This is a genomic window from Lysinibacillus xylanilyticus, from assembly GCF_001708185.1.
Lineage (GTDB): Bacteria > Bacillota > Bacilli > Bacillales_A > Planococcaceae > Lysinibacillus > Lysinibacillus xylanilyticus_A.
The window spans coordinates 57,672-115,342 of the sequence record NZ_MDDN01000011.1; the positions used below are offsets into that span (position 1 = coordinate 57,672).

61 protein-coding genes, 1 other RNA gene and 1 pseudogene (1 of these 63 only partly in view) are annotated in these 57,671 nt (G+C 36.0%); 35 read left to right on the forward strand and 28 right to left on the reverse strand.

Going from position 1 to position 57,671, the window contains the following annotated elements:
- Positions 1 to 449 precede the first annotated feature (449 nt).
- The 3 genes from BFJ97_RS17160 to BFJ97_RS17170 form a co-directional block, all read right to left on the reverse strand.
- The gene (locus BFJ97_RS17160) at positions 450 to 1,157 is read right to left on the reverse strand and encodes a hypothetical protein (protein ID WP_139114470.1); all 708 of its coding nucleotides are present in this window, start codon (positions 1,155 to 1,157) and stop codon (positions 450 to 452) included.
- A 72-nt stretch (positions 1,158 to 1,229) separates the two neighbouring features.
- The gene (locus BFJ97_RS17165; RefSeq protein ID WP_068985881.1) at positions 1,230 to 2,165 is read right to left on the reverse strand and encodes an ABC transporter permease; all 936 of its coding nucleotides are present in this window, start codon (positions 2,163 to 2,165) and stop codon (positions 1,230 to 1,232) included.
- Positions 2,162 to 3,073, reverse strand: a complete 912-nt coding sequence (locus BFJ97_RS17170) for an ABC transporter ATP-binding protein (protein WP_068985882.1) — start codon at positions 3,071 to 3,073, stop codon at positions 2,162 to 2,164. The genes BFJ97_RS17165 and BFJ97_RS17170 overlap by 4 nt, the downstream gene beginning before the upstream one ends.
- Before the next feature lie 201 nt (positions 3,074 to 3,274).
- Here BFJ97_RS17170 and BFJ97_RS17175 point away from each other — a divergent pair, with 201 nt between their 5' ends.
- Positions 3,275 to 5,065, forward strand: coding sequence for a helix-turn-helix transcriptional regulator (locus tag BFJ97_RS17175; protein ID WP_068985883.1), 1,791 nt, complete (start codon positions 3,275 to 3,277; stop codon positions 5,063 to 5,065).
- A gap of 229 nt (positions 5,066 to 5,294) precedes the next feature.
- On the opposite strand, the gene BFJ97_RS17180 is transcribed toward BFJ97_RS17175, so the two are convergent.
- The 5 genes from BFJ97_RS17180 to BFJ97_RS17200 all read right to left on the reverse strand — a co-directional run bounded on the left by BFJ97_RS17180 (position 5,295) and on the right by BFJ97_RS17200 (position 9,617).
- On the reverse strand, positions 5,295 to 6,002 hold the full coding sequence (locus BFJ97_RS17180; RefSeq protein WP_068985884.1) for an ABC transporter permease: 708 nt from the start codon (positions 6,000 to 6,002) through the stop codon (positions 5,295 to 5,297).
- On the reverse strand, positions 5,999 to 6,847 hold the full coding sequence (locus tag BFJ97_RS17185) for an ABC transporter ATP-binding protein (RefSeq protein WP_068985885.1): 849 nt from the start codon (positions 6,845 to 6,847) through the stop codon (positions 5,999 to 6,001). The genes BFJ97_RS17180 and BFJ97_RS17185 overlap by 4 nt, the downstream gene beginning before the upstream one ends.
- A gap of 148 nt (positions 6,848 to 6,995) precedes the next feature.
- Positions 6,996 to 7,952, reverse strand: coding sequence for a LytTR family transcriptional regulator DNA-binding domain-containing protein (locus BFJ97_RS17190; RefSeq protein WP_068985886.1), 957 nt, complete (start codon positions 7,950 to 7,952; stop codon positions 6,996 to 6,998).
- Complete coding sequence (locus BFJ97_RS17195) at positions 7,952 to 8,542, reverse strand: dienelactone hydrolase family protein (protein ID WP_068985887.1); 591 nt, start codon at positions 8,540 to 8,542, stop codon at positions 7,952 to 7,954. The genes BFJ97_RS17190 and BFJ97_RS17195 overlap by 1 nt, the downstream gene beginning before the upstream one ends.
- 256 nt (positions 8,543 to 8,798) lie before the next feature.
- On the reverse strand, positions 8,799 to 9,617 hold the full coding sequence (locus tag BFJ97_RS17200; RefSeq protein ID WP_068985888.1) for a methyl-accepting chemotaxis protein: 819 nt from the start codon (positions 9,615 to 9,617) through the stop codon (positions 8,799 to 8,801).
- A gap of 563 nt (positions 9,618 to 10,180) precedes the next feature.
- On the opposite strand from BFJ97_RS17200, the gene BFJ97_RS17205 reads away from it, so the two are divergent.
- Together BFJ97_RS17205 and BFJ97_RS17210 are read left to right on the forward strand one after the other, a co-directional pair.
- Positions 10,181 to 11,692 (forward strand): DEAD/DEAH box helicase, encoded by a 1,512-nt coding sequence (locus BFJ97_RS17205; RefSeq protein WP_175401794.1) that lies wholly within the window; start codon positions 10,181 to 10,183, stop codon positions 11,690 to 11,692.
- A 17-nt stretch (positions 11,693 to 11,709) separates the two neighbouring features.
- Positions 11,710 to 12,489, forward strand: a complete 780-nt coding sequence (locus BFJ97_RS17210) for a YqhG family protein (protein ID WP_068985890.1) — start codon at positions 11,710 to 11,712, stop codon at positions 12,487 to 12,489.
- A 41-nt stretch (positions 12,490 to 12,530) separates the two neighbouring features.
- Here the strand turns inward: BFJ97_RS17210 and BFJ97_RS17215 are convergent, their stop codons facing one another.
- Positions 12,531 to 12,851, reverse strand: a complete 321-nt coding sequence (locus tag BFJ97_RS17215; protein WP_068985891.1) for an ArsR/SmtB family transcription factor — start codon at positions 12,849 to 12,851, stop codon at positions 12,531 to 12,533.
- Positions 12,848 to 13,273, reverse strand: coding sequence for an SRPBCC family protein (locus BFJ97_RS17220; protein WP_068985892.1), 426 nt, complete (start codon positions 13,271 to 13,273; stop codon positions 12,848 to 12,850). Before BFJ97_RS17220 ends, BFJ97_RS17215 begins: the two co-directional genes overlap by 4 nt.
- Positions 13,274 to 13,447: 174 nt before the next feature.
- On the opposite strand from BFJ97_RS17220, the gene BFJ97_RS17225 reads away from it, so the two are divergent.
- Entirely contained in the window at positions 13,448 to 14,086 is a 639-nt protein-coding gene (locus BFJ97_RS17225) for a LysE family translocator (RefSeq protein WP_068985893.1), read from the forward strand.
- Positions 14,087 to 14,475: 389 nt separating this feature from the next.
- Here the strand turns inward: BFJ97_RS17225 and BFJ97_RS17230 are convergent, their stop codons facing one another.
- Entirely contained in the window at positions 14,476 to 14,904 is a 429-nt protein-coding gene (locus BFJ97_RS17230) for a HEAT repeat domain-containing protein (RefSeq protein WP_068985894.1), read from the reverse strand.
- Between the two features lie 891 nt (positions 14,905 to 15,795).
- Here BFJ97_RS17230 and BFJ97_RS17240 point away from each other — a divergent pair.
- From BFJ97_RS17240 to BFJ97_RS17250, 3 genes are all read left to right on the forward strand, one after another.
- Complete coding sequence (locus BFJ97_RS17240; protein ID WP_139114471.1) at positions 15,796 to 16,290, forward strand: hypothetical protein; 495 nt, start codon at positions 15,796 to 15,798, stop codon at positions 16,288 to 16,290.
- A gap of 135 nt (positions 16,291 to 16,425) precedes the next feature.
- The gene (locus BFJ97_RS17245) at positions 16,426 to 16,653 is read left to right on the forward strand and encodes a hypothetical protein (protein WP_068985897.1); all 228 of its coding nucleotides are present in this window, start codon (positions 16,426 to 16,428) and stop codon (positions 16,651 to 16,653) included.
- A gap of 189 nt (positions 16,654 to 16,842) precedes the next feature.
- Entirely contained in the window at positions 16,843 to 17,313 is a 471-nt protein-coding gene (locus tag BFJ97_RS17250) for an NUDIX domain-containing protein (RefSeq protein ID WP_068985898.1), read from the forward strand.
- A 112-nt stretch (positions 17,314 to 17,425) separates the two neighbouring features.
- On the opposite strand, the gene BFJ97_RS24840 is transcribed toward BFJ97_RS17250, so the two are convergent.
- Both BFJ97_RS24840 and BFJ97_RS17255 read right to left on the reverse strand, forming a co-directional pair.
- The gene (locus tag BFJ97_RS24840) at positions 17,426 to 17,569 is read right to left on the reverse strand and encodes a hypothetical protein (RefSeq protein WP_175401795.1); all 144 of its coding nucleotides are present in this window, start codon (positions 17,567 to 17,569) and stop codon (positions 17,426 to 17,428) included.
- Positions 17,570 to 17,725: 156 nt separating this feature from the next.
- Positions 17,726 to 19,039, reverse strand: a complete 1,314-nt coding sequence (locus BFJ97_RS17255; protein WP_068985950.1) for a short-chain fatty acid transporter — start codon at positions 19,037 to 19,039, stop codon at positions 17,726 to 17,728.
- A gap of 295 nt (positions 19,040 to 19,334) precedes the next feature.
- Between BFJ97_RS17255 and BFJ97_RS17260 the strand changes: the two genes are divergently transcribed.
- The 6 genes from BFJ97_RS17260 (at position 19,335) to ytxJ (ending at position 23,553) form a co-directional block, all read left to right on the forward strand.
- On the forward strand, positions 19,335 to 20,225 hold the full coding sequence (locus BFJ97_RS17260; protein ID WP_068985899.1) for a LysR family transcriptional regulator: 891 nt from the start codon (positions 19,335 to 19,337) through the stop codon (positions 20,223 to 20,225).
- 107 nt (positions 20,226 to 20,332) lie between these two features.
- A complete protein-coding gene (locus BFJ97_RS17265; protein WP_068985900.1) occupies positions 20,333 to 21,040 on the forward strand; it encodes a CoA transferase subunit A in 708 nt (235 codons plus the stop codon).
- Positions 21,040 to 21,681, forward strand: a complete 642-nt coding sequence (locus BFJ97_RS17270; protein ID WP_068985901.1) for a 3-oxoacid CoA-transferase subunit B — start codon at positions 21,040 to 21,042, stop codon at positions 21,679 to 21,681. The genes BFJ97_RS17265 and BFJ97_RS17270 overlap by 1 nt, the downstream gene beginning before the upstream one ends.
- A gap of 63 nt (positions 21,682 to 21,744) precedes the next feature.
- Positions 21,745 to 22,365, forward strand: a complete 621-nt coding sequence (locus tag BFJ97_RS17275) for a kinase (protein ID WP_139114472.1) — start codon at positions 21,745 to 21,747, stop codon at positions 22,363 to 22,365.
- A 208-nt stretch (positions 22,366 to 22,573) separates the two neighbouring features.
- Positions 22,574 to 22,987 carry a VOC family protein gene (locus BFJ97_RS17280; RefSeq protein WP_068985902.1) on the forward strand — a complete coding sequence of 138 codons (414 nt, stop codon included), beginning with the start codon at positions 22,574 to 22,576 and terminating at the stop codon, positions 22,985 to 22,987.
- A 236-nt stretch (positions 22,988 to 23,223) separates the two neighbouring features.
- The gene (gene ytxJ, locus BFJ97_RS17285) at positions 23,224 to 23,553 is read left to right on the forward strand and encodes a bacillithiol system redox-active protein YtxJ (RefSeq protein ID WP_068985903.1); all 330 of its coding nucleotides are present in this window, start codon (positions 23,224 to 23,226) and stop codon (positions 23,551 to 23,553) included.
- A gap of 63 nt (positions 23,554 to 23,616) precedes the next feature.
- Here the strand turns inward: ytxJ and BFJ97_RS17290 are convergent, their stop codons facing one another.
- Complete coding sequence (locus BFJ97_RS17290; RefSeq protein WP_068985904.1) at positions 23,617 to 24,072, reverse strand: hypothetical protein; 456 nt, start codon at positions 24,070 to 24,072, stop codon at positions 23,617 to 23,619.
- Positions 24,073 to 24,183: 111 nt separating this feature from the next.
- Complete coding sequence (locus tag BFJ97_RS17295) at positions 24,184 to 25,368, reverse strand: Ger(x)C family spore germination protein (RefSeq protein ID WP_068985905.1); 1,185 nt, start codon at positions 25,366 to 25,368, stop codon at positions 24,184 to 24,186.
- Between the two features lie 645 nt (positions 25,369 to 26,013).
- Between BFJ97_RS17295 and BFJ97_RS17300 the strand changes: the two genes are divergently transcribed.
- The 6 genes from BFJ97_RS17300 (at position 26,014) to BFJ97_RS17320 (ending at position 28,901) form a co-directional block, all read left to right on the forward strand.
- The gene (locus BFJ97_RS17300; protein ID WP_068985906.1) at positions 26,014 to 27,195 is read left to right on the forward strand and encodes a NupC/NupG family nucleoside CNT transporter; all 1,182 of its coding nucleotides are present in this window, start codon (positions 26,014 to 26,016) and stop codon (positions 27,193 to 27,195) included.
- Positions 27,196 to 27,584: 389 nt separating this feature from the next.
- Entirely contained in the window at positions 27,585 to 28,064 is a 480-nt protein-coding gene (locus tag BFJ97_RS17305) for a DUF2975 domain-containing protein (RefSeq protein WP_068985907.1), read from the forward strand.
- An 8-nt stretch (positions 28,065 to 28,072) separates the two neighbouring features.
- Complete coding sequence (locus BFJ97_RS17310) at positions 28,073 to 28,282, forward strand: helix-turn-helix domain-containing protein (protein ID WP_068985908.1); 210 nt, start codon at positions 28,073 to 28,075, stop codon at positions 28,280 to 28,282.
- A 25-nt stretch (positions 28,283 to 28,307) separates the two neighbouring features.
- Positions 28,308 to 28,526, forward strand: coding sequence for a DUF3955 domain-containing protein (locus tag BFJ97_RS17315; RefSeq protein ID WP_068985952.1), 219 nt, complete (start codon positions 28,308 to 28,310; stop codon positions 28,524 to 28,526).
- Between the two features lie 47 nt (positions 28,527 to 28,573).
- Positions 28,574 to 28,657: a helix-turn-helix domain-containing protein gene (locus tag BFJ97_RS23815; RefSeq protein WP_083227088.1), complete on the forward strand. Its 84-nt coding sequence runs from the start codon at positions 28,574 to 28,576 to the stop codon at positions 28,655 to 28,657.
- A 25-nt stretch (positions 28,658 to 28,682) separates the two neighbouring features.
- A complete protein-coding gene (locus tag BFJ97_RS17320) occupies positions 28,683 to 28,901 on the forward strand; it encodes a DUF3955 domain-containing protein (RefSeq protein ID WP_068985909.1) in 219 nt (72 codons plus the stop codon).
- A 102-nt stretch (positions 28,902 to 29,003) separates the two neighbouring features.
- Here BFJ97_RS17320 and BFJ97_RS17325 read toward each other — a convergent pair whose 3' ends face one another.
- Positions 29,004 to 29,558, reverse strand: a complete 555-nt coding sequence (locus BFJ97_RS17325) for a delta-aminolevulinic acid dehydratase (protein WP_068985910.1) — start codon at positions 29,556 to 29,558, stop codon at positions 29,004 to 29,006.
- Positions 29,559 to 29,914: 356 nt separating this feature from the next.
- Between BFJ97_RS17325 and BFJ97_RS24845 the strand changes: the two genes are divergently transcribed.
- The 4 genes and pseudogenes from BFJ97_RS24845 to BFJ97_RS24850 all read left to right on the forward strand — a co-directional run bounded on the left by BFJ97_RS24845 (position 29,915) and on the right by BFJ97_RS24850 (position 32,055).
- Complete coding sequence (locus BFJ97_RS24845; RefSeq protein ID WP_175401796.1) at positions 29,915 to 30,055, forward strand: hypothetical protein; 141 nt, start codon at positions 29,915 to 29,917, stop codon at positions 30,053 to 30,055.
- Between the two features lie 926 nt (positions 30,056 to 30,981).
- Positions 30,982 to 31,322, forward strand: a pseudogene (locus BFJ97_RS23820) (transposase); the annotation flags it as partial.
- A 273-nt stretch (positions 31,323 to 31,595) separates the two neighbouring features.
- Positions 31,596 to 31,760 (forward strand): terminase large subunit, encoded by a 165-nt coding sequence (locus BFJ97_RS25725; RefSeq protein ID WP_139114475.1) that lies wholly within the window; start codon positions 31,596 to 31,598, stop codon positions 31,758 to 31,760.
- Between the two features lie 154 nt (positions 31,761 to 31,914).
- The gene (locus BFJ97_RS24850; protein WP_175401797.1) at positions 31,915 to 32,055 is read left to right on the forward strand and encodes a hypothetical protein; all 141 of its coding nucleotides are present in this window, start codon (positions 31,915 to 31,917) and stop codon (positions 32,053 to 32,055) included.
- Between the two features lie 291 nt (positions 32,056 to 32,346).
- Here the strand turns inward: BFJ97_RS24850 and BFJ97_RS17340 are convergent, their stop codons facing one another.
- Positions 32,347 to 32,667: a hypothetical protein gene (locus BFJ97_RS17340; protein ID WP_068985913.1), complete on the reverse strand. Its 321-nt coding sequence runs from the start codon at positions 32,665 to 32,667 to the stop codon at positions 32,347 to 32,349.
- 515 nt (positions 32,668 to 33,182) lie between these two features.
- Positions 33,183 to 33,375: non-coding RNA, 6S RNA (gene ssrS / locus BFJ97_RS17345), on the reverse strand.
- A gap of 247 nt (positions 33,376 to 33,622) precedes the next feature.
- Between ssrS and BFJ97_RS17350 the strand changes: the two genes are divergently transcribed.
- Entirely contained in the window at positions 33,623 to 33,961 is a 339-nt protein-coding gene (locus BFJ97_RS17350) for a zinc ribbon domain-containing protein YjdM (RefSeq protein WP_068985914.1), read from the forward strand.
- Positions 33,962 to 34,056: 95 nt separating this feature from the next.
- On the opposite strand, the gene BFJ97_RS17355 is transcribed toward BFJ97_RS17350, so the two are convergent.
- Together BFJ97_RS17355 and BFJ97_RS17360 are read right to left on the reverse strand one after the other, a co-directional pair.
- Positions 34,057 to 34,569 (reverse strand): zf-HC2 domain-containing protein, encoded by a 513-nt coding sequence (locus BFJ97_RS17355; RefSeq protein WP_068985915.1) that lies wholly within the window; start codon positions 34,567 to 34,569, stop codon positions 34,057 to 34,059.
- Positions 34,570 to 34,819: 250 nt separating this feature from the next.
- On the reverse strand, positions 34,820 to 35,458 hold the full coding sequence (locus BFJ97_RS17360; RefSeq protein WP_083227086.1) for a YfbR-like 5'-deoxynucleotidase: 639 nt from the start codon (positions 35,456 to 35,458) through the stop codon (positions 34,820 to 34,822).
- A 175-nt stretch (positions 35,459 to 35,633) separates the two neighbouring features.
- On the opposite strand from BFJ97_RS17360, the gene BFJ97_RS17365 reads away from it, so the two are divergent.
- On the forward strand, positions 35,634 to 36,074 hold the full coding sequence (locus BFJ97_RS17365; protein WP_068985916.1) for a hypothetical protein: 441 nt from the start codon (positions 35,634 to 35,636) through the stop codon (positions 36,072 to 36,074).
- Between the two features lie 52 nt (positions 36,075 to 36,126).
- Here the strand turns inward: BFJ97_RS17365 and BFJ97_RS17370 are convergent, their stop codons facing one another.
- The 7 genes from BFJ97_RS17370 to BFJ97_RS17400 form a co-directional block, all read right to left on the reverse strand.
- Positions 36,127 to 37,971, reverse strand: a complete 1,845-nt coding sequence (locus tag BFJ97_RS17370) for an FtsX-like permease family protein (protein ID WP_068985917.1) — start codon at positions 37,969 to 37,971, stop codon at positions 36,127 to 36,129.
- Complete coding sequence (locus BFJ97_RS17375) at positions 37,961 to 38,722, reverse strand: ABC transporter ATP-binding protein (protein WP_068985918.1); 762 nt, start codon at positions 38,720 to 38,722, stop codon at positions 37,961 to 37,963. Before BFJ97_RS17375 ends, BFJ97_RS17370 begins: the two co-directional genes overlap by 11 nt.
- A gap of 108 nt (positions 38,723 to 38,830) precedes the next feature.
- Entirely contained in the window at positions 38,831 to 39,811 is a 981-nt protein-coding gene (locus BFJ97_RS17380; protein WP_068985919.1) for a sensor histidine kinase, read from the reverse strand.
- Positions 39,808 to 40,497 (reverse strand): response regulator transcription factor, encoded by a 690-nt coding sequence (locus BFJ97_RS17385; RefSeq protein WP_068985920.1) that lies wholly within the window; start codon positions 40,495 to 40,497, stop codon positions 39,808 to 39,810. Before BFJ97_RS17385 ends, BFJ97_RS17380 begins: the two co-directional genes overlap by 4 nt.
- A 153-nt stretch (positions 40,498 to 40,650) precedes the next feature.
- Positions 40,651 to 43,692 carry an ATP-binding protein gene (locus tag BFJ97_RS17390; protein ID WP_068985921.1) on the reverse strand — a complete coding sequence of 1,014 codons (3,042 nt, stop codon included), beginning with the start codon at positions 43,690 to 43,692 and terminating at the stop codon, positions 40,651 to 40,653.
- Between the two features lie 316 nt (positions 43,693 to 44,008).
- A complete protein-coding gene (locus BFJ97_RS17395) occupies positions 44,009 to 45,130 on the reverse strand; it encodes a response regulator (RefSeq protein WP_254660197.1) in 1,122 nt (373 codons plus the stop codon).
- 70 nt (positions 45,131 to 45,200) lie between these two features.
- Positions 45,201 to 45,380, reverse strand: coding sequence for a polyribonucleotide nucleotidyltransferase (locus BFJ97_RS17400; protein WP_068985923.1), 180 nt, complete (start codon positions 45,378 to 45,380; stop codon positions 45,201 to 45,203).
- 282 nt (positions 45,381 to 45,662) lie between these two features.
- Here BFJ97_RS17400 and BFJ97_RS17405 point away from each other — a divergent pair, with 282 nt between their 5' ends.
- From BFJ97_RS17405 to nhaC, 9 genes are all read left to right on the forward strand, one after another.
- Positions 45,663 to 46,472: a 3D domain-containing protein gene (locus BFJ97_RS17405; protein WP_068985924.1), complete on the forward strand. Its 810-nt coding sequence runs from the start codon at positions 45,663 to 45,665 to the stop codon at positions 46,470 to 46,472.
- A 187-nt stretch (positions 46,473 to 46,659) separates the two neighbouring features.
- Positions 46,660 to 47,211, forward strand: a complete 552-nt coding sequence (locus BFJ97_RS17410; protein WP_068985925.1) for a superoxide dismutase family protein — start codon at positions 46,660 to 46,662, stop codon at positions 47,209 to 47,211.
- A gap of 399 nt (positions 47,212 to 47,610) precedes the next feature.
- Positions 47,611 to 48,591 (forward strand): TAXI family TRAP transporter solute-binding subunit, encoded by a 981-nt coding sequence (locus tag BFJ97_RS17415; protein ID WP_139114473.1) that lies wholly within the window; start codon positions 47,611 to 47,613, stop codon positions 48,589 to 48,591.
- 207 nt (positions 48,592 to 48,798) lie between these two features.
- Positions 48,799 to 49,314 (forward strand): DUF1850 domain-containing protein, encoded by a 516-nt coding sequence (locus BFJ97_RS17420; protein WP_068985926.1) that lies wholly within the window; start codon positions 48,799 to 48,801, stop codon positions 49,312 to 49,314.
- Positions 49,311 to 51,350: a TRAP transporter permease gene (locus tag BFJ97_RS17425; RefSeq protein WP_068985927.1), complete on the forward strand. Its 2,040-nt coding sequence runs from the start codon at positions 49,311 to 49,313 to the stop codon at positions 51,348 to 51,350. Before BFJ97_RS17420 ends, BFJ97_RS17425 begins: the two co-directional genes overlap by 4 nt.
- A 497-nt stretch (positions 51,351 to 51,847) precedes the next feature.
- The gene (locus BFJ97_RS24855) at positions 51,848 to 52,003 is read left to right on the forward strand and encodes a hypothetical protein (RefSeq protein ID WP_175401798.1); all 156 of its coding nucleotides are present in this window, start codon (positions 51,848 to 51,850) and stop codon (positions 52,001 to 52,003) included.
- A gap of 304 nt (positions 52,004 to 52,307) precedes the next feature.
- Positions 52,308 to 52,451: a hypothetical protein gene (locus tag BFJ97_RS24860; protein WP_175401799.1), complete on the forward strand. Its 144-nt coding sequence runs from the start codon at positions 52,308 to 52,310 to the stop codon at positions 52,449 to 52,451.
- Positions 52,452 to 52,689: 238 nt separating this feature from the next.
- Entirely contained in the window at positions 52,690 to 53,799 is a 1,110-nt protein-coding gene (locus BFJ97_RS17435) for an amidohydrolase (protein WP_068985929.1), read from the forward strand.
- A 278-nt stretch (positions 53,800 to 54,077) separates the two neighbouring features.
- A complete protein-coding gene (nhaC, locus tag BFJ97_RS17440) occupies positions 54,078 to 55,523 on the forward strand; it encodes a Na+/H+ antiporter NhaC (protein ID WP_068985930.1) in 1,446 nt (481 codons plus the stop codon).
- A 117-nt stretch (positions 55,524 to 55,640) separates the two neighbouring features.
- On the opposite strand, the gene BFJ97_RS17445 is transcribed toward nhaC, so the two are convergent.
- The gene (locus BFJ97_RS17445) at positions 55,641 to 56,882 is read right to left on the reverse strand and encodes a hypothetical protein (protein ID WP_068985931.1); all 1,242 of its coding nucleotides are present in this window, start codon (positions 56,880 to 56,882) and stop codon (positions 55,641 to 55,643) included.
- An 83-nt stretch (positions 56,883 to 56,965) separates the two neighbouring features.
- Between BFJ97_RS17445 and BFJ97_RS17450 the strand changes: the two genes are divergently transcribed.
- Positions 56,966 to 57,671 carry the 5' portion of a mandelate racemase/muconate lactonizing enzyme family protein gene (locus BFJ97_RS17450; RefSeq protein ID WP_068985932.1) on the forward strand. Its footprint extends 407 nt past the window's final position, so the window shows 706 of its 1,113 coding nt (coding positions 1-706); it begins with the start codon at positions 56,966 to 56,968; its stop codon lies beyond the right edge, outside the window.

The window sequence follows — 57,671 nt, forward strand, 5'->3', positions numbered from 1 at the left end:
TTTTTTGTAGCAAGAGCAAAGCGGCAGCTACAGTAGTCTCCCATAGGCGGTGTCAAAAATAGATAAGAAGGGGAAGAGTACCTAAAATTTGAGAGAGTGAAAGGAGAGAACGACGGTTAATGCTTGGTTGATAGATGTGAACCGACTAATAACGGTAGAACAATATGTAGCACTAAATCATAAATGATGGATTACAAGTCATTTTGAAAAATTTTTATTCAAAGTTACAAAGCAACCTTACAATGTTTGATCAAAATAAATTTCACCCTAAATCCACTGTTGCATAGCTAGAAACAAAAGAAAAGTCTGCTTTTTGACAGCGCTTTTCTTTTGTTCTTTATCCCGATCCTTGAATAGTTTCTCTTTTATCTACTTGGAGAAGAATCCTTTTTTTCTTCTGAACTAAATCTATTTTTATCAGATGAAACGAGACAGGGGTCGTTCATTCACTATTCTTTATTCTTAAGGATCTTGCCCTTTACTTCACCAATCCTGACTTCTCCGTTACCTGACTGAGTAATAGAAGCATCTTTCGCCACGTGGTTGATATCTAGACTACCATCACCTACGTGTATCTGTGCTGAGCCACCTATCTGATCAATCGTAATATGTCCATTGATATTGTTAATAACTACATCCGAACCGATATCACGAGCGGTGATGTCACCATCTCGATTATCAATTTCAAGTGAGTCGGTTAGATTCGATACTTGAATATCACCATTGATATTTTCAATCTTGGCGCTGGACGCTAGCTCTGATACTTGGATATTGCCGTCACGATGGGATTTAATATCCAGCTTAAGCTGCTTTGGAACTTTGATTTCCAGATCGACTGCCCCCGATCCCATAGCGAGGAATTGCCCTCTAAAACGTGCATCTAAATAAGCAACATCTTTCTGTGCTTCTAGATTTAATTCCAATTTATCCATGCTGACCCCGTTGCTCTTGGCCACAGCAACGACTTCGATTTTATCTGAATCAGAGTTCCCTGAAACCTGAATTTCCCCATTCCGATGATCAATGACAAGCTTTGTCAGACCGACCACCGATAATTCTAGGTCCTTCTCTGATGATTCTTCTTTCGCTCCGCAAGCAGCAATCAACAGCAATAACACTACAAGCATAGCGCCCTTTATTCTCTTCATTTTGTTCATATTTATCCTCCTTTTTCTAGCAGAGATTGATCTAAAATTCCGCTTTTGTTGCTCAATTTCGAAGTTCGCCACTCAGACCACATCACGTTTTACAAATATAGGGTAGGATACTAAATACATGACTGCTAGATGGATACCAATAAATACGAGAGAAAAGCCCAACGTTACCCCATCAACAGAAGGATTTCCGTATATGTACGGAGTAAGGTCAGTGTGGGAGAAGACAAAGTATTTCGTCCAGCTCCAGCCGTCCATCGCAATCGCAATAATAAACCCAGTTAACGAGACGAGCAGGGAAATAACGATGGAGAAGGTTGTGCTCCGAAAGGCGGCAGAAATCATAAATGCCAACGTAATCACGATGAGCAAGAATGGAATATTAAGCACATATCCCACAAGTAGAGCTTGTAGCATCGGAACTTCCTCTACAGCTTGGTTCTTTACATAGAAATAACTGTCCGCTAATCCATCAAAGCCGAATATGAAGCCACCAAGGAAAATCGATGTTAATATTCCAGCCACTGATAACATAAGGCCGAACAAGATAGCGGCGACATACTTGGAGATGTAGATTTTGGTGCGACTAGCCGAACGGGTCAATAAAAGTTTAATCGTACCGGATACGAATTCAGCAGCAACAATCTCGCCAGCGATAATAATGGAGATAAGGGAAACCGCAAAAATGATATTCCTTACTAGGCTCACTGCAAAGGTCCATGCATTGGTGCTAGGTGGAATGTCTTTGTCTAAATAGTACTGGTTCAGCACTATGTGTTTCTCAGCCTGCTTGATTTCAATGTTCAGCGCGTCCGACTTGCTTGCTTCCTGGCGGAGTTGAACGTTCTTTTGTTCTAACTGTACTCTCCAATTATCGTTTACAGCGTCACTTCCGGCTGTTTTCAAATTCACGATTTGAAGTACTACGTATAACAAGACGATTGCAATCATAACCCACGTCCGCTTTCGTTTATAAATCTTCATGTTTTCATTGCGAATGAATGAAATCAATGGTCTTCCCCTCCTGTTATCTCGATAAATATGTCTTCCAGCGTCTTTTTGAGCGTGTGGACGCCATATACGTTAATTCCGGAAGCCATTAGCTTTTGGCTAATCTCCGGAATATCCGACTTGGCGATGCGGATTTGTATATGTCGTTGATCGGTCGTGATTTCATCGCCAGACATTAGCGTTTGGAGAATTTGTACAGCTAGATCCGGTCGATCGACTTCAAATCGAACTTGCAGTCGTTCATCTTCTTCCATATCTGATATTTTGTGAGTACTAATCAGTTTTCCTTTCTGCATAATAGCGACCCGATCACACATCATTTCCATCTCGGACATGAGGTGGCTGGAGATCATAATTCCCACACTTTCTTTTTGAGCTAGATGCTTCAAGTGACCTCTCAGTTCACGGATACCAGCCGGATCAAGTCCGTTGGTAGGTTCATCGAGTATAAGTAGGGAAGGTTTATGGACGAGAGCGACGGCAAGACCTAGGCGCTGACGCATGCCCAGGGAGTAGGTCGCAACCTTATCACTGATACTATGCTCCAAGCCAACGAGTGAAATGACTTCTCGGATTCTTGCTTCTGTCACGCCTGGCGTCATACGAGAGAAGTGAAGTAGATTGTCATAACCGGATAAATATTTGTACAAATCCGGATTCTCCACGATTACGCCTACATGCTTCATAGTTTGTTCAAAGTGGGTATGAGCATCTGTACCGTCAATTAGTACTTGGCCTCTTGTTTTGGACATGAGACCGACAATCATCCGAATCGTCGATGTTTTTCCTGCACCATTCGGACCGAGGAGCCCCAGGATTTCTCCCTTTTCTATATTTAGCGTTACCTGATCAACAATGATCTTGTTTCCTACTTTTTTCGTAAGATCACGAATTTGTAGCAGTGACAATGCCTACCACTCCCTTTTATTAGTAATTGGAATGAGATATACTTTTCTGTATTCTAGTGGAATCTCATCTATCTTCAAATTAGCAGAACGATTGTCATAAAGCCGAGTGACAAGAAGTCATAACCTTGATATGACAAGGGAAATTAGGGTTTTTCAGGCTGCTTTTTTTCTCAGTTCAATAAGATGAAAGGAGTTGTACATATGCGTTTTTTAATTAAAAATGAAAATCGGTGGTTATGGCAGGACTGGACTATGCTTGTTATTCGTTGTCTATGGGTCGTCGCCGTTATCATTTTTATGTATCAAGATCAGCCAACCTTTTCTTTTTGGATGGTGTTTGTTCCTCTTTTGCTGTGTAACCTTGTCCCATTTTTATTTGTGAAGGGTCATTATTATCAATACCTGATATCAGAGTGCTTGTTTGCGGGTGGAGTATCATTATTTCTTGCTTATGATTTTGGACTGATACGTCTGTTTCCACCGGCTCTCTTTATGATTGCGTTCTATACCCGAGGGCTATCCCATTGGTTCTCGCTTCCTATCGCCGTCACACTGTTTGTTCTAAGTACAGGGGATTCTTTCAGTTCATCGCTGTCACACCCTGTCATATGGCAAAGCATAATCGATGCGCTTATCTTCTACGGGGTAAGCTACGCGCTGCAAAAAGGAGCCCTAGCGATTAATGCTATCAAACAGAAGCTTTCGTTGATAAAAGAGCAATACACGATTTTGGAGCAGTATTCATCACAGATTGAAAGAATGACGCTGTTAGAGGAACGTTACCGTATGGCTCGTGAGCTACATGATACGATCGGTCATACCTTTACTTCCATGATTTTAGGAATGGAGACGTTAAAATCCCATATTCATTCGGAAGAGGGAGAAGCCAAGCTGCAGGGAATGCTCAAGCTGGCGAGAACGGGATTAGATGACATTCGCCGCCAGGTGCATCAAATGGATCCAATCGAGGAGGCGCTGCCGTTGGATCGAGCGCTGCTTCAGATTATGGATGAATTCAAGATGAATACCGGGATTCGAATCGTATTCCGTACAATGGGTGAGCCTTATCCTGTGATGAAGCAGGCCAAGCTTGCCTTGTATCGCTGTCTGCAGGAGGCTCTAACTAACGCCAGCCGTCATGGGCAAGCCAGTACGATTCAAGTTCTTTTGCAATATGATCATACGCAGATGATGCTACAGGTACAGGATAACGGCAAGGGTGACGACAACCTCGAGTATGGATTCGGACTGACAGGTATGAAGGAACGTCTAGCCCCATTGCAAGGCAAACTCTTTATCCATTCGCAGACGGATGCTGGCACGATGGTAACTTGCACGATTCCGAATTCATCTCATGAGGGTGGACAGAAAATCAAAATCTTGTTGGCCGATGATCAGCCATTAGTCAGTGAGAGTCTGAGATTGCTGTTAGGAGAAGAACAGGATTTTGAAGTGGTGGTTGTTGGAGATGGCAAGCAAGCTATCGAAGAATGTAAGAAGAACCGTCCTGACATTGTATTAATGGACATCAACATGCCCGAAATGGATGGTATCGAAGCTACAAAGTTTATTAAAGAGACGTGGCCAAACATTCGGGTCATTATGATTACAACAATAGAGGATGTTGCCTTGGCAGCGGAAGCGCTTCGTATTGGAGCAGAAGGCTACATGTTGAAATCGATACACCCTAAGGAATTGGCCGCAACCATCCGACTTATATATAGCGGGGGGACGATGATCTCACAGGATATAGCTCATCAATTGTTTCAACACAAGATAGGGGATAAGGTGCAGAATCGGTATGAACTAACCGAGCGGGAAATCGAAGTTCTCGGGTGCTTGACTGAAGGGCTTCGCAATAAGGAAATTGCACAAAAGCTACATCTGTCGGAAGGTACGATCCGAAATTATATCTCCTCTATTTACCTGAAATTGCAAGTGCATAGCCGTGAAGAAGCGGTGGAGAAGGTAAGGATTGAGTGTCTAATTTAACGAAGTGAGAGGGAATCTAAGTCAAACTATCGAATGGCACATTCTTTCTAATTCATTAGGTGTTAAAAGTACTCATAAAATCACTTCCATTTATATTTTAATTGTATGTAAAATAATTACATTTATATAAGTGTTCTGAAATGTAATTATAATCAAAAGTAAAGCTGAACTAATTAAAATAATTAGTTCAGCTTAAAAATATAACGTTAGCCCTTGTCTTTAATAGAAATTAATCGACCATTCTTTTTTTATAGATAAATCCTGCTACAATCCAAGTCACTAGTGACCATACGATGATAGTAGCTATTGGAATAATGACGTCCATTGTTGTGAATGTTCCCTCTAAAGCCTCTGCTAATAGTACCAATTGAGAACTTGGTAACCACTCTGCAACTTTTAAAATAGGGAAGGCTTCCGATAATCCTAGGATAATAGGAGCGAATGAGAAAATAAAGATAACAGGTAGAACGATAATAGATCCTTCCATAATCGATTTGGCGAATAATCCACATACTGTTCCCATTGCAATATAGAACACAGCTGAAAACACTAAAGCAATAGCTATGATGAAAAAATTAGCAGGTTCATAGCCAACAAGAAAAATAGTCAAGGCTACAACTACTATTGTAACGATAAAGACAAACAAGCTTTTACCAATTAAAATATCTCCAAGTGAAGCGGGAGAAAGCATGAGACTGCGAAGTGTATTTTTTTCTTTCTCCTCTGCAATTAAACAACATTGTACATAGGTAGTCACCATAGAAAACGCCATATTTATTGGAAGAAAATAGGTTATTATAGCATTTGCACCTGTTTGATTGTATAGAATAGCCATAAAAAGTGGCATTAATGCCATTGTTGATACCGCATAGTTACGTGAAAATTCCTTATAATCCTTCATAAAAATAGCTTGAATACGTGTCATTGAAATGTTCATAGTAAATCACTCCCTGTTATTTGCATAAAAATATTACCTAGTGTTGGTTCATTTGTATAAATGCGAGACACTTCGTTCGACTGCATCCAATGAAACAGTTTTTGTGCATCCTGTTCTCCAGTTTGAATGATTTCACAAGCACCATTTTTTAACTCAACAGTAATAGAATCATCACCGAATTCTTTTTTTAACTGTTTCGGTGCACCGATTGCCCGAATTTTTCCTTTATGTAAGAAGGCGACACGATCACAAAGTATTTCTGCTTCACTCATATCATGTGTTGTTAAAAATATTGTCGTACCCATTTCATTTAACCTACGCAAGCCATTATATATATGCTGTGTATTAACAGGGTCGAGTGCAGAAGTTGGTTCGTCTAAAAATAATAATTCTGGTTTATGCATGATGGCACGTGCAAGTGTAACACGTTGAAGCATCCCTTTAGAAAGCTGACTAATCTTCTTTTTACGCTCGCTATTTAAGTTAACAAAGTCCAGTGCTTCTTTTACTGCTGATTTTGGTAATTGGTATAAATTACTATATAGTGATAAATTCTCTTCAATTGAAAGTCGTGTATACAGACCACTATTATCTGTTAAAATACCAAAGCGTTTACGATTTTGACTTTGTTTCATTTCATCTGCTGGGCGACCAAACAATAAAACCTCGCCAGCAGTTTTTTCAGTTTGTGCTGTTAATATTTTAATAGTAGTAGTTTTTCCGGAGCCACTAGGGCCAAGAAAGCCGAATATTTCTCCTTTTTGAATAGTAAAGGAAACATCCTGTAATGCTGCTTCCTTATTAAATGTTTTTTTCAAATGCTGAACCTCGATCACTGCGTTCATTTGAAAACCTCCCTGTGTTGTTGTTGATATCTACACTATAAGGGACAATGGAGAGCTCAACATTAAAATACAGGTGAAAGGCAGTAAAATGACCTTTAGTGGAGAAATATTTCAGCTGACAGGAGTCGTTTATTTCCTGGGAAATCTACTAAATTCCGAGTATTTCCTTTAAATCTGCAAGCTTATTTTTCGACAAAGGTACTACAGCTCTTTCATTACTATTTAAGGCTAGACTGTAACTATTGCGAGTCCATGTAATGATTTCCCGTACCTTTTGCAAGTTAACGATATAAGAGCGATGACTTCTAAAAAAGCCGAACGGTGTCAATTTCTGCTCAAGCTCATTCAGTGATAATGTACATGGATAGGTTTCGCCTGCAACATACACAGAAACGACCCCTTCAACACTTTCGATATAATCAATTTCAGGGGGATTAAATAAAATGATTTTGTCATTTTTCTTCGTAGGGATTTTATCAAGCCGAATAGGTGCATTTTCAAGCGAAGGAGGAGCTGGCTCTGTCTCATCTTCTTTAACGTCTAATGCATGTAAGCCCATTGTATCTAGTCTATGTATGGCTGTACTCGAAACAATTAAATCCTCAAAATTATTAGACAGTAATATAACTGTTTTATCTTGTTTTTGAAGGGCACCCAATAACTGAATGACTTTTTGCTTGGAAAACTCATCTAGATTTTGAAATGGCTCTTCTAAAACTTGTATTTGTGCTGAACTGAGATATGTATGAATCAATTTTAAACGTTGTTTTTCTCCATTTGAAAGCTTGCTGATTTTAATGTTTTTTTGCTCCGTTAAAGCGATTAATGGCAATAAATCCTCCATCTTTTCAGAAGTAGCATTGAAAAGCCTTAAGCAAAATTGGATATATTCTCGAACCGTAAGTCGCTCATACAAAGCACTTTCACGAAGATGTGTATACGTATTGCCTTGTTTCATAAACCATTTCATCAATGTATTGATTTTAGTCACATCTGTATAAATGCCGATAATAATACCTGTCTGTAAGGAAAGGTGAAAGCTTGGATAAATAACATTGCCTCCTTCTATATAAGGTTCAATAATCATATTTTCATTTTGATCCATTATTTTGTTCTCCTTGATCTCTTTTGGTTTGTAAATTGTGAAATATCACCTTGTGCCTGTAAAAAACTTTCATGACAATAGTTCGGATTATAATAGTCCATAAAACCATGCTGACCATTATATTGTTTCGTGTGAACTGCTGGTAATGTATCGAGTGTTTTCTTTAATTCAAGGACATCAAAGCTTTTCTCATGACTTGGTAAAATGACAAGTGTTGGACAAGAGGGGATGACCTCAAGATATTGGCGGATGCGAGAACCATAAACGCAAACGATCCCTTGTAATGGGAGTGTAGATAGTCTCCAAGCTAAAGTTGCCCCTACACTAAATCCTATTAATAGCACTTCATCATAAGTTGTCCTAGCTTCCAATAGTTTGTTGCTTAGTTTTTTGAGAGGAGCATCAAAGCCAACTTCATTTATGAAATAACCATAGGCTTCCTGTTCTTGTTCATATGTAAATACTGTATTTTCTGAATATAAGGAAATGTACTCAACAGTAGTGTTAGCGGTACTGTATGTTGCAGCTTGCTTTTTTATAAAATCGTTTACACCGTATATTTCATGTAAAATAAATATTTTCCTTTTCATATAGGCCTCATTTTCTTTTTCCAATAGTGTACCAAAAAGTAACCATATCGTATATTTTAGAAATTTGCGGCACTAATTTTATTATATTTATATAATTATTTTGGAGTTAAAAATCCAATTGTAAAAAGTGTGTAAAACTAAAAATGGAAAAATTTTTAAACTCCTTTTAGCTGGGAGATGACTTAGGAAGACGCTTAAATACCACAAAAATAAAAGCTGTTCAGTCTAAAAATTATGCTGAACAGCTTTTTTAAGTTTATTTTTTAGACATAAAACCCTTCATTTCCAGACTAAGCGAATTAAGCTCTTCAATGATTTCACTAAAGTCCTGAACAAGTTGTGCCTGTTCGTTTGTGGCACCATTTATTTGAGTCATGTTTTGCTTTAAATTTTCAAGATTATGATTGATGCTTCGAAGCGAGGATTCAATGTTATCAGTAGCAGTAGTTGTTTCAGTAGAAAGCTTGCGAACTTCTTGTGCGACTATATTAAATCCGGCACCATGCTGACCTGCTCGTGCGGCCTCAATCGATGCATTTAATCCGAGTAAATTGGTTTGACGCGAAATATTTTTTATTAAATCGGTAATACCATTTGTTTTTTCAGCATCCTCTAAAGCAAATTGTGTCTGCTTATTAATCTCCTCACTAGTTGCAGCTAGCTCCTCCGAATGAGAGGCAATTGTATGTACTTTATCCTGTAGGTTTTGGATAATTTCATTCATAGTAAGAATATATTTCTCCATTTGGAGAGAATGATCAATAGGTATTCCAAAGGCTAGCGCACCTACGATTTGCCCATTTTCACGAACGGGAAAAGAAAATGCGTTAAAAACCACACCATAATATTCTTCTGGTACAGGCTCATCCGTACTTTTTCCTTTAAGTGGGAGATGTAAAATTGCATCATCTGGATGAAGTTTTTGCCCGACTTTATAACCAGAATCTATCCGTTTCCCAGGTAAATAAGCAATAATACGCTCACTTTCTTTATCTACCAATCCAATCATGGACTCGCCCTTCATAGCTAAATGAATGTAAGGCAATGACATTGTTAATGCTTCAAGAATTTTCATAGTAACCTCCTCGGTATATGTACGCCCTATTAAATTGGGGCATAATATAGTTCTTTTAAAAACGTAATTTTTTGGTAAGTAATACTTCTTTAATTGTATGAAAAAAGGAAGAGAATAAAAAGACTATATTAATACCATTATCCTTTTAAATTGTACAATATTAATGGTCCTATATGTTTAATTTTTAAACAGGGATTGGATTTGCATAGTAACGAATACTGCAGACGTGGTAATCATGGAGTATGTGCAATAGAACTTTGCAGAAAATAATACGGTATTAGATAGTGTTAATAAATAAGGTATACGGATTTAAAAAGAGGCAGGTTTAACAACGAAAGGCTGAAGTGTCATTTTGAAATGTATGTAATGTAAATTGATTGGAGTGAAGGCTGGACGACTCTTTGGGGATTAGCGGCTCATCGGACGCCCAGACGGGACGGAAATCAACTACTAGCTTTGCCGGAGAAAACTTTAATTATTTAATTTTTCTTTCGCAAAACCTTAACATAGCTTTCTCTTTTTTGGACAACCTAAACTAGAAATAATGGCATGAGGTGTTGATCATGAAAATAGAAAGGTCGTCTGAATGGGAAGAAGGCTTTATAAAAAAACTAGATCATCTTGAAAAATGGGATAGTTGGACATTGTACAAGATGAATTATGACATTGTGAAAATGAAGTTAATTACTGATTTCACAGGTTTACAAGCGACGAAGTATTTACCAAATTTAAAGCCACTTACGCACCAGTTAGAAGCAGCAGAAACGGTGATTGAACGTATGAATGGAAAAGCGATTTTAGCTGATGAGGTGGGACTTGGTAAAACAATTGAAGCGGGTTTAATTTTAAAGGAATATCTGATCCGAGGACTTGTCAAAAGAGCATTAATATTAGCGCCAGCATCTCTTATTAATCAGTGGATTGAAGAATTAAACATAAAATTTCATATTCCTGCAATCGCTTATAAAAAAAATGTTCCAATAGAGCGCTACGATGTCCTTATTATGAGTATGGATACTGCTAAAAAAAGTCCGCACAAAGAGCGTATTTATGAGCAGGATTATGACATGATTATTATTGATGAGGCGCATAAGCTAAAAAATCATAAAACTCAAATTTATGAATTCGTACAAAGTTTAAAGAAGAAGTTTTGTTTATTATTAACCGCAACGCCAATTCAAAACGATGTCTTTGAATTATTTTATCTTATTTCCTTACTTAAGCCTGGCCATCTGGGCAATTATGATACATTTCAATCTGCATTTTCGGCAAGTAAGCATGATTTAGAGCATAATGATTATTTAAAGGAATTAGTTAATCAGGTAATGGTGAGGAATAGGAGAGAGGATACGGGTATTGAATGGACAAATCGCCGTGTTCAAATTGTCCCAATCCAATTTACGAAGGAAGAAGCGGAAGTTTATGATTTGCTCGGAACGCTTCAAAATACTGGCTCTTTTTCATTAATTACATTGAGGAAGGAAATGTGTAGTAGCAAAGAAGCGACAGCTTTAACATTATCTAAAATGCTTGAAGAAGATAATGCACAATCACAAGAAGTAGAAGCTATACTAGCAAAATTAATGGCTTTGGAAGTGAATTCAAAGGCAAATAAGACACTTGAAATAATCGAACAAGCACAGGATAAAGTGATAATTTTTACAGAGTATAGAGCTACTCAAATTTATTTGCAATGGTATTTACATTCTAAAGGTATAACGAGCGTCCTATTTAACGGTAAATTTAATAAAAACAAACGTGATTATATGAAGCATCTATTTAAGGAAAAGGCACAGGTTCTAATCGCAACTGAGGCAGGTGGCGAAGGGATTAATCTTCAATTTTGTCATCATGTCATTAACTACGATTTGCCTTGGAACCCTATGAAGCTAGAGCAACGGATTGGACGTGTACATCGTTTAGGGCAAGAGCATGATGTTCATATTTACAATCTGGCTATTGCCAATACGATTGAAGAGAACATATTAGCATTACTTCATACGAAAATTGATGTTTTCGAAAAGGTAGTAGGGGACTTAGATGCGATTCTATCTAACTTTAAGGAATCTGTATAGTGTAAGGGAGAAGGACCATGTATCCACAGCAAGTTCATAGTTATTTACGACAATTTTTCACTGAAAATGATTGCTATATTGTAGGGGAAGAACACCATTATCTTACGGTGCAATTAACGGTTGATATTGATAAAAAAATAATGAATCGACCATTTTATTGGCAATACGTAGAAGCTACAAATAGCGAGCCAAATCCAGCCCAAGTAACATTCATTACAAATCAAACAGCATCAGCTGGCAGTCTTTACGGCGAAGTTATTCATTTCGGTTCTCCAAGAATGAACCAGCTTTTTCAAGCAACAAGGGAGTTAGGAGCTTATGTTCAAATGTATGAGAAGGTCGACACGGCAATAGGGCAGGTTATACTAACACCGTGGTTAGGGGTGAATTATAAAGTATCCTATTGTTGCGACCGAACGAAAGAAATGCTTTATTCCTTTGGTATCAATCTATTAACAGGAATCATTAAAGAGGATTTTCACGAAACCTTATTTGCAACCGAGCTAGATACTGTTCCGGCAGAGCATGTTTTTCATGTGCAATATATTATTAAGCCTATCCGGGGACTTCAAAGATTAGATGCAGCCATTGATGCAATCATTGCACAGGATGACCATTCGTGGGCTACTGAAGCAAAAAAGAGATGGCAACGTGATCAACGCGTACTAGATTACTTTTATGAAGATGTCGATGACAAACCAGAATGTTATAACATTGAAAAGAAGGCTTTAGAGGAACAATATGATGCAAAAATTAAAATAGAAATTATTAATGGTGGATTATTTTATCTTTATTAAACGAGGAGCTGTCCTAAAAGTCGGGACAGCTCCTTACAATTTTAATCTTCTTCAAGAAGGCTTTGTAGTTGTGCTAATTTATTATCCCAAAATAAATCAAAGTACTGTAGCCAATCTTCAATTTCTTTTAGTTTTTCAGCATGTAATGTATATATTTTTTCTCGTCCTTTTTTCTTGGCAGAGACTAGTTCAGCCTGTTCAAGAACTTTTAAATGCTTCACGACAGCAGTTCGGCTTATAGAAAAATTCTCAGAAATAAGTGAGATGGGCTGATCACTTTCGGCAAGCAGCTGTAGGACATGACGTCTTGTAGGATCAGCAATTGCTTGAAAAACGTCATATTTTACAGCAAGCTGTGTCATTGTGATTCCACTACCTCTTTTAATTTTTGACCGACAATCATTGTCCAGCCGCCATCCATTTTTGTACGAACAGCTTCCGTAGGTACGTTAGCTTTTGGAATAATATGTGATGCTTCTTTCCAACCACCATGTGTTAACGTAAATTCTGTTTGCTCCCCAATTTCTTTTAATTCAAAAGTGACAAACCATCCATCTGTATCCCATGCAAAACGAACAAAATGTGGTGCATCTATTTGTTCTACTTGACATGGTGAAGGGCCAAACGGTGATTGTAGTGTAAATTCATGACCTTCAATTGGTTTAAAATCATTTGGCATAAACCAAGAAGAAATCTTTTCAGCATCCGTTACGGTTTCCCATACTTTCTCAATAGGTGCTTTAAAGGTAATTGTTTTAACGATATTCTCTAGTTTTTCAGTCATTTACAATGAACTCCTTTTTAAAAATATAACCTTAAGGTGTTATGAGTATATAACACCTTAAGGTTATATGTCAATTATAAATACCTGAATAAATTTTCTTTGGTGTCTTTTTGTAAACCTATACATATGGTAATATTATTTTTATAATTTTCTGACTAAAAAAGGAGGGTTAACATGGTGAACATATCTGTTTTTTTAGTAATGTGTATTTTGTTAATTATTTTACCTGGTCCAGATACAGCCATCGCAACAAAAAATACACTTACAGTAAGCAGAAAAGGGGGGGTACAGACTTTACTTGGTTCGTGCTGTGGATTGCTAATTCATACTTTTGCGGCAGTTGTGGGGCTCTCAGCAATTATTGTAAAGTCAGCATATGTATTTGCCATTTTAAAATACGTCGGAGCGGTCTATTTATGTTATTTAGGTGTTAAAACACTATGGGCATTACGAGCAATACGCACGCAACCTCCTGTTGTGCAAGACGAGACCCAAATGGATCACAAATATTCGCATCAATCATGTTTTAAGCAAGGCTTATTAACGAATGTTACAAACCCAAAAGTGGCTGTATTTTTTCTGACATTTTTACCGCAGTTTGTAGATGGCACGAGCGGTACATTTATGCCGTTTCTTATAATGGGGCTTATATACACAGCTTTAACAGGATTTTGGTTTGTATTCTATGTTTACTTATTGGATAAAATTAGTGCATTTATGAAAAAGCCAACTACGAAAGCTGTTATTGAAGGATTGACAGGAGCAGTACTAATTGGCTTTGGCATTAAGCTAGCATTAGAAAAAGCCCACTAAAATTTTATTATAAGTCAAGAGTTAAAGTAATCACTTGTTACATCAGTATCCTTTATGAAATGTGCAACATTATTAAGAGTTATTTTTAAGCTGAACTAATTTTTTTTATTAGTTCAGCTTTTATTTGTGATTAAAGATATTTTTAGGAATATTTGTTAAATGAAAGTGTAGTATAATTGATATGTAAAATTATACCTTATTAAATTAACAGGGCAGCAGGTTAGAATAAGGCGTTTGTTTTATCATTAAACAATAAAGATAGATGATCAAAGAAAAGAAGTAATACAATTTAATATTAGTTTCGATGAACCGCAGCGTAAGATAAGAAAAAGCCATTCCCTCCACAAACGGAGAGAATGACTTTCCTTCATAAATTGCAAAACTACTGATTATAGTTTTGCCCAACGTTCCTCTAACCAGTTCATAAATTGTACACCTTTGTCGCCTTCATACGCATCAAAGACATCTAAACGCATACGTTTTAGTTTATCCGCAAAGTCTGCCACTGTATGGTCCTTCGGCAAGCTCTTTTTCACCCGTAGGAAAATTTTGTCTGTGCCTTTAATAATATCAAAACGTGCAGGTGATGGCTTCTCTACGTCCTCACCAAACGCCACGAGTGCTTCATAGGCTGCTACTTGCACCTTGTTGACAGTATCATGCTGCATACGATTTTTTAATAAATCTATGATTTTGTCATGTTGATAAGCCGATAACATTTCGACTGCGTCTAAACGCTCTCGCCAGCTAGACGTATAATTGGCCTGTTTTTTTAATGTTTCATACTGCTCAGGTAATGCTGTTTCAAACTGTTTCAAGTAATTGCACCTCTTTTTTTAACTAGAGGAAAAATGAATTCTTCTTCTGCTTCTCTTATTATACGTTGTCTGGGTGAAAATAGCGATGAATCGCTGGTAAGGATATATATATGGAAACTAACTACATTAAGGTGAACCGTATTATAAGTATGTACTATTCTTTATTAGATTTGCTTTTCTTATTAAACTAACGGGCTGCTTTAGTTGAAGATCATTGAGTTGCATAGGAAGCTCTTTTTTTCTTTATTGAACTAACGTAAGCAGAATAGTTGAATAGATTAAGTGTTTAAACCCTTTACGCAGTCATATATTCAATGTGAAAAAGGAAGTGTCCATAATGAAAAAGGGTAAAATCACTTTAATCGGAACAGTTTAATTTTATTCGTTGTAACCTTTCTATTTATTAATAATTCCTCAACAAAAGGAGAGATATCTGAACACCCCATTTCAAAAAGCACTGAAATAAAAGTTGACAACGAAAAGAAATTAAAAGAAGCAGAGGAAATTCAAGCCCAACTTTATCAAGAAGATGGCTTTTTTGAATATGTAAGCAGCAAATTAACAGAGAAAGGCTATGTTTTCCGTATGTTGCTTGTAGTTAATTCAAAAGATGATATTAGGGTGAAATATATCTTAGCAAATAAAGAAGCTACAGAATCAGTACAAGACGAGGTAAAATCAATTTTCTATGGGGCAGTTGAAAGTAACAATCTAGATCCCAACTCATTTTATCTTAAAGTGAGTGATAATAATGACGGACCAGATTGGTAATATAGTACTTTCACTAAAGGAGTGCTTTACTTAAAGATTATTTAGTTGCATATGCAGCTCTTTTTTCTTATTGAACTATAGGGCTAGATTGTTTAAGAGAACAGAGGGGTGAGAAAGCTTTTGGTTCATAAAATCGTTTATCCAGTACTGATATTCATTGTTTTCGTATTATTAGCCATGGTTATCTACTTGAATCATCGAAATGCCACAAATGACTTTTATCATTTAAGATTATCGGGAGAAAGTCCCCATTGGGAGTTAGATGGTTATCAAGTAGATCTGATTTCAGGGATTCTTAATTCGGGAAATGGTAAGCTTCGTTTTAAAACAAGAGAAAATGATTACACTACTAATTATTTAGTCTTTGAAATGAACGCCGTTATAAACAAGAAAGATATAACCCTGCAAAGTAAAGCAGTCTCAGGACCTGAAGATTTTAAAAACGAGATTGATACTGGAGCTATCGAAGGACCACCACCAATAACGGAAGACGGAAAGTCCATAACGTTTAAAGATATAGATAAAATATATGCGGTGATTCATTGGGAAGGACAAGACGATGGAATAGCACACAAAGAAATTATAGATTTGTATGAGCTAGACAACAAAAACTAAGCAAAGATTCGCGATTGTTTAATAAGCGTCGCTATTCTTATTAAACTAACGGTGCAGGTTTGTGTAATAAGAAGAAAGACCATATGCTGTTATAAAAGGCGAATCCATGAATGGTTAAAATAGGAGGATAAATTAATGGGTAAAACCGTTACTTTTTCATTTAGTAGTACCAAATATAAAGGCACAGATGCTAAAGAGACATTCACTTTTGAAAATTTAGGTATTAACGAGGATATGGACGATAAAGCATTAAAAATAGAAATAGATAGAATTTTCCACGCTTGGGTTTGGGATAAACTTAATATTTCTTATAGTATAGTCATAGATGAAGTGAACGCACATGGTTCAGATGATATTCAGTAGTGAAAGGGAAGTTGGTTATTTGACTAACTGGTTGCTTTACTTCAAGAAGGAGTGAAGCTTTTTTCTTATTGAACTAACGACTTAGTTTGGTTGAACAAGGACTATCCAAAATTTATAGGTTGAATAAATGAGATACAAAAATAAGTACCAAATGTATTTTAAATAATCATATTGTAGGGGGAGAATTTCTTGTCTAATCCATTTCATCATTTAGCAAGGGGAATCTTTATAAAAGATAATAAAGTTTTACTTGCACAAGCCACTGGACATTCAAATACATTTTTACCTGGTGGCCACATTGAATTTGGCGAAAGTGCAAAAGATGCACTGATAAGAGAGATTGATGAGGAATTAGGAATAACATGTACAGTGGTTAGTTTTCTTGGGTTAGTAGAACATAAGTGGGAGGAAAAGGGTATATTACATTGCGAGATAAATCAAGTGTTTGAGGTTACAAACGAAGAATTAACAACAGGTTTTAACCCAGAATCAAGGGAATCTCATCTTAAATTTTTTTGGTGTAATGCAGATGACTTGGATACCATAAACTTACAACCTTACCCATTTAGGAATCTGATAAAAAATTATCTAAACGGAAATAAGGATGTTTGGTGGGAGAGTACTGTAAACTCTGAAATTGATGATACAAACAGAAGTTAGAAATTTCTTATTCAACGAACGGGGTGCTTTAGTTTAACAAAAAAAGTTAAGGTAGCCTTGTTAAAACAATCTAACAAGGCTATTTTGGTATATTATTAACTCTCTATTTAAACTATTCAAAATGACCTGCCACCCATCTTTTATGATTTTCTGCTACATACACGAATGTATCTTTCTCACGAATTTTACAAGCCATTTCCTGCATTAAATAATCTTCAACATGTGCAACATTATAAACGATGTAAAAAACTATCATGTTTACTTGTTTTTAATATTACAGGGTAAGGGCTTTTTGCCAAAAGATGTAGATAACAATTGTGATAACCTATGCCATTTATTTTCATTCAAAGTGCACATAAAAACTTCACGGAAACGTATGTATGGCATTCCGTGAAGCTTAAATACTCGATATCTAGATGAAAAAGAAGCCAATACTAATAATAATTCCTGTAAAGAATAAAATGAATAAACAGAAGCCCATAATATCCCTAGCCTTTAAACCGGCGATTGCAAGGGCTGGCAGTGCCCAGAATGGTTGAATCATATTTGTCCAAGCATCTCCCCAAGCGATAGCCATAGCTGTTTTAGCATAGTCGGCACCTAGAGTTGTAGCAGCATCTAGCATAATAGGAGCCTGCACTGCCCATTGTCCACCGCCTGACGGAATAAAGAAGTTAACAAGTCCGGCTGAGAAAAAAGTGAATAAATAGAAGGTATGTTCATTGGAAATACTAACGAACCATTCTGAAAATACAGCAGCTAAACCAGAAGCGGTCATCATGCCCATAATCCCTGCATAAAACGGAAATTGAAAAACAATGCCCGTTGTTGTTTTAATAGCATCTTGTGCGGCTGCAAGGAAACGCTGCGGAGTCCCGTGGAATATGATACCTAACACAATAAAAATTGTATTTACAACATTTAAATCAAGAACAAAGCCCTTGGTAATAAAATGATAGATTAAATAAATAAGTCCGATCATACCAATTAAAATCGTTAAAATATAACTGCGCTCAGAGCGACTGGCAAAATTGTTTTCAGGCTTAGGTAACTCCGTTTTTTCTTCCACTAATAAAGCAGGGTTAACCACAACCGTATCTTCTTCCTTTGGCATCATCCAACGATTAAATAACGGTAAAGTGAAGAGTATCACTAGGACTATAAATAAGTTATAAGTTGAAAAAATTGTAACATTGGTTGGTACGACGCCCATTATGTCAGCAAACTTATGACCTTCAGTCGCAATGGATAACGGAATTGAGCCAGCTAATCCACCATGCCAAATAACCATGCCTGAATAGGCACTGGCGATTAATAAGCGATAATCTACCTTCTTTACATGCCGAGCAATTTCCTTTGCAAAGAGGGCACCAATTACAAGTCCGAATCCCCAGTTAATCCAGCAAGCTATTAGTGATACGAATGTAATAACGATAATAGCCATGCCTGGTGATTTTATTTTACTTGCACCGGCTGATAATCCTTTTTTAAAGATAGGACTATTCGCTAAAATGTGGCCTGCAGCTAAGACAATTACCATTTGCATTGTAAATTCTAATAAACTCCAAAAGCTACCTCCCCAATATGTCACCATGTCGAGTGGAGAAGAATCTGTTAATGTAACCCCTAATAATAATACTAATACTGTGAGTATAGTGACAAAGATGTATGGATCAGGTAAATATTTTTCCATGATAGCATTTGAAATTCTTGTTAACGTTTTTATATTAGACATCCCCTTTCCTTTTCGGTCATTCTTTATTGCTAATTGTACCTAGAGAAATGAATAAATAAAGATAAAAATAGAATTAAGAACAATAATTGGAACTTAGAGTAGAAAAAGTCCGTGGTTGTTGTCGCTGTTATTGCATAATTAAATATTATTGGCACCAAGGAGAAAATAGTACTGCTATTGTATTTGTCTCTAGAAGAAGGATTAGGAGAAAACGAGGAGAATTTATTACTAAATATGGATTTTGGAATAATTTTTATAACAAATTAGAATAAATGGAGGTGTCTATATGGAGCTACGAGATTTAAAAGCATTTATGGCTGTTGTTGAATATGGGAGTTTTACAAAGGCAGCTAGTGAATCCTTTGTGTCACAGCCTTCATTAAGTAAAAGCATTAAAAAATTGGAGGATACTCTTCATGTGGAGCTATTAAACCGAACTACACGCAATGTAGAATTAACAGACGCAGGTAGTATTGTTTATAAACAAGGACAAAAAATAATGCGGTCTGTACATGATTTACATATTTTACTGGATGATTTATTGAACATTAAAACAGGTTCTATTAAATTGGGGATTCCACCGTTAATTGGCACACTATTCTTTCCTGAAATTGCTCGAAAGTTTCATAAGCAATATCCAGAGGTACATTTAGAGCTCGTGGAACGTGGGGCTAAAACGATCGGAACATTAGTAGAAAATGGAGATGTGGATATGGGGATTGTTGTTATACCTACAGATGAAAGGAAATTTTCTGTTCAATCATTTGTAGAAGATCAATTTTGTGTCTTTATTAATGATTCCCATCCATTAGCACAGCAAGAACATATTTTATTACAAGATTTAAAAAATGAAACATTCATTATCTTTACAGAGGAATTCACACTACATGATTATGTCATTAGATCATGTAAAAGCGTAGGGTATACACCAATAATCGGCTATAAAAGCTCGCAATGGGATTTAATAGTGGAGCTAGTATCCTCGAATTTAGGCGTGACACTTTTACCGTATTCAATTGCCGCAAAGCAGACCAATAAAAATGTCAAAATTATTCCATTATATAATTTCGACATGCCATGGCGATTAGGCGTTATTACGAAAAAAAATACATATCAATCATTTGCATTAAAGCAATTACTGAATACAATTCGTACAGAAGAAGGGAGCGAAAATTAATTTATGCCCTTTTGGAATAAATAGTATTCTAATTAATTCCTTTACTTGTAAAATGATTCTGAGGTAGAATTTTTCTTAATAAACGAGCTATTTTAGGGGGTTTCGATATGGGGAATGGGAAAGTGTGGAATTCGTTTGAGGAAGCCGTTGCAGATATTAAAGATGGGAATACGTTAGCGGTAGGGGGCTTCGGGCTATGTGGTATTCCTGAAAAATCAATTGCAGCGCTAGTACAAAGGGGAACTAAGGACTTAACAGTTGTCAGCAATAACTGTGGTGTGGATGATTGGGGCTTAGGGCTTTTATTAGCAAATAAACAAATTAAAAAAATGATTGCGTCCTATGTAGGTGAAAATAAAATTTTTGAGCAGCAGTTTTTAAGTGGGGAGCTAGAAGTAGAATTAACACCACAAGGTACTTTGGCGGAACGTATGCGAGCTGGAGGTGCCGGAATTCCTGGGTTTTACACGGCTACTGGGGTTGGAACGCCGATTGCTGAGGGGAAAGAAGTAAAGGTTTTTGATGGCAAGGAATATATTTTAGAAAAAGGAATTGTCGCAGATTTTGCACTTGTTAAAGCATGGAAGGCAGACAAGCTAGGTAATTTAGTTTTCAGAAAAACATCGCGTAACTTTAATCCACTAGCTGCAATGGCGGGGAAAATTACAATTGCAGAGGTGGAGGAAATTGTTGAAGCAGGAGAGCTAGATCCAGATCATATCCATACGCCAGGAGTATTCGTGCAACGCGTTTTACTAGGCGAAAATTATGAGAAGCGTATTGAACGTTTGACGGTGAGAAAGGGGGAAGCATGATGGTTGATACAAGACAAAGCATAGTAAATAGAGCGGTAAAAGAAATACAAAACGGCATGAACGTCAATTTAGGTATTGGTATCCCAACGCTAGTTGCTAATGCAATTCCGACTGATTATGACGTCCTTCTACAATCGGAAAACGGGCTTCTTGGCATTGGTCCATACCCAGCACAAGAAGCGGTTGATCCTGATTTAATTAATGCAGGCAAAGAAACGGTAACAGCTGTTCCAGGTGCTTCATTCTTTGACAGTGCCGAATCGTTTGCCATGATCCGTGGAGGCCATATCGATCTTGCTATTTTAGGTGGTATGGAAGTATCTGAAACGGGTGACCTTGCGAACTGGATGATCCCAGGGAAAATGGTGAAAGGTATGGGAGGCGCCATGGACCTTGTAGTCGGTGCCAAAAGAGTTATCGTCGTAATGGAGCATGTCAATAAAAACGGTGAGTCAAAAATTAAAAAGCAATGCGAGCTACCGTTAACAGGGAAAGGCGTTGTGCATCGATTAATTACAGACCTAGCCGTTTTCGACTTTACTGAAGAAGGTATGCAGCTAATAGAATTAGCAGAGGGTGTTACTTTAGAAGAAGTAAAAGAGAAGACAGCTGCTTCATTTAGTGTAGCTTTGACGGAATAAATAGGAATAACCAGTTCTTTTTCTAAGAGCTGGTTATTTTAATGTTGTTAGGAGTGTCAATCAATGGATATACGCGAAATTAAGAACGATATCATGAAGCAAATTGAGATGAGGTCTGCTAAAGAGAGACCTTTCATTGTCGCCATTGATGGACTAGGTGGCGCAGGTAAGTCTACTATTGCTAACAAGCTTGCAGAGGAGCTTAAAACTAGTTGTGTTGTAGAACTGATCCATTTAGATAATCATATCGTAGAAAGAAGCAAACGTTATAATACTGGGTACGACGAATGGTATGAGTATTATTATTTACAATGGGATATCAACTTTATTAAAGATAATGTCTTTTCACAATTACATAATAATAATTTAGAGCTCCAACTTCCATTTTATGACCAATTAGCAGACGCCAGTTGTGATAAAAAAATTACATTAGTAGCTAACGGTATACTTATTGTTGAGGGAATCTTTCTTTTCCGCAGGGAGTGGAGAGGTTTTTATGATTATCGTTTATATATAGAATGCCCTAGAACTGTTAGGGCGGAGCGGGTATTACAGCGAGATGTGTATATTGGAGATTTTCAAGCACGATTCGATAAGTATAAAAGGAGATATTGGCCGGCTGAGGAGTATTATTTAGAAAAAGAAAATCCATTAGCAGTTGCAAATAGAATTTGTGATTTTTAAGGTGAAATTGGTGCTTCGCGGATATTCGCGTGGCTTGCGCGGGTATTTGTCTCTAATTCGCGGATATTTTAACCAATATCGCGGATATTTTGCTTGTCTCCGCGGGTATTTAAGTATTTCTGTCAAAGAGTAGCATTTTTTCAGACCAATGGCTGTTCTCTAGCTTTAGTTTTCAATTATACAATTGATAAAAAGGAGAAAAATAACTATGAGACAACAATGGTCGGATGAATTACAGGTGGCACAAGTATGTATTGCTAGGCCAACTGATCAATTAAAGGAAATTGAAAAATTTTATTGTGAAGGCGTAGGGTTAGAAAAAATCGGTTCTTTCACAGGGCATCGTGGCTACAATGGTATAATGATTGGTCTTCCAAATGCTAGTTATCATTTAGAATTTACAGAGCATCTTGAGGGGAGCCCATGTCCAGCACCAACAAAGGATAATCTGCTTGTACTGTATATTCCAAAGTTTGTAACCATACAGCGTATTGCGGAACGCTTATTGCAAATGGGTTATCCAGAAGCAGAGCCAGAAAATCCATATTGGGCTGACAAAGGTGTCACAATTGAAGATCCAGATGGCTGGCGTGTTGTATTAATGAACACGGAAGGTATTTAAATATTGTGAGAAGAGGTACGAGCTTTCGTTATAGTAGGCTCGTATTTTTATCTTAATTCAGCAAATGATTTTGTATCGAAAGCGTAGCGACAGGTGCAGAAGATTTTCTTACCTCTGTTGCTTCACTTTCGCACAGTTGAACCCCTCTTGCTGACGCAATTACGCCAAGGTAAAGTTGATTAATACCCTGCGTGGTATATAATGAATGGGAAGTTTACAAATTGGGGGTTCAAAGTATGGAAAGAATTAAAACGGCTGAGCAATGGAGAGATACTATACAGCAATCTAAGGATAAGGCCTGTCTAGTGTTAAAATTCAGTATGACATGTTTTAGTAGCATTTCAGCGTTAAAAGAGTTGAAAGCACTGGAAACAAATTTGCCTAAGTATTTAGTTATTGTGCAGAAGGATAGGGATGTCTCAAATATTATTGAGAACGATCTAAAGGTGAAGCATGAATCACCACAGCTATTAATTTTGAAAGATGGAAAAGGCGTCTGGCAAGCGACGCATTATAAAATAAAACAATCTCTTCTGTCGGAAGCAATTAGTATGTATGTTAAGTGAGCGGTTAATAAAAAAGATACCCATTCTTTTATACACGAAGGGGTATCCTTCTGAGAAAGTTTTCTAATGACCTAAAGCTTCATTTTGATGGTAATGAGTAGCAATGGATTCAATATCTAGCTGCTCATAGTTTGTCCAATTAACTTTTCTAAAATCTTCCTCACTAAAATAAATATTTAAAACCTCTGTCATATCTTTGTTTCCACCAGGTTCTGTTAATGGTGCGTACCAGGAAATAGATGGTGTTTTAACGCTTTTAAGCTTGGACAGCTCTGCAAATATCTTTGTAGAGTCCTTCAGCATTTGACTTTTTACACCTTTTGTAACATCTGCATCCTGAATGGAAATAGTGACAATCCCATTCTTTTCTTCAACAGTAAATTTATTTTTGACGGTAGCTCCCACTATATCTTCAACGGAAGTATTTTTATCGACGGCTACTTCTTTTGGAGCGGTATTTTTTCCGCAAGCTGATAGTAATAATGTGGCTAGTAAAAACAGATAAAATAACTTCTTCAATGTAATGACCTCCCTTGTTACTACTTATATGCGCAAAATGGAGGTGAATTATACAGGACGGTAGCAGGTTATTTGAAAGAAGGGTAGAAAATGCATCATGTTAATTTTGCCTTATTCTTTTTCGATGGAATTAACTAAGGTCGCTGTCCCAGTCGTCTTGACATTAACGTCAACATTGACTTCTAACTCTGGAAACATTGTTAACCAGTCATCTTTAATAGTATCCCATGCTTTGTAATCTTCTTTATGAAGTACTTCTCCAAAGTTCAAAATATCAACTTGATAATTATCTTTAATCGTATTAATGGTTTTTTCAATATTTTCTTTAATAAAGTTAGCGGTTTTTTTATCAATCATTTTTAAAGTTTTCTCTTTTGATAAATCAATGGCACATTTAACTTCTGCAACATTTTGTTCAACATCAATTTTCACATTTATTTTTGGGATCCCTTGTTCAAATTCCCCTTGAATAGTTGTTTTAGATTTTCCTATTTCAGTCGTAATAGATCCTTCATTAGGACAAGAGGTATTAATGACTGTGTTTTTAATATTATTCATTAAAAAATTATAATAGATACTTTCTGATTCAGTTAAATAACCTAGTAATTTATCCTTTTTAAATACCCCTAGTCCAATGAAATGTAATACTGCCGACGTTTCAATTCTTTCAACATTATCTGGACGTTTACCTAATTCTTTGTCCCCAACTAACTCTATTGCTGATAAAACCGTACTTTTGTGTTCACCTCCCAACTCAGAAATTAAATCTTCAGTATCAACAAATTTTGTTGAGCCCCAAGCATCTTGGGAAGCAAGTGCGGAATTTAGAATCTTTTTTGCTGGTAATTTTTCTATAGGAGTTAAGACATTTAAAATATCTTTAGCCGTAGAGTTATAGGCTACAACAAAGTTAAAGTCACTTCTAATTGCTTGGTCTCTAGCCATAAAATCTAGAGCATCCGCAATTCCCTCAGATGCAAATTTTTCCCCGAAAACAACTAGTTGCATGTGAGTGAAATAGGCTCTTCTTGGAGAAGATGCAGTTAATTTCCTAATAGCTTCAAATAAGGATTTTCCAGTTACATGATAGGTAGTAACTGGCGCTTGACTACCAGATTTATTTTCAGACATTTCACCAGCATTGATAATTTGAACAGAGATAGAATATCCATCATCAACTTTATCAATACCTAAAGCCGAAACAATAGCTAGTTCGCTTAATTCACGCTTACTCCAACAGCCACTTAGCAATAGCGTAAATATGACTAGAAAAATTACTATTAAAGATTTTTTCATTTTATATTCACCTCTTCAAGTAAACTATTAAGAGGATGAACAAGTTTTTAAAGAAATATACTAAAAAATTAGATGATCAGAATATTCTAGAAAACTAGCGTACAACCTTACAACGAGTTACAGCTTTCAATCTATAAAGTTCATGTAATACAGGTTGATTAATTGTTATCTCTTGTCTCTTCGAAATTTTTCTCGCTTTATTTGAATCCTCTAAAAACGCCATTTCGCCATTCCAAAAATTTATCGTTGGTGATGGCTATTTTTTTTGTTATTAACAATAAGGGATCATTAGTAATTATGGTGTATTGTGGAATATTACACTTAAACGAACGGAACCTATTTGTTTTAATATTACTTATTTGAGTTTTCTTTAAACGACGGACATAATATATCAAAAATTTCACACAATAAAGAAGGTTCTAACATGATGAAAGTGATTACATATTTTTTTTCTATTAACTATTGAATAGGTAGTTAAAAAACTGTATAGTGAAATTGTTTGTCTGACGTCTGACTACTTTTTAAATTAAGATCTATGACTGTTTCTTCAAGTTTCGATATTGAAACATAAAGAAGCGAAAGAATGGCTTTGTAGTTTTAGGGTCGAACGTCTAAAAATTATTATTGAAATTTATGGAGGAACTTATGAGATACTTAATATCCATTTGTGGATTGCTACTTGTTTTTGGTTTAGCTCTGATAATGAGTAAAAACAAGAAAGAAATAAAATATAAAAACATAGTTCTTATGTTAATCATCCAATTTGTATTGGCAGTAGTACTGCTAAATACAAAATTTGGTTATGTTCTAATCAAAGGAATAACAAATGTATTTGATCATTTATTGTCTTACGCAAATACTGGCGTAACATTTGTTTTTGGAGGTGTACTGAATGAAGGAGAATTTTCCTTCTTTCTAGGTGTATTATTACCGATTATCTTTATATCTTCATTGATAGGGATCTTGCAGTATTTTAAAATTCTTCCTTTCTTCATGAAATGGATAGGTTTATTTTTAAGTAAAGTAAGTGGTATGGGGAAATTGGAATCATATAATGCTGTTGCCTCTGCGCTGGTAGGCCAATCGGAAGTATTCATTACTGTAAAAAAACAATTAGATAAGATTTCTCCACAGCGAATGTATACATTATGCGCTTCAGCAATGTCTACCGTTTCTATGTCAGTTGTTGGAGCATATATGACTATGATTGAACCAAAATACGTTGTAACGGCGATTGTATTGAACTTGTTTGGTGGATTTATTATTGCTTCAATCATTAATCCGTATAGCGTAGAAGAAAGTGAAGATATCTTAACGATTGAAGATGAACATAAGCAAACTTTCTTTCAAATGCTTGGCGAATATATCTTGGATGGATTTAAAGTAGCTGTTATTGTTGGAGCTATGCTTATTGGTTTCGTAGCATTAATGGATTTAATCAATTCACTATTTGAAATGAGTATCGGTATATCTTTCCAAGAATTATTGGGTTATATCTTTGCACCAGTAGCTTTCCTAATGGGTGTACCATGGGCAGAAGCTATTACTGCCGGTGGAATTATGGCAACCAAATTAGTAACGAATGAATTCGTTGCAATGGCAAGCCTTGGAGAGGTAGCTAAGTCTATGAGTGCACATACACTGGGTATTATTTCTGTATTTGTTGTATCCTTTGCAAACTTTGCATCGATCGGTATTATTGCCGGAGCAGTAAAAGGTTTGAATGAAAGGCAAGCAGATGTAGTTGCTCGTTTTGGCTTAAAGTTGTTGTACGGAGCAACACTTGTTAGTATCTTAACGGCTACAATTGTTGGTATGGTTATTTAATTTAGAAAAAAGATATCGATTGTACTTTATAAAATCACAAACGTTTGAGTTTATGCCTTCCACACATCTGTGGAGGGCTTTTATTATGCAAAAAGGAATTGTTCAAATGGAAAAATGGATTGCTACAGTATTGGCACAATCATCTCTTTTGCTGTAGATGGTCTAGTGGATATGACTGTGTTAAATCAGCTTTATGGCTATTGACTACATCTCAAGAATAATGGGTGGTATTGTAAACTGTAATTTATTGTGAGCGTCTGGTCTTTTGATTTAAATAAATTGCTTATATTATAAAATAATAATTATTTATCGTTTTACAATAAAAAAGTATTGACTAAGGATGTATTTTCAATTATTCTAGCATTAGAAAGTTGAGAAGGCGGTGAAATATGAAGCAGAAGGAATTAGCAAAGTGGTTAAAAATAATTATTGTTTTTTGTTGGTTATTTGGTTTGTTGTTCTGTAGCTATGTTGGACCAGAGACAGGGAAGAATATATTGCTAGATTCTGGTTCATTAAAAGAGGTATATAAACCTTTCATTGCTTTTATTTGGATCACTGGCATTCCTTACTTTTTTGCTTTATGTATAGGTTGGAGTATCTGTTCAGATATTAATGTAGGTAACGATTTCACATTAAAAAATGCAAATAGGTTAAAGCGTGTAACTGTTTTAGCAATGACAGAAGGAGTTTTATATGTCATCGCACTGCTTTATATATTTATTAGTGGGAACTACAATACTAATCTTTTAATGATTCTTTTGCTTATTCTATTTTTTGCAGTAGTTATTGCTGTATTCACTTCTTTACTTTCTTATTTGATGGGTAAAGCAAGTGAACTTAAACAGGATAACGAATTAACGATTTGAGGTGTAACATGGTTATCATGGTTAATCTTGATGTGATGCTGGCAAAAAGGAAAATGAGTGTTACCGAATTATCGGAAAAACTGGGTATCACAATGGCAAACGTCTCGATTCTAAAAACTGGAAAAGCAAAAGCTATCAGATTTTCAACATTAGAAAAAATATGTGAAGTTTTAGATTGTCAGCCAGGTGATATCTTTGAATATCAAAAAAATAATTAAACTAATTTTAATGGAGGAAGATAGGATGAAAACAAAATATGTAATTGCATCTACACCAATTCTTTTAGGAGTAATCTGTTTTATTGCGAAGGCAATCATTGGGAGTAATGTAGCTGCAGATGGCACTTTAGAAGAACCTTTCTTTTTGATTCCAATTGGATTTTTATTATTCTTCTTAGGGATTGTGTCACTAGCAGGTGTGGCATTGATTTCACTGTTTAAGAAAACACAAGTTTCAAACTAATAAAATTATATTTTGCTTAAAGGCTACCAACCATTTAAACAAAAGCTATCAAATTATCAACATTAGAAAAAATATGTGAAGTATTAGACTGCCAACCAGGTGATATCTTTGAATATCAAAAAAATAATTAAACTAATTTTAATGGAGGAAGATAGGATGAAAATAAAATATGTAATTGCATCTACACCAATTCTTTTAGGAGTAATCTGTTTTATTGCGAAGGCTATTATTGGAAGTAATGTAGCTGCAGATGGCACTCTAGAAGAACCTTTCTTTTTGATTCCAATGGGCTTTTTATTATTCTTCTTGGGTATTGTGTCATTAGCTGGTATGGCATTGACTTCAATGTTTAAGAAAACACAAGTTTCAAACTAAAAAAGTTAATTTGTATAAAAGGCTACTAACCGTCCAAAAAAATAACCAGGCGCTCATAGTGAGTACCTGGTTATTTTTTGTATGACATTTAGATATAAAAGATTACGATAAATAAAGTTGATACATTGAAGTGTCTTCATCCAAAGATTTTGCAATATCAAAAGCCTCTTGTTGAGTTTTATTATTATTAATTATTTCATACATAAATCGTATTAAAAACATTAGATTTGCATTGCCGTCTATGTAATCATTTGGAGCGATATAAGAATGACAGCCACTTTTTAAAAATGCTGATGCTAATTGTTCAACACCTAATGTACAGCCTGCAGCAATAACTTTTATATCATTTAATTTTGAATAACGCATGACTTCCTCAGGACCAAAAAATTCCCCGCGGGGCTCGTTTCTTTCATAAATATCTTCTCCTAGCTCATTCATACATAATCTCCCTTCATCACCATGGAAATTTAGAATTAAATAATCGATCTTTTCGTCTCGATCTTCTCCAGATAACAAATCAATAAGATCGTTTGGTCTGCCTATCCAATGTACTGTAACTCTTGCTCCAAAGTACTCAAGGGTTGAACGTAAGGCATGCGCTTCCATACCCGTATCAGGACCAACTGCTAAACTAACATACAATTCTGGTTTGCTCATTCTAATAACTCCTTTTATTATATTTTCTATTTGTATAAAACACTGAATATATAACAGTATTTTACAATTGTGAATTATAATTGTTTGGAAATTATTTTACAAATAATCGTACATATAAATAGGGAACTTAGGAGACAAAAGTACATAAAAAATTGATAACCCTACTTAATTTGCTGTACGTTAAGAGCCGTATTTGTAAAGGCCAATAGAAAGTCTATAGGGTGTTTAAGTAATAAATCGAATAAATCATCATATATAGAAGAAATAGCATATCAAGCTTAATGCGCGTGATAGTCGTACACAAATAGACTAAATATAGAAAATTGGCTGGAATGGTAGAGAGGGGAGTAGAAGATATGAAAGAACAAAAACAAATGACTATGTATGATATTTTAGAACAACCAATTAAAAAGCCTTCCACAGATGTTAATAAGACTATTGATAAGAAATTAAAAGGCCCCCGTAAAAAAGGGTATATTGTTCGGAGATCGTATTAATATGTGTAAGTTATAGCTTTAATTCAGGCGTAATGATTAGGGAAAATAGGTTTATTATTGAGCGATAAAAGGAATTTTTCGTTGCTGTTTTGCACTATAAAAAGTCCAATTTCTCAACATTAAAACTAAGAAATTGGACTTTATCATTACTTCGGAATAGCGCCGGATTGTAGAATATTGAAAAACACGATGACTATAAAATAACCCCACAGTCATTTGCCAAAGCCTCTTTTGATTTAATAAGGAAATTTTAAGAGCCAACTTTCTAGTCCCAATCCATATAAAAACTCACCTCTAGCTTTTCTTGCCCACAATCTGGACAATCTAGAACATCACTTTGATTAATATCGTCTAAAGGCTTTGTCGGCATTTTAGTATTACATCGAGGACAAGTAGGAGTATTCGTGTAAGATTGGATTCCTGACTTCATGTGTAAATGTACTTTATTTAATAGGTAACAACACTTCTGACAAACATATAGACCGTCGTAACATTCAAAAGATGTTTCCTTGTTATTAATAAACTTTCTGATATATTGCCGACCTTCTTCTTCCTCATACCATTCTAAAATCGAACTCAAGTTTATATACCTAAATCCAATTCCTAAAAAAACATTTTGATTGTAAGAGCAATGTCTGCAGTTCAAATTACAAGCTTCTCCCATAAATCTCAATACCTCTCTTGTCCAGTTTAGATGGAAAACAATACAGAGGGATTTTAACACAAATATCCAGATATTAGAGGTGTTATCCCATAAAATGGACCTAATCTTGAAATAGATGCAATCATTTTTAAATAATCGTGTCCGATTGTTGAAAAAAGCTGGGACAAAACCCATCTCTTTAAATTTTTTTCATAAAAAAATAAGGACCAATTCTAATAAAATTAAGTCACCACAACAAAATTATACAGAAAGAAGAATCCTTATGTTTAAAGATTATAACATGAATCAATTAGTTTTGCCTTTAGATTTAGAAGTGAAGTTACAAAAGAATGATATTGCCTTAGATGTCCACCATTTAATCGAAAGTATCCCGCCCGAAGCGTTTGAACCATTCCTTCGAAATGAGGGCCGTCTTGCCTACCATCCACGCATGCTGCTTAAAATTATCTTATGTGCCTACACGCAATCTGTCTTCTCAGGGCGCAAAATTGAGCGCTTTTTAAAAAAAGTCTTCGGATGATGTGGCTAGCTCAAGGGTATGAACCAACCTACTGCACAATCAACCGATTCCGTATCCAACCAGAGGTGAAAGAGTTGATTCGTTGATGCTTCGTTCAATTCCGCTGCCAGCTGGTACAGGAAGAATTAATTGAACGCTGGGGCTTAGATTATCGTCCGAGGTGCAGACGCAAAACGCCATGCTGTAACCAATACTATGCTATGTGGGCTGATCAGCAGCACTATACTGAAGAATCAGAAATCAATGATAGCCTTCATTTACAGTTACGCCACTTCATAACAGCGCATAAACAGGCCACAAAAGCTTTTAAGAGATGGCAAATGACAACAAATTGCATTGGGGGATAGAAATTATTCATTGCAGACAGTGCTGAACCGAAAAGTATAGAGGAAATTAGACGATATGACATAAAAAGAATTGTGAAGGCAGACAAGGGACCTGACAGCGTGAAAGCTGGGATTCAATTTTTGCAACAGTTCAAGATTATTATTCGCCCATTTTTTACCAATGCTATTAATTAGTTTAGCAACTCTACATGGGCAAAGGATAAAGAAGGTCAGCTTATAAATAAGCCAACATATGAATTTAATCACTTTATTGACGCTCTACGCTACAGCATGGGACCAATAAGAAAACGTATGCCGAAAAAGCGAAACGGAAAGGAGGTAACGAGACATGACTTTATCATATGACAAATTGAAATTGGCAATTGCTGATATCTACGCAGAGAAGAGATTAAACATTGTAAAAGTGAATAATCCAACATTCAACGATGCTGCAACCGAATGCATTAAACCCTCGAACGTTATTATGTAGCCAATGAATCAGATATACAACGCTTCCAAGAGTCTATGCAGCAGATTAAAAGAGCAAGGAGTGAAACGACCATGGGTAAACAACAGCAGCCGAAAGTTATTATTTTGTATGAGAATGATACCAAGCCAAGGAGTACGGAAAAAGAGGATATTGTCATTCGCGTGGTTCCGAAAAAGGGGAAATGTTAGTTTGGTAGCTGATTAATCAGCTGTGAGAGCAATCGAGGTGGGTAAGAAAGAAACATTAAAGACCAAGAAAGCTTAATTGCCGTCTCGGTCATCTAATTTACGATTAAAAATTTACATAACTAACTTCATCATTGTCTGGGTCATAATATCGAAAATCTCTTATTCCGTGTTTTTCCTGTAAGTATTCTTTTACTATTTCTATATCTTTACCGAAAGTAGGAAATGGAGAGCTTCCGAATCTTATTATATAGGGTCCTTCTTCAGATATAGAAGCGTATAGTATTTCTTTATCATCGTAGTGAAAATCGACATTCCATCCTCTATAACAAATCAAATAAGTCCCATCGTCTTGTAGCCCACATTTGTCTTCATAAGGAACGATATTAACATTACATATTTTATTATTTATTAAAAATGAATCCATGGTGCCTTACTCCTTTTCGAAATTATGTACATATTGCATTTTAATGGAAATTTTTGATTAAGTACATAAAATTTTAATACATAGTTTGAACTGGCGCATACGGAACCATACGTACAGTGTGTGTGAGGTCAGCTAGCCTCCGCCCCGATATTATGATAATTTCTCCATAACTTCTTGAATAAAAGAATTTCTATATTCAGATTCAAAAATAGAAACACCTTTTTTATTCGAAATTTGCAGTATCTCTTCAATCTCATCGATCTGAAAAAATTCAGGGTAGATGGCTATTCGTCGTGCGTACTGAGAAGGTGCGCTTATTTTTTTATATTTCGGGCTTACAATCAATTAAATAATAAGAAGAAAATTAACAAAAAGGCTCTCTAAATTGAGTAGCTTTTTTGTTTTTTTAGTGATTTTAAAAATTTTTGCACACGACAGAAAATTGCATAAAAAAATCACCCTCCAATAATGAAAGGTGATTCGCTTCAAAGCCATGTGGCTAGTAAGATTAAATTTAAAAAGCCGCGTATGCCGTAGTTATTATAGAAAGTTTTAAACCACCACTCCTCAAAGTGGGTGTTCGCAGAAGCTTTCCTGCTTATCCTCATGCACCATGGTGTGAGGCCCGTCATTCCAACTCCAATAATAAAACTCCCTTTTACAGCTTAAAGGTTAAAACTTAATATTGTACGAACAATGCAGCCTTTAAGGATATAATAAAGGATGATAAACAAACTTGCAAGTAAGATGGTTTTTGCAAAAAAGTCAATGGGCATGAGTTCCAAATCATATAGGACAGGAAGGAACATCGCCCAAAATACTTGAAACTCCTCCATACATTATTCACAAATGAGAACGAAAAATACGAACAACCTTTGCTAAATAGGATAGATTATGTAAAGATAGGAGCATAAATAGGGTTTACCTAGTAAAAAAATAAAAGGAGGAAGCGGAAATGGCAGCTTATCCAAATTGTCCGAAATGTAATTCTGAATACACATATGAGGATGGATCGAACTTTGTATGTCCAGAATGTGCGCATGAGTGGAGCGCAGATGTTACAGAGCAGGAGTCAGATACACTAATTGTGAAGGATGCGCATGGCAATCTACTTGCAGACGGTGATTCCGTAACAATTATTAAGGATTTAAAGGTTAAGGGTAGTTCTTCAACATTAAAAATTGGGACAAAGGTGAAAAGCATTCGTCTCGTTGAAGGAGATCACAATATTGACTGTAAAATCGATGGCTTTGGTGCAATGAAATTAAAGTCAGAGTTCGTAAAAAAAGCATAATAACTATAAAAAGAGTCGTAATATGAAGCGCCCCAAACTTGAAGTTGGAAGGCTATTCAAAACCGACTCTTTTTTTATTTTTGCAAGAGGGCACATTATTTTTTCAGCCTGCGCAACATAATAGCAAAAGCAGCACCGACTAGTGCAAAAATAGTATGTAAAATAGCTATGTAGCTAGCTCCAATTAGCAGTGTCCCAATTTCCGTAAAGGAATAGTCGATGACATAGAGTGGATTATTAATATTATTAATGACGGCCCAGACGAAAACAGGCACAAAGCTAATGGCGAAAACAATCCAAATGTTTTTGTAAAAGAAGTAAGTAAGACAACCGAAAATTGCGTATGATACAACAAAGCTTTTATGATTGCCTAGTAAGGATGAGTTAATGGCAAACATAAAGGATAGCACGATAAAAACAAGATGAAAAAATGTTAAGGTACTTTTCATAGGGAATTTATAAACTAGTGATTGCTCTGAAGTGTCGAGCTGACGACAATGCTCACAATTAGCTAAATGTTGTTCAACAAATTCTATAGTACTTGCTTGGAGCGCTTGTTTTTTATACAAAGGTATTAAATCCTCTACAATTGAACATTCCTGTGACAAAAGCTTCCCTCCAATCGATCTCCTTCCATTATACGACTTTTTAACTTCTTTCAGCAGATAAATACGGGTTTAAGTTAATTTTCAGCGGGTGTCCAAACATCCGCTGAAATAGAGGAACTCAGGGTAAGAGCTTCTCATCCAGTGAAAACACCTGAGTGACCAACGTCGTGTTGACCTAAAGCTCCGGCGAATGAAAATAAAAAAAGCCTTCCGTGAGTTAATTCATCGGAAAACTTGTGCATGCACCATATTAATTTGATGTTAATACTTCATTTGTCAAAGCTTGAATATCAATATGTGTTTTTTCCTTCACAGCATCTTTCAAAATCTCAGTACGGAAATAGTGAACTGAAGCTTCGAGGGGGATTACTAAAAGCTTGGTAAGAGCTGTTTGATACATATACACAAATTCTTTGTCTGTGTTTCCACGTTTTAATTCAGCAAAGGCTTCATAAAATTGGTCAAGCTTATCCGCAAATTCAAGTAGACGGCCTTCTAACGTGCTGTCCTTGCCTTCTTTCATACGCTCAAAGAAGATGGCCTGAAACTCTTGTGGGATTTCATTAATAATGAATTTTTCCATCATTTTTTCTTCGACATGTGCAAGTAATTGCTTAAGCTCTGGGCTCGCATGCTTTACTGGGGTTTTAATATCGCCGATAAATACTTCAGCAAAGTCATGATTGATGGTTTTTTCATATAACGATTTCCAATTTACAGTAGCTCCATTCATTTCCTCAAGTGTAGCAAAGAACATAGCATACTGTGATACCTTCCAAGAGTGAGCAGCCACATTATGCTCTTCAAATTTAAAGCGTCCAGGGCAACGAATAATACGCTCTAGGTCATTAAGACTTGTAAAAAATTGATGAATTCCTATAAAAATCACTCCTTTTCGTTCTATATGTGCATGTTACTATAATCAATACCCTCTTTGTGTAGATTTCAAACAATTTAACAATGATTCAATTTGCGTTTACAAAGGATTCACAATTGCCGATAAGGCACGCATATGTTGAGTGCTATAATGAGGGGGACTGAGTAAAAGGGGAGTATGCACAATAATGATTTCAATTTATACACTTCTTCTTTATATACATATTTTAAGTGCCATCCTTTCGATTGGGCCATTGTTTGTAGTTTTACCAATTATTAAGAAAATGCGTACAGCATCCCATGTTGAGATGTCACCGTATATTGAGGCTTTTAAAGGAGCAATTACAATCGTCAAGCATTCAGGACATGTTCTTGTTGCATCGGGTATTATATTAATGTGGCATGCGGGCTATCATTGGAGTACCTCGTGGATTGTGCTTACATTTCTTGTATTGCTTGCCGCTATCGTTTTTTTAGCAAGAGCGTTTAAACCGACTTTACGAACATTTAATACACCTGCCTATGACCAACAAAAATTTGCTTCATTGTTACATAAGAAAGCATGGATGTACATTTTGTTATTGCTCATCATGTTATGGTTAATGGTAGCAAAGCCTGTACTATGGTAAAGGATTTCTCCATAGCAAAAATTCGCACCCTAAGTGGAGTGCGAATTTTTTTTCAATTGCTAAGTAAACGTTTAAAGTAGTTTTTACGAATAAATAAGTAACTAACGAAGAACAGGATAAAGAAACATACAGAACTCATCAAAGAGACTTTTAAAAATGTGGTTGAAACCATTGTTCGCATAGCAAATAAAGTAACAAACAACATCGTAATCGCTATCGCAAATGGCACAAATATGAGGATTGCTAGCTCCTTAGAAACTACAGTGAATAACTCTTTTTTGGATAAACCAAGCTTCCGTATGCCTAAATACTTTTCTTTTTCCTGGAGAAGTGTCGTTTGTAAATAGAAGTAGAGTATACTCATAGCGGCACTTAAGAAAATCAAACTCAACATAGAGCCGATAAAGAACATGACACTTTTTACAAACAGTTCTGAGTCATATAAGTCGATTTTTGAAGCTACATACCGTTGCTGAGATATAGTTGGGAGATCCTCAGTAATTTTTCTCGCAAGTTCTGTATGCGTTGTCCAATTGTCGAGCTCAAATATATAAGTTTTATAAACAGGATAGTCGATACTATTATAAAGAAGATCGGGTACAATAAAATATGTTTGCTGGAACCCAGTGGATAATAAGTTTCTCTCATCTACAGACGCAAGCTTTAAATGCTTAAGATAATGGTCTTCATCAATATTCGTTATTGGTGCTAGTTTATGATTACCAGCGACAGCTATAAATTCATTGTTATTTAAGCTAACGGTTTGATTTTTTAACAGATTATAGTTTGAAACTGACATATAACCAAGTCGTTTATCTTCATTCGATTTAAATTCAATAAAGTATTTTTGCGAATCCACTGTAGATAATTGTTTTTCAAGATATTCAACATCAGCTTTTACCATGCTTGCATCAGCCTTAGGATCTGCGATGTATTGAAAGCTATAGGGATAGTTCGCTTCGCTGTCCTTTGCAACATTATAGTAGGAGCTAAATAAAATGCTTGTACATAAAAATACACCGCTTATTAAAATCGTTATTAAAAATAGCATATTTGCGTGCGACTTCATTTTTGCATTGAGGTTGGAAGCCAGTAACATATTTGTTTTCCGCATATAGGCTGGCGATTTCTCAAAGATTTTTAGCAGGAAGCACATTCCTTGTGAGATGATTAGATAAATTGTAGAAAGAATACTCGCGAAAAACACGATGTAGTAAAGAATACCAAAGCTAACTACAATTTCATGATCAATTTTTAATAAATAGGATAAAGTGGTGGAAATAGTAATACTAATAATTAATAAAAGATAATGAGAATTTATCGATTTTTCGATGACAATATCACTTTTTAACAGCTGAATTGACGCTTCTTTATTAATAAATCTTGTCATTATTTTTGAAATAACAACAAATAATACAAGGAATAAACCAACAGTTAAAACGATTGCTTTAATCGGAATATACATGCCGAAAGTTTCTGCTTTTAACACAGCCTTGGCACCCATTAAGAAGAGCGGTGTAATGACAAGCCCAAGAATAATTGCTGCAATAATCGCCATTACACCAATAAGAATATTTTCACGAAAAACTAGTGTACGAATTTGTTTCATGGATGCACCGGTAATCATAAAGATGCCTAGTGTTTTTGTTTTTTTCTTCAAAAACGCCATTATGGAGTACGCAATGAAGATAAATGAAAATAAATAGACGAGCATACTCGCCAACATTAATGAAATGCCAAGTGTTGAGCCTGGGTCCATACTATTAAGACTGGGATGAAAAGCGATAACTGTAAATAAAAAGAAAATAATGATAGAAAACATACTGCTAAGGAAATAAGAAACGTATGTCCATTTGTCACGTAAAATATTTTGTACAACGATATGATTAAAGCTCATGTTGTCCACCACCTAAAAAAGCAAGCGTGTCCATGATTTCCTGGTAAAATTGTTTACGGTTATTGCCACGATGAATTTCGTTATATAATTTACCATCCTTAATGAATATAATACGATTTGCGAAGCTTGCTACATAAGGGTCATGCGTCACCATTAAAATGGCCGTTTTCAGTTCGGTATGAATAGAACTAAATAAGTTCATGACATCATTTACTGCCTTTGAATCGAGATTTCCTGTAGGTTCATCGGCTAACAATAAACTCGGTTCATGAATAACCGCACGTGCAATAGCTACACGTTGTTTTTGTCCACCAGAAATTTCATAAATTCGTTTTGGAAGAAGCTCCTCAATGCCAAGAAATTGAGATATATGTGTAAGTCGTTGATGCATTTTATTGGCAGGTAAACTATCCAGAGTTAGTGGCAATAAAATATTTTCTTTCACTGTTAATGTGTGTACAAGGTTAAAATCTTGAAAGACAAAGCCTAATTCTGAACGGCGGAATTTTGCAAGCTCCTCATCATCTAATGAATAAGGATTTCTGCCATTTATAAGAATTTCACCAGCAGTAGGGCGATCGATTGTTGATACGCTATTTAAAAATGTAGTTTTACCACTTCCAGAAGGCCCCATAACGGCCACGAATTCGTTCTCACCAAGTTTAAAATCTATACCATTCAAAGCCTTATATGTGATTTCTCCGATATATTCTTTTTGTAGATTGGTTACTTGTAGAATTGAGTTTCCCAACTTTGAACAACTCCCTTACTTCGATTGAATAGCTTAAGTATAAAGAAGGAGCAGCATTTTACCTATTTGGCTATATGACGTCAATATGACAAAGTTGTCATATAATACTCATGATTTTTTCACGCTATTTGAAAAGTCTATAGAAAAGGTAGTGAAGCGTTCGTGGGACTGTAAGGTAAAAGGGTGCTCTAGTGCAGTCAAAATCTTTTTAACCAAATATAAGCCTATACCTGTTGCTTCACCGCTCGTTCTTCCTTTTACACCTGTATAAAAAAGATCAAAGACACGTGAAATTTCGCTATCGGGAATCGTATCTCCGCAGTTTTTAATTTTTAAAATAGCTTCGTCATAACTAATTTGAATGGAACTTTCAGACTCACCGTATTTAATGGCATTATTGATGATTTGATAAAGCACGATTTTTAACCATTTCCGATCTGAATAAATAATATTATTTTCAGCAAGCATCACTTTGGGGAAAACCACTTTGGCAATAAAATAATCCTTTAACTCGTTAATGACCTCCTGAATAATCTCTTTTAATGAGAGTGCCTCTATTTTTAAATCAGCTACTAGATTGGATGTGCGTTCATAAGTTAGCAGCTGGTTGAGGGTAAAGGTCAGCTTATCACATTCTTTATTAATAGTTTGCCAGTGCTCGGATTGACTATTTGCATCAGATTGAATAATCAGTTGAATGACCGACAATGGGGTCTTCATTTGATGAGCAAAATGTGAAAGGACAAGCTGCTTTTCTTTTCCTTGCTCCTCTAAAGTTTGCTGTTGTGTTAAGTGCAGATATTGCATTTGTCGTAGTTTTTGGCTATAGGCTTGCTCAATCATAGCCTGTGGTTCATACAGATGGAGGTCATCGCTTGTTAATATGCCTTTCTGTAAATGAGCATAGAGCTTTTTTCTACGATAATAACGACCAATTAGCCAAATAATAAATAGAAAGCTAACGAGAAAGATAAAATAAAAATAGTGTGATGATAAATCATCCAATGTATGAATGATCCAAGGTAATAATAGGAAGCTTACACAATAAAGAATAATTACACTTACATGATCTCGAAAGAAAAGCTTCATTCTTCTGCCTCCACTAATTGATAGCCAAGTCCACGAATTGTTTTAATTTCTAAACAGGATTGAATAGCTTCAAACTTTTTGCGGAGCCGACCAATATTAACAGATAAAGTGTTTTCTTCAACGAAGGATTCATCATCCCAAATAGCACTTAACAACTTTTGGCGAGATACAACATTTGGGTAAGCTTCAAATAGTAACTTGCTAAGCTGCATCTCTTTTAACGTTAACAGGCTCTCATGTTCCTCAGTGTGAAGCCGAACAGTATCTGGATTTAATGTAGTATTGGTAATTGTTATAGAATTAGAATCGGAGGAAGCATACTCTCCATATGTACGACGAATAAGGCCATTCACTTTTGCCATAAATACATCTAGCGAGAAGGGCTTTGTAATAAAATCATCTGCACCATTTTCAATACCATACACTTGGTCGATATCATTCACACGCGCTGATACAATGATAATGGGGCATGTTGACAGCTGGCGGATTTTGCGTGACCAGAAGTACCCATCATAAGTTGGGAGGTTAATATCCATGACTACTAGATGGGGTTGAATAGCTTGAAATTCTTCTACTATACGATTAAATTGTTGGACAGTGTAGCATGCAAATTGATATTTCGATAAATGCTCGGCAATAAGCTTTGAAATAGTAGTATCGTCCTCTATTATGTATATTTTGTACATAGTATCGACCTTTCTTTATTTATATACTTTTAATGTACCCTGATATTTAAGAATCCATAAATATATAGTAATAGTAACTTGAAATTATAGAGAAGAGCCACTACAAACTCAATTGAGAAGGTGATGGCTCTTTGATAATCATGAATGGGCCAATTAATTTTTTGGAATGTGGAAGGTGACATTTGTTCCTTCATTTAGGGTGCTTTGTATTTGTAATCGCTGTCCGTAAATCCTCTTAAGACGTAAATCAGTATTACGTAATCCTACGCCACAGCTTGTTGAATAACTACCTGAATGTAGCTCCTCTAATTTACTTTGATCTATCCCAACGCCATCGTCTATAATACTTACTGCTACATAATCTGGGAAATCCTTTATGCGGATACAAACGGTTCCACCTTGTTCCTGTTTTAAGACACCATGACGAATTGCATTTTCTACTAAAGTTTGTAAGGAGATAGGGGGAATTTCAATGTTTATAATTTCATCGATATCCCATTCGATGTTTAACAATTCCCCAAAGCGTTGCTGTTCAATATAGAGAAATGAGCGCACTAGCTCTAGTTCATCCTTAAGTGGTACTACTCGTTGTAGATTCCGCACATCAAAGCTTGCATGTAGATATTCACCAAAATGATGCATTAAGTCAATCATCCGATCTGTATCAATCGTACTAAGTGATGCAATTGTATTTAATGTATTAAATAAAAAATGTGGCTGTATTTGAGCTTGAAGCCAAGCTGTTTCCAAATGTAGTCGTTGATTGATGCTATATTTTAAATCGATTAAGGCTTTGCTCCTTACTTTTAGCTCAAGAGAATTAATGGGCTTTGTAACATAATCATTAGCTCCACGAACAAAACCAGTATAAACATCTTCAGGATTATTACGTGCTGTTAGCAATAAGATCGGTAATTCAAGTAATGAGTAATGCTCTCGAATAATTTCAATTAATGCATAGCCAGAAATATAAGGGAGCATCGCATCAACAATGACTAAATCCCAATCCTCTTGCTGTAATGCTTTTAATGCCTTTTCACTGCTAGTAACAGTAGTAACCGCATATGCTGTTGTTGCAAATAAACTACGCATAATGGTTAAGTTTATAGGATCATCATCAACCATTAAAATTTTAAATTGTTTTTCCACTGTCTTTAAAGACGTATTTCCTTCAACATGAGAAAATATATCTTCTTGCTCTATGTAGGATTGCTCCTCATTTAAACTTTCCTCTGCTAATGGTAATGTGAAATAGACATCTGAGCCTTTGTTAGGAACGGAATGTATTTGCAAAGTCCCTCCGTGTAATTCGATAAGCTTCTTTGAAACTAATAACCCGAGACCGATTTGATCGTCGTTATCAGTTCCTTGTTCGTAAGGGGAAAAAAGACGACTTTGGATCTCATCATCCATTCCTAATCCAGTGTCACGAATATGGATTACAACCAGACTATTATCTATATGTGCACTGATTTCTATAGAACAAGCATTTGTATATTTAATGGCGTTGTATAAAAAATTAAAAAGAATTTGAATCAATCGGTTTTCATCGGCCACTACATTAGGAAATGTTTTAGAAATGGTAGAATTCATTTGAATTTGCTTTCCATTTGTTATAAAGCGTAACATATCGAAAACACCATAAATGACACCTTGAATGCTGACGTTTTTTTTATTGAGATGTAAATTACCGTCCTTTAAACGAGTAAAATCAAGTATGTCATTTAATGTAAAGGACATGCTTCTCCCAATATCAATTAACAGCTTTAGATTTTGTTTATCATCAGCGGCAAGCTTATTGTTTGGATTTTCATAAATGGTCTGTCCTAAGGTAATCATTTTATTCATGGGATCCCATAGCTTTTGTGAACTACTGGATAAAAATTCGTCCTTTAATTCATCGTCCGTTTGTAATTTAGCAATCAATTGATTAATTTGCTCTTTATTTTCAAAAAAATGTTTAAACCAATAACCTGAAAAACCAAGCATGATAAATAAATAGTCTAATGGATAAACGGGTATATCAAAGACATAAATGGATTTGATGAATCCCCATATAATTCCATTTGTTGAACCAAGAGCCGTCAGGGCAATAAAAACGGAACTTTGTTTTTGATTTTCAAGATACTCTTTTAAAGCGAGTGCTGCTACATATAAAAATGAAACGCCATAAAGTATGAAGAAAAGAGGATTTAATGTGTATAACCAATCAATCGGTAAAACGACAGTTAAAAATGCTCCAAGGACATAGATAGCAAAGATCCACTGTAAGCATTTAGCATTACGATATTTCACTAGTAAAATACGCAAAAATTGAACAAAGAAAAAAGAAGAACCGAGATAGATGATAGAAGATAATTTAAATGACCATACATAATCAAGATGTAGCCAGGCAAGTATCGATCGATCATAGGTAATTAATTCATCGGTTAATGGTAAAAGAAAACCTACTGTGAAAAGTAATACAATTGGCTTCCGATAGATGAATAGGAACACAAGAATACTAAAGAGTGCGAACAATACGAGCATGACTGAAATAGTAGAAAGAGATATCTCAGTAATTATTTCGTGATGTACCATAGCTGGTGCAGAGCTAAATAGAACTCGTTTAGCAATGATAGGACTTGCTGGTGTATCAAAATTTGATACATGTAAAATTAAGTCAATTTCAGGTTGCTCATTCGTAAAATATACAGTGTATGGAGCGGCTTGCCCTTTATGATTATTTGAATCAGTAGCGACTTTTCCTGACTGACCAGCTAGCTCCCCATTAATATATAATGTTGAAGCAGTTGATACTGCAGGAATTCGAATGGCATAACGATTATCTTTGGGGGCATTTTCATTGAGTAAAATTTTTAAACGGTATGTACCATATCGTTGTGTCGTTGCCTCAGAATTTCGCGTAGGTATCGTTCGGATAGTTTGCTCGAATAATCGAGGATATTGGTTATTGTCTGTGTTTAAAGGGTCTATTAATGACCCAGGATAGTAGAGCCATTCACCATTTAAGTGAAGCATTTCTTTATCGGTTAGCGGCTGATCACGAATGTCAAATACACCTTCTTGAGCAATCGGTTGATTACTCAAAGGGAGAAAGTATGCTAACCATAGTAAACGAAGGATAGTAAGAACTATAAAAATTAAGATAATGAAAAGTGAATGTCGAATTGTCGCTTTTTTTAACAGTGACATAAGGACCTCCGGGATTTCCTTTTATATTAGATGGACTATATTTACCATGCCGTGAAGACAGAAAAAAGATAAAAAGGCATCGAGAGAGAACTGTCTCGATGCCTTTTGTGGATGGCCTGAGTATGTCTTTGGTTTGATCTTTTTGTAATTTATCAGGCGTGATGGTTAGGAAGAAATAGGTTTATTACGGGCTACTCGCTTTCCTGCGGTAAGCTTTGCTCTGCGACGAAAGAGAAGCGACAGGAGCACTAGCGGAAATCAGCCTCTTCAAATTAATCCGAGTGTATAAAAAGGATTACTCAACACACCTGGTAATTTATACTTCTACTGATATAGCGTTAAATAGCTCAGTTGTTTCGTGCTCTGGTAAAATATCGAGATCAGCTACCAAAGTACTTCTAAATGTATTGTAAACTTTTACAGCACTTGCTCGATTATCCACGTCCATATAGTGTTTCATTAGCTGTTGGATAGCTTTATCGGAATATGGATTATGCTCGAGTGTTATAAGTAATATATGCTCTAGGTTTTTTACGTCCTTTATTGCTGTATAATGCTCTACTAAATCATGAAGTAGAAGAGTAAATTGGGTATTCATGAAATTTGCCTTACTAGAAACCCAAGGATAATCTAATGTGGCCATATATTCACCCTGATAGTTTTGTATTAGTGCCTCAGCCTTCTTTATATCAAGCTTTCCGGTCTCCATTTTACTATTTAAAATATGCTCTAAGTTATGAGCGTCACATTGAAAATCCTCTAGTTGTAAAATATAGCAGCCATTTGCATACTGTATGACTTCTACATAGCCTAATGTAGAAAGTGTAGTGCGTAGATAAGAGACTGTTGTATGTAATTGCACTCTTGCCTTTTTATAGTCTGTCTCTGCCCATAATGCATCGAGGACTGTATCACGAGGTACATGGCTATTAAGATTGGAAAAAAGAAAGGCAAATAATTCTTTTGTTTTAACCGTTCTCCAATGGATGGCTTTGTCATCATGTAAGACAACGAATCCTCCAAAACATTGTATCTTTAGTGTAGGTTTATGCTGTATTCGTATAGGAGTCGAATTTTTTTCTAGGTGGGGGAGTTCTTGGATTCTATTAATAGTTGTCTCTAGACGAGCTTTTGAAATAGGCTTTAATAAATAGTCAAGGGAGTTAATTTCAAATGCTTGGACAGCATAGTCTCGATACGCAGTGACAAATACAATATAGATATTTTTGTTCCATTCTTTTAATAGTTTTGCGATTGCTAAACCGTTCATACCAGGCATTTCAATATCTAAAAATGCTACTTGAAAATCCAAGCTAGGACCCTCTGCAAGCAAATCTTTTACATTTGTAAAGGATCTAATGACCTCTAGTGAATTAAATTCCTTCAACTTTTTCTCCATGTTTACAAGAGCTAATGGCTCATCGTCCATTACTATCACTTGAATCAAAAAGGGCACCAACTTTCAAATATTAATTAACTTGAATTGAAGAAACTTAAAGTGAAATTGGTTAAAGTGAAATATCAATAACTGACCCTTTATACAGATGTGCGGCCACTTGCTGTTGAGGCAGATCTTCTAGTAAGTCGACAGCAGCTACCATATCTAGATTGAGTGCACTTTGCATAACAGTCATTTGTACAGTTTGTTGTAGCTCTATAATCTGAGAAGACATTATTGGAATTTCCACCCTATATTCCTTCATTAACATATTATCGGTTAAAAATATTGATTTTCCAACGTATAAAAGTTGCAAAAAAAATTATGGGTATTTTTCCATGAAACTATTTGATTTACTAAAAAAATGATTGATATTGTATATTTTTCCGTTTTTATAGAAATAATTCGTAATATCAGGTCCATTGTCCTGAGTGATTAATTGCATTCTCTAGCATTGCTTGCATAAAAGAGCCTAACTCTAGTGAGCTAGCAGCAGATTGCAAAATTATAAAATATGGAGGTATTACGAAATATGAAGAAACGAGCATTAGCTTTAGCTGTAACATTGACATTGGGTTTAAGTTTGTTTGCAAGTCCGTCATCTGCTGAGGACAAACTCAATGTTATACCAATTGACCCGTTATGGGGGATCTCGAAGATATACGAATTAGCTGTAGGAGAAATAGGGCTACTAGACGAAATAGATCCGAAATGGTTTAATTTAGGGAAAAAATCAAATGTAGATGACACGAAAAATGAAAAATCATCGAAAGACCAACATCACATTGTGCATGGGGATACATTATTTTCAATTGCACGTGAAAATGGTGTATCAGTGGAAAAGTTAAAAGAATGGAATAACCTTACTTCTGATGTGATTTATGTAGGCGAATTGTTAGCTACCAAAGCATCAGCAGCAAAGCCTAAAACTACTGTGAGCGAAACTAAAAAGGTAGCAACAGCTTCCAATACAAAGCAAGTAACGACATCGAATACAAAACCAGCAACAAAATCAAGTACAAAACAAGTAAGTGCTCCAGCAAATGCGACAGGCCAAACGCTAACAATGCGAGCGACTGCTTATACAGCGTATTGTGAGGGATGTTCGGGGATTACAGCGAATGGAACAGATATAAGATCTAATCCGAACTTGAAGGTAATTGCGGTAGACCCACGTGTTATTCCTCTTGGTACTAGGGTTTGGGTTGAAGGTTATGGCGAGGCAGTCGCAGCAGACACGGGCGGAGCAATAAAAGGTAATAAAATTGATGTGTTTATTCCTACTGAGGGACAAGCTCGCCAGTGGGGTGTTAAAACAGTTACTGTTAAAATTTTGAATTAATGTATGGGAAGGGATGTCTCGCTGACTTGGAGATATCCTTTTTATTTATAACAGTCACCGAAATGCTAATCTCTATAGTTTACAGGTTGCTAAATTTACTGCTTTTTCAATGATTCACAAAATTCTAATCAAAATTGCATAAGTAGGAGGATTGTTGGCAACCATCAGAAATAGAGGAGGTATTTTTATGAAAAAAATGAGTTTAATAATCATTTCCTTATTAGTATTTGTCGGTGGTTGTAATTTCTTCGAAAAGAAGGAGAAAAAAGTGGAAGTTAACGCAAATTCAGCACAAACTGCAACCGCGAAAGTAATAGGAAAAAATAATGAAAGCTATGGAAATGCATACTTTCAGGAAGAGGATAATGGGGTCAGGGTGACACTCGCGCTATCAGGATTGCCATCCGGAACGCACGGCATTCATATTCATTCAGTTGGGAAGTGTGAACCACCAACGTTTGAATCAGCAGGTCCACATTTTAATCCAACGAGTAAAGAGCATGGGAAGGATAATCCTAAAGGCTATCATATGGGAGATCTTCCGAATTTAGAAGTTGGTGAAGATGGTAGTGTAGATATGAATTTCTTAGCGGAAGGGCTAACATTAGATAAAAATGCTGCAAATTCATTATTGGGTGGAAAAGGTACTTCATTAGTCATCCATGAGTCAGAGGACGATTATAAATCAGATCCTGCTGGTAATTCTGGTGCTAGAATTGCTTGTGGTGCTATTCAATAAGGAAAATGAATCGACTGTATCTGAAGTAAATCACTTTAGATGCAGTCTTTTTTTAGTGGTTAGAAATCGGCTCATAGGACGCCCTCAGTTGGAACGGAAATCAACCGCACGTTATGGTAATAAGCCAAAAAGAAGAAGTGAGTGGTCTTTTTTTATAATTCGACATGCAATTTTCATACATTTTGTAACTAATTTTATTTTGTTAGAAAAAGAATTTTATAGTATTGGATAGATAAAAATGGTGTAAATAAGTAATTGTTGAAATTCGTAAATAATTGTCGTTTTATAGAATTGTATAATTATAAAAGACTGAATTTACTATAAATTTATTGACATTATTATACTGTGTTTGATAATTTTAAGTAGATTCTTATTTTTAACCAAAGGGGGAAGGTTACTTTGAAGAAAAAACAATTCAGGCTATTAATGCTATTAAGTGCCTTTGCGCTATTGATTTTAGCTGCATGTGGAACGGGTTCTAAGGACACAGATAAGGGAGATTCGACAGCATCTGAGAAGCCAAAATTTTTAAACTTATTAACAGGTGGGACACAAGGTACTTACTATGCATTAGGTGGAACATTTGCTGATTTAATTTCTAAAGAAACAGACATTAAAACAACTGCTGAAGTATCTCAAGCATCTGCAGCCAACATGACTGCATTACAAGAAGGTAAAGGTGAAATTGCTTTTGTACAATCAGACATTGCTTATTACGCTACTGAAGGAACAATGATGTTTGAGGGTAAAAAAATTGACTCAATTGCTGCTCTAGGTGCACTTTATCCAGAAACAGTACAATTAGTAACGACTGAAGCGTCAGGTATTAAAACTTATGCTGATTTAAAAGGGAAAAAGGTATCCGTAGGTGCGCCAGGTTCTGGGACTTACGCAAATGCTGAACAATTACTTGAAATTCATGGTTTAAAAATGGATGATATCAAAGCACAAAACCTTGATTTTGGTGAGTCTACTGACGGTCTTCAATCAGGCCAAATTGATGCAGCGTTTATTACTGCGGGTACGCCAACAGGTGCTGTTGAGGCTTTAAATGCAACAACTAAAGTGAATATTATCGGTATGGATGCTGGTAAAGCAGATGAGTTAATTGCTAAATACCCTTACTATGCAAAAGATACAGTAAAAGCTGGTACGTATGGGCTTGCAAATGATACTGAAACAGTTTCGGTACTTGCGATGTTAGCGGTGAAAAAAGATCTTCCGGAAGATGTTGTTTATTCGATGACGAAAGCTATTTATGATAACACAGATAAAATTTCCCACGCTAAAGGTGAGTTTATCAATGCGAAGACAGGTTTAGAGGGTATTAGTATTGATGTTCACCCAGGTGCTCAAAAATACTTTGATGAAAATAAATAACAGAACATTCGGAGTTTAATTAAAAGAAGTGGTTGCTGCGGGTAGTGCTTGAATCTTGCTTGTGGTGAAGTGAAAAATCTGCAGCGGAAATCAACCTCACGTTATGAAATACGAAGAGGCTCGGATTGCGTAAAGCTTCGGGCCTCTTTTCTTCCTGTTAAGTCGTGAACGATAGCGAATAGCTTTTTAAGTGGGGGAATAGATGTAATGCGAAAGAGGAAATTAATCATTGTTTTAGTTTTTTTATGTTTAAGCTTCAGTATAGTCATTTTTCTTCCTCTTCAAAAGGTATTCGCATTTACTGAAACGCGCATAGATCATCCAATAGTGCACTATATACCACTGAAAACTGAGGATACATTTCAAATTAGATACACCCATTCCATCCATAAATCGGATGTACTTGAACATTATCAATGCGTAGATGGAACACGTATTCAAATGTTAGGGATGGAGTATGAGGATTTAGCGATTGGCATGCCGAGCTATGCAGAGGAAAATCAAACATTAACAAAACGAGATGGTAAATATTTTTTGCAGTTCGATAACGAAGTCATTGAAAATTTTACGATCTATATAGCCGATTTGGACTTAGATCTTGTATTAGGTTACGAGCAGTACGAATATGATTTAAAAAGAAATTTACAAAGGGGAAAATCCTATTTATTTGAGGTGAAGCGTATATCGCTTTATGAACAATGGAAAGGAGTAAGGATGAAATGACGACTCAGCATAAATCAAATAACGAAGTAAAAAATGAAGAATTCGAACAAATATCGGCTGAAGAGCAACAAGCAATACTTGAGAAATATGATATTGAATCGAATGTACGAAACATATCAGGCATTATGAAACATGTCATTTTCTTTGGACTACTAGCATTTTCATTGTTCCAACTATATACAGCCATTTTTGGTCAATTTCCAGCGCAAATCCAGCGTACGATCCATTTGGGTTTTGGTTTGACCCTTATTTTCTTGCTATTCCCAGCTCGAAAAAAAGCAGCAAAGCATAAAATCGCATGGTTCGATTATATTTTAGCGATATTATCTATTGTAGTAGGCTCGTATTGGACGATGAATTATACAGAGCTGATTAACAGTAATGGTACCATTACACAAATGGATTTTATCGTTGGTTCAATAGCTGTTGTATTGGTACTTGAGGCAGCTCGCCGTGCAGTAGGATTACCAATTACAATCATTGCTATATGTTTCTTAATTTATGCATATTTTGGACCGTATTTCCCGGCATTTATGGCACATAGAGGGCAAGATTTCGAGAGTATTGTTAATCTTATGTATTTTACGACGGATGGTATCTTTGGAACGCCAATTAGTGTTTCGGCCACATTTATTTTTGTGTTTTTACTTTTTGGGGCATTCCTTGTCAAAACAGGTGTTGGTCAATATTTTAATGATCTAGCTGTAGCTCTTGCGGGTAAATTAATTGGTGGTCCAGCAAAAGTAGCGGTATTTTCTAGTGCGCTTCAAGGTATGATTTCAGGAAGCTCGGTAGCGAATGTAGTAACATCGGGATCATATACAATTCCGATGATGAAAAAGCTTGGGTACCGTAAAGAGTTCGCGGGTGCAGTTGAAGCGGCTGCTTCTACAGGTGGACAGTTAATGCCGCCGATTATGGGGGCCGCAGCGTTTTTAATGGTTGAGTTTATCGGGCGCGGAATAACGTATTGGGATATTGCCAAGGCGGCTGCGATACCTGCACTGTTATATTTTACAGGTATTTGGATTATGACTCACTTCGAAGCAAAACGTGTAGGGTTAAGAGGCTTACGTGAAGATCAAATGCCAAATCGTCGAGAGGTATTTAAGAAAATTTACCTTCTATTGCCGATTATCGCAATCATCGTTTTAATGTTAACGGGTACACCAGTAATGCATGCTGCACTATACGGTATTCTTATTTCTATTGGTGTTGCCATGTTTGATAAAGAAACGCGTTTAAAACCAATGGATATTATTGATGCATTAGTTGAAGGTGCTCGTACAGCACTTGGGGTAGTAGCAGCAACGGCTTGTGCAGGTATTATCGTAGGTGTAGTTGTAAAAACAGGTTTAGGCTTAAGTTTAGCTAATAGTTTAGTAGAATTAGCAGGCGGTAGTATTATATTAACACTGATTTTTGTTATGATTGCCTCCCTAATTTTAGGAATGGGGGCTCCGACAACAGCAAACTATGTAATTACGTCAACAATTGCTGCTCCAGCAATCGTAGCATTATTAGCGCCGAATACACCACAGGAACTAGTACCAGTAGTTGTTTTATTATCGGCACATTTCTTCGTGTTCTATTTTGGTATTATCGCCGATATAACACCGCCAGTGGCACTTGCTGCTTTTGCGGCTTCAGGCATTTCCGGTGGAGATCCTATTAAAACGGGTGTAAACTCAGCGAAACTTGCTATTGCTGCGTTTATCATTCCTTATATGATTGTGTTCTCTCCAGCGTTACTAATGATAGATACAACTGTTCCGCAAATTTTATGGGTAGTATTCACGGCCGTTACAGGAATGGTAGCTATTGGTGCAGGAGTAATAGGTTACTGGTATCGCAAAATGCTGTGGTTTGAACGTATTATTTCTATTGCAGCTGGTCTACTACTTATCTACCCAGAAAAATTCTCGGATTGGGCTGGTTTAGCAATCTTTATTGTGATGTTTGTCATTCAATATGTAACACAACATAAAGGGGACAGTGATGACAATCAAAATGGTAAAACGAGTGCTATAGCTTAGGTAAGAGGTAAAAAGTGCTTAGGTCCGACGTAATATTAAGAATCTGCTCATTTTCTGAGTTAGTAAGTGCATGCCTTGTAATGTCTACAAGGAATTTGCTTAACTTACAAGCTGCAGAAACGAGCAGATCTTTTTTTCTTTTTAAGTGAGCTATCTACAACACGCCGCATATTGGGCAAATTGTATTCCTAAGTAAAATGCAAGGAGCTTGGGCAAGTAAACGCAGCTTTTAAAAAGGATTTTCCTATTGTGAAATTCCTTTTTTGACATTGGATTAACGAAAGAACATTATTAAATGTACGTGAAAGGTGATAGGTTTTGTATTTGATGAGAGGTGGAGATTCATGAAAGTACACGATTGTCCTAATTGTAATACCTATAGTAGAGAATGTATTATTGTCATCCAAAATGCTCCGAACTTTTCAGGAGAGATATTAAAGTGCAGTATTTGTTCCTGGAGCGGAAAGTGGTCGGAAATGACAGTGCGGGAGGTTAAATTGCCGGTGATTCTAGGCGGGATCGTGATCCCTGGGGTCGAACCAATTACTGATTATTATGTACTGCATTCAGATCAAATTAGAGTTACTTATACAGGAGGATGTTGCCCTCATTGTGGTGGAAGTGATCCGTTTTGCTGGTGCATGACGTTATAAATGATTGCGATGAGCCTCTTGCTCGAAGTTGATGATTAGGCAGTGCACTTACATTTACCTTATTGTTAATGTGTGACATTATATAAAACCAACTACTTGCAAATAAATGTAAGCATTTGCACGACTTTTAATAAAAGTAATTTGATACATCTCTTTTTTGATAAACCTCAAGCTTTAATCTAAAAAGTAGATTGTTTTTATACTTTTTATGCATATAAAGCATTATTTATTGATTTTTTTAAAATAACTACTGTATAATTAAAATATCAGAAAATTCAATTAAATAAAAAGGAGAGGTGATTACATGAAAAAGTTGTTCAATTCAAAGTTTGAAACATATTTAATGGATCAGGAATTGGAGTTAACTATGGAAGAGGAAAAAAATGAGGAGCAAACTACACGGGTGTATTATGAAGAATATCCAGAAGGCTTTTTTACAAGTTTATAATATTTATTTGATGGGCTGTGCTAAAGGTGGAAAAAACTTTTAACACAGTCCTTTGCTTTTTTTACATATTTTAAATCACTTTTTTATATTGTCTGTTTAGTTGATAAAAAATTACTGTTTGAAATTATGTTAATAATATATCTTATTTATTCCTCTTGTATAGGTCTAATTACATATATACTTTTGTGAAATGGTTTCCTGTATAATGGGAATCAAAAATGCGTATAGAGGTGTAGTTATGTCAAATGCGGTTACATTAGAAGAGACAATTTATCAATGGTTTGAACATTTTCATAAATATCCAGAGGTCAGCTGGAGGGAGTTTGAAACAACGAAAAAGATTGCGTCGATTTTAGATGAGTTAAACGTATCGTATCGTTTGTTAGGCGATGTTACAGGGCTAATTGCTGAAATTGGTTCAGGAGATGGAATTGTTGCGGTACGTGCTGATATAGATGCATTGTGGCAAGAAGTGGACGGGAAATGGCAAGCTAATCACTCATGTGGGCATGATGCCAATATCACAATGGTATTAGGTGCTTTATTACAGCTGAAAGATCGACCATTACAACATCGTGTCCGTTTTATTTTCCAGCCTGCTGAAGAACTTGGTAATGGTGCTTGTGCAGCCTTTGATCGTGGAGCTGTCGATGGCGTATCGCATTTATTTGGTGTTCATCTAAGACCGATTGAAGAACTACCGCTTGGCAAGGTTTCGCCTGCTATTCATCATGGTGCGGCATATTTTTTAGATGGAACAATTAAAGGTACTGATGCCCATGGTGCTAGACCTCATCAAGGGAAAAATGCAATTGATGTTATTATGGCAGTGCAACAAATGCTGCATAGTATTCATCTATCACCATTTGAGCCACATTCGGCAAAGTTAACGAAAATTGTTGCAGATGGAGGTAGTACAAATATTATTCCGGGTACTGCGAGCTTCTCGATGGATATCCGTGCACAACGTAATGATCAATTAGAATTACTTCGTAGCCGTATTGAATTTGGCTTAAAATCGATTCAACAGCAGTTTGAGATTGATATGGATTGGCAATGGATTGATTTTACACCTGGTGCTGAGGTTTCTCTAGTTGCAGCACGTATGGCTAAAAATGCCATTGTCGAGACGTTAGGTGAAGAACGCCTTGCTGAAGAAATTACAACTCCTGGAAGTGATGATTTCCATTTCTATACGGTTAAAAAACCGGAATTAAAAGCGACGATGATTGGTATTGGTGCTAATTTGGCACCAGGATTACACCATCCAAAAATGTCTTTTGAACGTAGTGCATTAATAGATGCTGCAAATGTACTTGCTTGTGTATTAGAAAAAAAACCAGAATAACTATGTGTGGGAGTTAAATCAAAAGATTAAAATTCTTTTGATTTAACCCCTTTTTATTTTGCTTTTTTGTCGAAATGCATGAATATACGTGGGTTTGCATTGTTTGTAATAGCTATTTGAAAGCGTTTTTTTACGCTAAAAAAGGAGAAATTGCTCGAGAAGCATAAATTTTTTGCGTTGACTTTTAATTTTTTGAATATTAAGCTAAAAATCGTAAAAAAATATTTGCGCCTTAGAAAATTTTAAAAGGGAATGGGTGCAAAAAAGGGGATGGGACGATGAAAAAGGAAATCAGTGCTGGTTGGGCACTTCTAACTTTTGCAATAATGATTATAGCTATGCTTATAACAGTAGTTGTGTTAGAGCAAAGTCCTCACGTGCCACTAATTATTGGAACAACTGTAGCGGCAATTGTTGCCAAATTACATGGATTTAAGTGGTTAGAAATTGAAGAAATGATGTATAAGGGGATACGCCTAGCTTTACCTGCAATTGTCATTATTATTTTAGTAGGTTTGACAATTGGTGCTTGGATTGGTGGCGGTGTCGTAGCTACAATGATTTATTTTGGTTTAAAATTAATTTCCCCAGCTTGGTTCTTAGTGACAATCATGCTGTTATGTTCAATTGTTTCGCTGGCGATTGGTAGTTCATGGTCAACGATGGCAACAATTGGTGTTGCTGGTATGGGTATTGGGTTAAGTATGGGAATCCCTGCACCAATGATTGCTGGAGCAGTTATTTCGGGTTCATATTTTGGTGATAAGATGTCACCGTTATCGGATACTACTAATCTCGCGGCAGGTTTAACAGGTACCGACTTATTTGAACATATTAAGCATATGCTTTATACGACAATTCCGGCTTTGGTCATTGCTATCGTAGCATTTGGAATTATGGGAAGAAGCTTTGCGGATATCTCAATGAAATCAGAAAGTATTTTAACAACACTACAAGTAATGGAGGACAGCTTTGTTATTTCTCCGTGGCTATTGCTTGTACCAGTTGGTGTAATTGTATTGGTAGCAAAAAAAGTACCTGCAATTCCAGCTTTAATTGTTGGAATTATCTCAGGATTCTTACTACAAATCTTCGTGCAAGGTGGCACTCCTGCAATGGCTGTACATGCTTTACAAGAAGGATTTGTTATTTCAACTGGCAATGAAATGGTGGACGAGTTATTTAACCGTGGTGGTTTAGATTCAATGATGAATACGGTTTCAATGACGATTGTGGCTATGACATTCGGTGGGGTGTTAGAATATTCCGGCATGTTAAAGTCACTTATGAATGTTATTGTGAAGTTTGCTAAATCTACAGGAAGCCTAGTTGCTTCAACGATTGCTGCATGTATTACAACAAATGCTACATGTTCTGAGCAGTATATTTCAATTGTTGTTCCATCACGTATGTTTGCGAATGTTTATCAAGAGCGTGGCCTGCATTCGAAGAACTTATCTAGAGCGTTAGAGGATGGGGGAACTTTAACTTCTGTGTTCTTCCCGTGGAATACTTGCGGAGTCTTTATTTTAGCAACATTAGGTGTAAGCGCGATTGAATATGCGCCATATGCAATCATTAACTTCTTGGTACCGATCATTTCAATTATTTATGCATATGTAGGGTTTGCGATTGTTAAGCTGACACCTGAAGAAATAAAAGAGGCAGAAAAGCGTAAAAAAGAGCAAGAAGTGAATGAAGCTAATATGGTCATGGCTGACTAATGTAGAAACTAAAATTCCGCTCTTTTCTGATAGCTAATAAGGGTCTCGCGGATGCAAAAGCATCTGCGAGAACTTTTCGATTTTCTAGTTTAGAAGTAGAACGATATTTTTTATATGTTAATAGGTTGCAAAGTTTAATTCATAGATTGTGCGTGGGCGGCCTTGCTGATGAGTCATTTCTTCACCGACTACTCTAGCATAGCCGTTATCCACTAATTTTTTGATAATGCGCTCTGTTGTACGGCGTGTAACTTGTAAGTATTCGGCAAGATTATGTGATGTAAATTGAGCTGATTGTCGCTCTCTGCTAAAGTTGATGATCTTAGAGATATTTAATGGACTTAAGCTTGTTTGCTTTGCCATTTGTAAAACATAGGGATCATCAGTTTTTAAAGCTAGTCTTGCTTCTGAATTCGGGAAGGGACCTAGTAAGTTTTTATGTTCATCTAGTATATAAATTTCACACGGTTTAGCAAATGATAATGCGTTCTTAGCGTGTTGATGAGCCTCCAAAATGGAGTGACCGTAACCAAATGCTAACTTAAAGGGATAGCTAGTTTGCTGTAATAAGTTCTGTAAATTTTCTTTTTCAAGCGCCCTTTGCAAATGTCCAGCCGTCGTATAAAGCTCAAAAGAGTAAGCTGTAATTTGTTTATAGGTTGAATGCGTAGCTGCAGTGATTTGTGTTAACATGTTAGCGTCTATAGGTTTATTTTCAGGAGCCTGTAATAGTCCGACAACAGCTTTAACAGATTCAGATTTTGTCAGAAGTGATCGCGATTTCGTTTCTTCTAAGCATTGAATAATGGAGTTAGTGGCATCTAGCATGCGCATTGCAGGTATTTGAAGGGCCTGTAATTCATCAAACACACTATGAATACTTGTTATGATAAAATCAATGCTGTTAGCTTCCCATAAAGCTATATGGTGCTGCAATATAGATTGAGTAGGTTTCGTAATAGAAATAGGCTGGATATATGGTTTTGGACCACGATACTCTATTTCTGTTAGAACATTTTCTACAATAGCTGGATTCATAACATCAATGGAAATTCTATTTAAAGGTACTGCATGATTTGCTATAAGCGATAATAACGTTGTGGAAATAGTTGTCTCATCTTGTTTTATATAATTCCAAGGTATTGGCATTGCTGATAGTGCGGATTGGGTATGTAAATAGGGCAACGTTCCTCCGAATAACAAGGCATCACATGGTTTAATTTCCTTTAACAAAACGGGTGCCTCGGTAGGTTGATTGTAAAGATAAAATTCTAATTGAATATTCTCAATGTTTTGTGCGATACTATTTATACGTTCCATAAATGCTTTAGAGCAGATAACCGCTATTTTAGTAGACATAGGCAATGTTCCTTTTCTCTATTATTTTTTTAATAATTAGCGACGTATTAACGACAACTTTATTATATAGGAGATAGATATAAATGAAAATCCAACAAGTAGAAATTTTCGCCATTCATTTACCACTTATTGATCCATTTATCATCAGTTATGCTACATATGATACAATGCCTTCTATTATTTTGAAGGTTACGACAGATACAGGGATTGTAGGCTATGGTGAAGCAGTACCAGATGAGCATGTAACAGGGGAGACGTGGGAGAGCACGTATGCTGTATTACAGAATCAGCTCGCTCCTGCCATCATTGGAGAAAATCCACTGGCCTTTGAAAAACTTCACGATAAAATGAACAAAATTGTGAAGGATGTGCCTGCAGCGAAAGCAGCGCTTGATATTGCTTGCTTCGATATTGCTGGTAAAGCGCTACAGGTTCCAGTGTATCAACTGCTAGGTGGACGCTATCATGAAAAGTTCCCTATTACACATGTACTAAGCATCGGAGAACCAGATGCTATGGCTGATGAGGCGGCTAGTCGAGTAGAGATGGGCTACCAATCTTTTAAAATGAAGGTAGGAACAGAGGTTACGCGTGATGTTGCTCGCATCAAAGCTGTGCGTGAGCGTGTAGGCGAAGACATCGCAATTCGAGTAGATGTCAATCAAGGATGGGGTAATGCCTCTACTACATTACAGGGCTTACGTGCATTAAAGGAGTTAAATATCGATTGGTTAGAGCAGCCAGTAGATAGTGAAGATATTGATGGAATGGTAGAAGTGAAGTCAAAAT

Bases quoted from the DNA above. Each gene is read 5' to 3' on its own strand.
- BFJ97_RS17160 (WP_139114470.1), bottom strand. From the start codon at position 1,157: ATGAACAAAATGAAGAGAATAAAGGGCGCTATGCTTGTAGTGTTATTG.
- BFJ97_RS17175 (WP_068985883.1), top strand. From the start codon at position 3,275: ATGCGTTTTTTAATTAAAAATGAAAATCGGTGGTTATGGCAGGACTGG.
- BFJ97_RS17180 (WP_068985884.1), bottom strand. From the start codon at position 6,002: ATGAACATTTCAATGACACGTATTCAAGCTATTTTTATGAAGGATTAT.
- BFJ97_RS17185 (WP_068985885.1), bottom strand. From the start codon at position 6,847: ATGAACGCAGTGATCGAGGTTCAGCATTTGAAAAAAACATTTAATAAG.
- BFJ97_RS17190 (WP_068985886.1), bottom strand. From the start codon at position 7,952: ATGGATCAAAATGAAAATATGATTATTGAACCTTATATAGAAGGAGGC.
- BFJ97_RS17195 (WP_068985887.1), bottom strand. From the start codon at position 8,542: ATGAAAAGGAAAATATTTATTTTACATGAAATATACGGTGTAAACGAT.
- BFJ97_RS17200 (WP_068985888.1), bottom strand. From the start codon at position 9,617: ATGAAAATTCTTGAAGCATTAACAATGTCATTGCCTTACATTCATTTA.
- BFJ97_RS17205 (WP_175401794.1), top strand. From the start codon at position 10,181: ATGAAAATAGAAAGGTCGTCTGAATGGGAAGAAGGCTTTATAAAAAAA.
- BFJ97_RS17210 (WP_068985890.1), top strand. From the start codon at position 11,710: ATGTATCCACAGCAAGTTCATAGTTATTTACGACAATTTTTCACTGAA.
- BFJ97_RS17215 (WP_068985891.1), bottom strand. From the start codon at position 12,851: ATGACACAGCTTGCTGTAAAATATGACGTTTTTCAAGCAATTGCTGAT.
- BFJ97_RS17220 (WP_068985892.1), bottom strand. From the start codon at position 13,273: ATGACTGAAAAACTAGAGAATATCGTTAAAACAATTACCTTTAAAGCA.
- BFJ97_RS17225 (WP_068985893.1), top strand. From the start codon at position 13,448: ATGGTGAACATATCTGTTTTTTTAGTAATGTGTATTTTGTTAATTATT.
- BFJ97_RS17245 (WP_068985897.1), top strand. From the start codon at position 16,426: ATGGGTAAAACCGTTACTTTTTCATTTAGTAGTACCAAATATAAAGGC.
- BFJ97_RS24840 (WP_175401795.1), bottom strand. From the start codon at position 17,569: ATGATAGTTTTTTACATCGTTTATAATGTTGCACATGTTGAAGATTAT.
- BFJ97_RS17260 (WP_068985899.1), top strand. From the start codon at position 19,335: ATGGAGCTACGAGATTTAAAAGCATTTATGGCTGTTGTTGAATATGGG.
- BFJ97_RS17265 (WP_068985900.1), top strand. From the start codon at position 20,333: ATGGGGAATGGGAAAGTGTGGAATTCGTTTGAGGAAGCCGTTGCAGAT.
- BFJ97_RS17270 (WP_068985901.1), top strand. From the start codon at position 21,040: ATGGTTGATACAAGACAAAGCATAGTAAATAGAGCGGTAAAAGAAATA.
- BFJ97_RS17275 (WP_139114472.1), top strand. From the start codon at position 21,745: ATGGATATACGCGAAATTAAGAACGATATCATGAAGCAAATTGAGATG.
- BFJ97_RS17280 (WP_068985902.1), top strand. From the start codon at position 22,574: ATGAGACAACAATGGTCGGATGAATTACAGGTGGCACAAGTATGTATT.
- ytxJ (WP_068985903.1), top strand. From the start codon at position 23,224: ATGGAAAGAATTAAAACGGCTGAGCAATGGAGAGATACTATACAGCAA.
- BFJ97_RS17295 (WP_068985905.1), bottom strand. From the start codon at position 25,368: ATGAAAAAATCTTTAATAGTAATTTTTCTAGTCATATTTACGCTATTG.
- BFJ97_RS17300 (WP_068985906.1), top strand. From the start codon at position 26,014: ATGAGATACTTAATATCCATTTGTGGATTGCTACTTGTTTTTGGTTTA.
- BFJ97_RS17305 (WP_068985907.1), top strand. From the start codon at position 27,585: ATGAAGCAGAAGGAATTAGCAAAGTGGTTAAAAATAATTATTGTTTTT.
- BFJ97_RS17310 (WP_068985908.1), top strand. From the start codon at position 28,073: ATGGTTATCATGGTTAATCTTGATGTGATGCTGGCAAAAAGGAAAATG.
- BFJ97_RS17315 (WP_068985952.1), top strand. From the start codon at position 28,308: ATGAAAACAAAATATGTAATTGCATCTACACCAATTCTTTTAGGAGTA.
- BFJ97_RS17320 (WP_068985909.1), top strand. From the start codon at position 28,683: ATGAAAATAAAATATGTAATTGCATCTACACCAATTCTTTTAGGAGTA.
- BFJ97_RS17325 (WP_068985910.1), bottom strand. From the start codon at position 29,558: ATGAGCAAACCAGAATTGTATGTTAGTTTAGCAGTTGGTCCTGATACG.
- BFJ97_RS24845 (WP_175401796.1), top strand. From the start codon at position 29,915: ATGAAAGAACAAAAACAAATGACTATGTATGATATTTTAGAACAACCA.
- BFJ97_RS24850 (WP_175401797.1), top strand. From the start codon at position 31,915: ATGACTTTATCATATGACAAATTGAAATTGGCAATTGCTGATATCTAC.
- BFJ97_RS17340 (WP_068985913.1), bottom strand. From the start codon at position 32,667: ATGGATTCATTTTTAATAAATAATAAAATATGTAATGTTAATATCGTT.
- BFJ97_RS17350 (WP_068985914.1), top strand. From the start codon at position 33,623: ATGGCAGCTTATCCAAATTGTCCGAAATGTAATTCTGAATACACATAT.
- BFJ97_RS17365 (WP_068985916.1), top strand. From the start codon at position 35,634: ATGATTTCAATTTATACACTTCTTCTTTATATACATATTTTAAGTGCC.
- BFJ97_RS17370 (WP_068985917.1), bottom strand. From the start codon at position 37,971: ATGAGCTTTAATCATATCGTTGTACAAAATATTTTACGTGACAAATGG.
- BFJ97_RS17380 (WP_068985919.1), bottom strand. From the start codon at position 39,811: ATGAAGCTTTTCTTTCGAGATCATGTAAGTGTAATTATTCTTTATTGT.
- BFJ97_RS17385 (WP_068985920.1), bottom strand. From the start codon at position 40,497: ATGTACAAAATATACATAATAGAGGACGATACTACTATTTCAAAGCTT.
- BFJ97_RS17390 (WP_068985921.1), bottom strand. From the start codon at position 43,692: ATGTCACTGTTAAAAAAAGCGACAATTCGACATTCACTTTTCATTATC.
- BFJ97_RS17405 (WP_068985924.1), top strand. From the start codon at position 45,663: ATGAAGAAACGAGCATTAGCTTTAGCTGTAACATTGACATTGGGTTTA.
- BFJ97_RS17410 (WP_068985925.1), top strand. From the start codon at position 46,660: ATGAAAAAAATGAGTTTAATAATCATTTCCTTATTAGTATTTGTCGGT.
- BFJ97_RS17420 (WP_068985926.1), top strand. From the start codon at position 48,799: ATGCGAAAGAGGAAATTAATCATTGTTTTAGTTTTTTTATGTTTAAGC.
- BFJ97_RS17425 (WP_068985927.1), top strand. From the start codon at position 49,311: ATGACGACTCAGCATAAATCAAATAACGAAGTAAAAAATGAAGAATTC.
- BFJ97_RS24860 (WP_175401799.1), top strand. From the start codon at position 52,308: ATGAAAAAGTTGTTCAATTCAAAGTTTGAAACATATTTAATGGATCAG.
- BFJ97_RS17435 (WP_068985929.1), top strand. From the start codon at position 52,690: ATGTCAAATGCGGTTACATTAGAAGAGACAATTTATCAATGGTTTGAA.
- nhaC (WP_068985930.1), top strand. From the start codon at position 54,078: ATGAAAAAGGAAATCAGTGCTGGTTGGGCACTTCTAACTTTTGCAATA.
- BFJ97_RS17445 (WP_068985931.1), bottom strand. From the start codon at position 56,882: ATGTCTACTAAAATAGCGGTTATCTGCTCTAAAGCATTTATGGAACGT.